We start from the raw sequence: 41,987 nt of genomic DNA on the forward strand, positions 1-41,987 counted from the left end.
GCACAGCACGCCGAGCGTGCGAGGCGTGCTGTGCGCCGGCAGAAGGCAACAGGCGCCTCGAACGCAGTGAGAGCGTCGACGGGGGCGCACAGCACGCCGAGCGTGCGAGGCGTGCGTGCGGCGCGTGCGAGGCGACTCACGCGCCGTCGAGGTGGGACAGGATCTCGGAGTAGCGCGCCGTGGCCAGCTCGCTGGGCTCGCCCTTGCGGCAGAACTCCAGGGCGGCCAGCGAGCGGTGGACGCGCTCGACGACGATCCGGCCGTCCACGAGCCGCGACTGCAGGACCGAGAGGGCCTCGTGGAAACGGGGGTCGTCGCGGGCCCGCTCGTAGGACGACAGCACGTGGACGTAGAAGAAGAGGTTGTAGCCCCCGAACGGGTACCCGACCTGCATGAAGAGGGACCCGATCCCGTAGTGGCACGGCCCGAGCGGACGTCGGGTCTCCCAGTGGCCGAGCAACAGGTCGACGGCACCCGGGGGCGCGGAGTCGGCCAGCCCGGCGAGCCGGAGTGCGTCGAGCGCCGCGAGGGTGGGACCCGGGTTCGAGAACTCGGTCTCCGGCCCGCGTCCATAGCTGAACTTCCGGCAACGCCAGCCGCCGTCGTCGTGGAGCGTGCCCAGGAGGTGCTGGAACGAGCGTCGCACCCGGTCGTCGGAGGCGTGGCCGAGGAGCGACAGGACCCGGACGGCGTTGATGGTGTGGCACGGGTAGATCGCGCCGGACGGCGACAGCCTGAACCGACCGTCCTCGCGCCAGGCATCCAGCAGCAGCTCCGCCGCGCCGCGCAGGACCTCGTGCGAGGCCTCCACGCCGAGCTCGACGAGCAGCGCCGGAGCCTCGAGCGTCGAGAACGGCCCACCCTTGGCCAGCCCTCCCTCCGGTGTCGCCCAGAAGTCGGCGCCCTGGTGCGTCCGCGTCGCCAGGATGGCCTCGACGTCGGCTCGGTGCTGCGGTGCCACTGCCATCGGTCCCGTGCTTCCTCGGTGACGTGAGCGTCGTCCTCCACTGTCCCACTCTCGACCCGGCGCCACGCCGAGACCGCGATCAGGTCCTCAGGGTGTGCCTACGCACGAACGCCCGGATGGCGGCGTTCACCTCGTCGGGCCGCTCGAGCGGGCTGACGTGACCCGCACCCTCGATGACGACGAGCTCGGCGTCGGCGATCGCGGCGGCGAACTCGCGGGCCACGCGCAGCGGTGACCGTGCGTCGAGCTCTCCCCACACCAGCAGGGTCGCCACCGCGACCCGGGGCAGCACGTCGCTGAGGTCGGTCTCGGCCATGAGGCCCAGCTCGCGTTCCAGCGTCCCGGGTCGCACGTCGGCCGCCATCTCCGCCATCGCGGCGACGAGCTCGGCGGGCGGCTCCCCCGCGAACAGCCCCGGGAGGGTGGGGTCGAAGTCCTCCGGTGTCGCGGCCAGCATGGCCCGGACCCCCTCGACCCGGGCACGCACCTCGTCGGCGGGAAGCGAGCCCTTCCACCCGGCATACGTGTCGACGAGGACGAGGGTCGCGAAGAGCCGCGGGTGGCGGCGGTAGCACTCGAGCACCACGGTGCCGCCCCACGAGAGCCCGCCGACGTGCGCGGGCCCCAGGCCGAGGTGGACGACGACCGCGGCCAGGGCGTCGGCGAAGTCCGCGAGGGTGTAGTCGTCCGGGACCGCCGAGGACCGGCCCACCCCGGGCTCGTCCCATGCGACGACGGTGAGCTCGTCGCTCAGCCCGTCGAGCTGCGGCCGCCAGCTGCGGGAGTCGAGCGCGGCCCCGTGGACGAGGACGAGCGGTGGGCCCGACCCGACCCGCTCGACGGCGACCCGCACCCCGCCCCCGACCTCCACGTGCTCCACACCGGCGAACGTACCCCGGCTCCGCGGAGTCGGACACCGTGCAGACCGGTGATGACATGATCGGCTCATGTCAGTCGTCGTCGGCGCCACCCCGGTGGTCGACGACCTGCGGCTCCACGACCTTCTCGACCTCCTCGACGCCGGCGAGCGCGAGCGCGCGGCACGCAAGGCGGACCCCCACCCCTTCGTCACGGCCCACGCCCTGCTGCGCAGCCTCGTCGCGGAGGAGACCGGCGCCGACCCTCGGACCCTCGCGTTCGTCAAGCGCTGCGCCACCTGCGGGACCGACCGGCACGGCAAGCCGCACGTGGTGGGCATGCGCGACGTCCACGTGTCGGTGTCCTACGGGGAGCACCTCGCCGTCGCCGCCGTGACCCGACTCGGGGAGGTGGGCGTCGACGTCGAGGACCTCGAGTCCGCGGACTTCGACGGCTTCAACGCGGTGACCCTCGATGCCAGCGAGGTGGCCCACCTCGACGGGCTCCACGGCGACGCGCTGCTCGCCGCGCGGGCGCTGACCTGGGCGCGCAAGGAGGCGATCCTCAAGGCCACCGGCCACGGGCTCGTCGTCGACCCGAGCCAGGTCGTGGTGTCCGCGCCGGGCGAGCCGGCGGCCCTCGTGGAGTGGCGGGCGGCGCAGCACCCGCCGGGGGCGACGCAGGTGGGCGACGTCGACGTCGGCGCCGCGGACCACCGCGCCGCCGTCGCCGTCCTCACGACGCGGCCCCTGACGGTGCGGGTTCAGCGGCGCTGAGCGCCCGCGGCCGTGCGCCGCAGGGCGAGCTCGGCCAGGAGCGCCGCGACGTCGGGGATGACCGAGTCGTCGTAGACCGCGCGCGGGGAGTGGTTGTCGTCCGCGGTCGTGTGGTCGTCGACGACACAGGCGCCGATGTTGAGGTACGCGCCCGGCACCTGCTCGAGGACGAACGACATGTCCTCGGCGCCGGCCTCCGGGTTGACCATGTCGGCCCACCGCTCGGCGCCGAATAGGTCCACCACCGTGGCCCGCGCGAAGGCGAACTCGTCGGGGTCGTTGACGGTCACCGGGTACCCGCCGCTGATCTCGACGGTGGCGCTGAGGTGGTGCGCCGCGGCGACGTGCTCCGCCACGCGGTGGATCTCCGCGTGGGCCAGCGCGCGGTGCTCCGGGGAGAAGGTGCGCAGCGTCGCGTCGATCTCGGCCGTGTCGGGGATGACGTTGTTGACGGTCCCGGAGCTGATCCGGCCGACCGTGACGACGACAGGGTCGAACGCGTCGAATCGGCGGGTGACCATCGTCTGGAGCGCGAGCACCACCTCGCACGCCACCGGCACAGGGTCGAGGGCCATGTGCGGCTGCGAGCCGTGACCACCCCTGCCCAGCACCCTGATCCGCACCTCGTCCGCCGCGGCCATCTGGGGACCCGGGCGGCCGAACCACACCCCGCGAGGGTGCTCCGCGGCATACACGTGCACGGCGTATGCCGCGTCGACCCGACGGCCGGCCACGTCGAGCAGTCCTTCGGCCAGCATCGGCTCGGCCCCTCCGGGGCCCTCCTCCCCCGGCTGGAACATGAGGACGACGTCTCCGGCGAGGTCGTCGCGGCGCTCGTGCAGGATGCGCGCCGCCCCGACGAGAGCGGCGACGTGCAGGTCGTGACCGCAGGCGTGCATGAGCCCGGGGCGCTCGGACGCGAAGCCCAGACCGGTCGCCTCGGTGACCGGCAGCGCGTCCATGTCACCGCGGAGCAGGACGACGGGCCTCGGCTCGCCTGGGTCGCCCGGGTCGCCCGGGTCGCCCGGGTCGCCCTGACGCCCGCCCCGGCCACGGAGGACGGCGACGACGCTGCTCAGGTGCCGACCGAGGGTGATCTCGAGGTCGAGGCCCGCCAGGGCCTCGACGACGGCCCGCTGGGTGCGAGGCAGGTCGTTGCCGAGCTCGGGGTGGCGGTGCAGGTCGTGCCGCAGCGCGACGAGGTCGGGAGCAAGGGACTGCGCCAGCTCGACGACCGAGGAGCGGTCCGGCATCAGGGCACCTGACCGGCGAAGTCGTGGCGGTGCTCGACCACGGCGTCGAGCAGCTCGCGCTCCTCGGTGACGGCCCGCGCGTCGGCGGCCGAATGGTGCATGCGCCGCCGGAGCAGGGCCAGCTCGCTCGCGGCGTCCTGGAAGTCCGCCATCGCGCGCAGGCCGGCGCGGCCGCCGTTGGTCCGGGCCCACTGGCGCGCCTCACGACGGCGCGGCATCGAGGACAGCATGGACACCTCCGCCGGCGAGAACCACCCCGCGTCGGCGTACGGGTGGAGGAACTGGCCGATGAGCCGGCCCTCGCGGCGGCGCACCCAGACGACGAACCCGAGGAACGCGAGGAAGAGCGGCACCTGGACGAGGAGGTAGACGGCGATGAGCCCCTCGCCGCCGCTCACCGCCGCGAGGTTCCACGTGGCGTGAGCGAGGACCGCGATGACGAAGCCGAGGAGCGGTGCGAGCACTCGGACGACCCCGCGCCGGGAGGTCGCGGCGATCCCGATGCCGATGCCGATGCAGATCGTGAACATCGGGTGCGCAAACGGTGACAGCAGGCAGCGGCCGACGAAGGTCGCGGTGAGGCCGTCCTGCCCGTGCTCCGCCCAGGCGAGCGCGAGGTACTGGATGTTCTCCGTGAACGCGAAGCCCGCGGCGGTCACCCCGGCGTAGACCATGCCGTCGGTGATGCCGTCGAACTCCCTCTTGGCGAAGCGCCACACGAGGAGGACGAGCAGGCCCTTGGCGGCCTCCTCGACGACGGGGGCGACGAAGACGGCGGTCAGCGCCAACGACTCGTCGGCGGGGATCGTGCCCCAGAGGACGAGCTGGCCGGCCGTGTTGAGCCCCATCGCGATGAGGACCGCGATGAGGGCTCCCCAGAGGAACGCCAGGACGAGATAGCGGGTCGGCTCGGACTCGAAGCGGTCGAGCCACATGAAGGTCGGCACGACGATGCCCAGCGGGATGATCGCGACGACGAGCCCGAGGAGGGTCGCGCTCACGCCGGCGGCGGCCCCGATGGCGACGGCGACGGTCAGGGCGGCGACCCCGAACCCGGCGGTCGCGACACCGACGAGCACCCAGCGCCGCAGGAGCGCGCGACCGTGGTGGACGCCGTGCCCGTGGGTGCCCGGATGCCGTGAACCGGAGGTGTTCGCGCCGACGGCCTGCTCCCCACTCATGGACATCGAGACTAGTCCAGCGCCATACAGTGGAGGCCATGTCCGCCACGCCTGTCCGAGCCCTCACCGACCGCATCGTCTGGATCGACTGCGAGATGACCGGGCTCTCCCTCGAGCACGACGCCCTCGTCGAGGTGGCCGCGCTCGTCACCGACTTCGAGCTCAACGTCCTCGGTGAGGGGGTCGACGTCGTCATTCGCCCGCCGGAGGAGGCGCTGGCCCAGATGGGGGACTTCGTCCGCGAGATGCACACCTCCTCGGGCCTCATCGACGAGCTGGCCGGCGGCGTGAGCATCGAGGAGGCGGAGCAGCGCGTCCTCGAGTACGTCCGCGCCTGGGTGCCGGAGCCGCGCAAGGCGCCGCTCGGCGGCAACACCGTCGCGACCGACCGAGGCTTCCTCGCCCGGGACATGACCGAGCTCGAGGAGCACCTGCACTACCGGATCATCGACGTGTCCTCGATCAAGGAGCTGGCCCGCCGGTGGTACCCCCGCGCCTACTTCTCGGCGCCCGAGAAGTCGGGTGGCCACCGTGCGCTGGCCGACATCAAGGAGTCGATCGCCGAGCTGCGCTACTACCGCGCCGCCGTCTTCGTCGACCCTCCCGGACGCGGCAGCGAGGAGCTGCGCGCCATCGCGGCCGACCACCTCGTGGACCACTCCGCACCGGCGCCGGCCGCACCGACCGACGTGGTCGGAACCACCCCCGCCGAGCAGGTACGATAGTTCGCGCTGCCTCGGCTGGACTCGTTCGTATGCCGGGCAGTGACCTTGGTGGGCGTAGCTCAGCAGGTAGAGCACCGCGTTGTGGTCGCGGGGGTCGCGGGTTCAAGCCCCGTCGCTCACCCCAAACGAAAGCCCCTGCACCGCAGGGGCTTTCGTCATGCCCGGGGGCGTTGTGCAGACTGGGCCCATGCGAACGACGACTCGGGCCCTGGCCCTGCTGCTCATCACGGCGTGGGTCGGTCTCGGCGTCGCCGCGCTCCCGGCCCGCGCCCACTCGCGGCTGCTCTTGAGCTCCCCGGCCGACGGGGCGACCGTCCCGGCCTCTCCCGGCGAGCTCGTCCTGACCTTCAACGAGGACATCAACCCGGAGTTCGTCACGGTGCGGGTGACCGACGGGGAGGGGGGCGCCGTCGTGGACGCGGATGCCACCGTCACTGGCCCGACGGTCACCGTGCCGGTCGCCCAGCCGATCGCCGCCGGGTCCTACAAGATCACCTACCGCGTCGTCAGTGCGGACTCGCACCCGATCTCCGGGTCGACCGCGTTCACCATCGCCGGCGACCCGCAGGCCTCCCCGTCGGCGGCGCCGAGCCCGTCGGCCGAGCCACCCTCGCGGAGCGCCTCGGCCACGCCGTCGACGCCGCAGGCGTCCCCCTCGCCGTCGGCCGTCGCCGCCGACGAGCGGGGCACGTCGGGGGGCACGCCCCTGGTCGTGTGGGTCGTCGGGTTCGGCGTCCTCGCGGCCGCCGTCGCAGCGACCTTCCACGCCATCCGCCGGGACCGGGACGGCACCTGACGGAGTGGACCGTGCGGGGCGACGTCGATTTCGCAACCCGGCCGAACCTTTGCTAATGTCTCCGCTCGCGCGCCATTAGCTCAATTGGCAGAGCAGCTGACTCTTAATCAGCGGGTTCGGGGTTCGAGTCCCTGATGGCGCACAAAACAGCAGGCCAGGACCTTACGGTCTTGGCCTGCTGGCGTGAGCCCCCGGTTTATGCCCTGTTTTTGGGCTCTTCCTTGTTCCCCATGGCCTGCTCGAGGGCCGCCGCAGCGCCCGGATTCTTCGTCCCACGACTCATGTAGACGTCCTGGGTCATCGAGGGCCGAGCGTGGCCTAGTTGATCAGCGATCGCGCGCGCCGACTGACCCGCCTCGTCGAGGATCGTCGCCGTCGTTTTGCGGAAGTTGTGGGACGTGATCCACGACAGCGCGTCACCCTCGACCGGCTCGGCTGCCACCTCGGCGAGGTCGAGAATCGGCTGTCTCTGTCGATTGGGGACGGCGTAGGCGTCCAAGACCGTCAGCACGTCGGCCCGAGGGAGACGAATGCGTCCGTGCTCGGCGAGGCCCACACGGGTGCGGGGCCAGTTCAGTTGAGCGGCCGCCTCGCGCTGGGTGAGACCGGCTGAATTGCGTGCAGCGGCGAGCTGCTTTCCGAGGTCGACCCGTGCCTGACTGCCCACCGGTGAGCGCGCGTTCCGGAGGTCGCGGCGCACGTTGCTGGGGTCCCGGTGGCCACCCAGGGCGTCGCAGAAGACAGGCTCGCTGTCGCGAATCCCCTGGGCTGCACGTGCCGTGAGCATCGCGAGACAGGACTCGGGCAGATGGAGCACGCGCTCCCCCGCCGACGACTTGGTGGCCGCCCGGAGCAGACCGCGACCCTTAACGCGGATCACCTGCTGGGTGATCTCGACCTGACCGAGGTCCAAGTCCACCTCGCTCCACAACAGGCCCAGCGCCTCGCCGATCCGCACACCCGTCGACAGCATGAACAGGGTGAGATCGGGCAGATCCGCCTTGACCGCTCTCGGGTCCGCGGCCAACGTTGCGAACCAGGCGTCCCGTTCCTCCTTGTCGAGGGCCCGCGGCCGGCGTCGTGGCTTGACCGACAAGGGCTCGGCGTCGCGCACTGGGTTGGTCCGCATCGCACCAAGGCGCACCGCGAGCCCCACCACGCCGGAGATGACACTGCGGCACGACTTGGCGGTCGCCGGGCTCACCTTGGTCTTGATGGTGCGAATCACCTGGTCCACCAACGGGGTGGTGATCTCCCCCAGCCGCACCTCCCCCAGGGCCGGAAGGACATGGTTGTCGAGATGACGCCGATAGGTGTCGAGCGTCCCTGGGGACCGTCGACCGTCGGCCACCAAGTCGGTGATTCGGCTCATCCACAACTCGGCAGCCACTGAGAACTTGTCGGCTGGGCGCAATGCGCCGCCATGGCGGATGGTCGCGCGGTCCTGCAGGAGCCGGAGGAGTTTTGCCTCCGCCTCCGTCTTGGTTCGCGCCCCCGCCTCCACGGGTCGAGTCACTCCGTCGAAGTCCCGGTATTGCGTCCGAGCGCGCCACGACGTCGGCCGGCCCTTGCGCACGTTGCGGCCCGGATCGAGTCGAATCCTCCCCCACGACCCCAGGGGAAGCGGTTGCCTAGCCATGTTGGCACCTCATGACGCGGACCGCTTGCAGCTCTCCACCCACGCCACGACGTCATCCGGCACGTACCGCAGGTGCTTGCCAATGCGGGCGCACGGCGGACCGTGCTTCTCGAGGCGCCACTTGTACAGCGTCTTGAGTGGCACGCCGAGATACTCAGCCACATCCTCGGCATGCCACAGAGGACGTGGCTTCGGCTCCACTGCCTTCAGGTCCACCATCGCGCTCTCCCTTCGCTGTGCGCGCTCCCGGGAGGGAACGGGCATCACTGATGGGAGAACGGGTTCCAAGGGGCACGACTGGGTGCATGGCCAGGCAAGCCGGAAGGAGACTCCCCCTGAAAATCGGAAGGTCGACGGTTCGACCCCGTCCCTGGCCACCACCAAAGCCGCAGGTCAGATGCCCTCTGACCTGTGGCTTTGTCGTTTCCGGGCGAGTGGCGGTCGGCGGGCGAGTTACCGTGAGCAACCCCGATTTGCCGTGAGATGTTGCACGAGATGATGCACGAAATCTTGATGTCAAGAGACCTCGTGAGTACCCAAGCCGCGCGTCAGACCACGGGCCGCATCACGAGCCCACCGGACACGACGAACGGTCCGCTGCCCGAGGATCCCGCCCCGGCTGGTCCTCGAGTTCGCGGGACACGTCAGCGCGTGGGACTAGAGTGACGAATGTGACCGCCGGTGCTGTTCATGCCTCAGCACTCCCATCGGGTTGAGAGGGGTGGAATGAGATGGCCACGAAGAGTGCGATCGAATGGACCGAGGTTACCTGGAACCCCGTCACCGGCTGCGACCGGGTCGCGGCCGGCTGCGACAACTGCTACGCGCTGGCGCTTGCGAAGCGCCTCAAGGCCATGGGCGCGGAGAAGTACCAGAACGACGGCGATCCGAGGACGTCCGGGCCCGGCTTCGGGGTGACCACGCATCCGCGCTCCCTGGCGCAGCCGCACGCGTGGCGCACGCCCAAGGTCGTGTTCGTGAACTCGATGAGCGACCTGTTCCACGCCAAGGTGCCGCTCGACTTCATCCGCGACGTGTTCGACGTGATCCGCGAGACGCCGCAGCACACGTACCAGGTGCTCACCAAGCGAGCCCACCGGACGGCGAGGATCGCCGACAAACTCGACTGGCCAGAGAACCTGTGGATGGGCGTCTCGGTGGAGTCGTTCGACGCCGTCGACCGGATCGATCACCTGCGTGCTGTGCCGGCATCCACGCGGTTCCTGTCATGCGAGCCGCTGCTGACCGCGCTTCCCGCGTTGAAGCTCGACGGCATCGACTGGGTCATCGCCGGCGGCGAATCTGGGCCCCGCGGGCGGCCGATGGACCCGGCGTGGGTGGAGGACATCCGCGACCAGTGCGTCGACGCCAGCGTGGCGTTCTTCTTCAAGCAGTGGGGCGGCCGGACGCCGAAGGCCAACGGGCGCGAGCTCGACGGGCGCACCTGGGACGAGATGCCGCGGCTGGCTGCAGCGCTCTAAGCAGACCCGCACTCAGCTGGTCAGTGCCGGGAACTCGATGAGCGTACCGTCGGGGAACGTGCCCTTCTTCTTCTGGTTCGGTGCAGAGATGCGCCCGGCTGCCTGCATCGGCTTCAGGGTCTTGGTCTTCACCTGACCGCTGTGGAACGGCGTCTTTGTGACGACGTATTGGCAGACCTCCTCGAAGGTCACCCTCTGGCCGGCGAAGTGGTGTGCTAGCTCGTCCTGGAGCGGCCCGGTGTTGGCCTCGTCCCCGAAAAGCACGTCCTGATTGGCGAGACGGTCGTCGAACCTGTAGCCGCCGCCGGGAGCCAGTTTCCACATCGCCTCCTTCATCTTGTCGTAGGCCTGGTCGTCGCGCGTGCAGAAGAAGAGGTAGCTCCCGGTGTGGCCGCTCATGTTGACCATCTCGAAACTGCAGATGTGTGCGAAGTTGCACTCCTGGCGCAGTTGCCGCTCGTACAGGTCGTGGATGTACTGCCCGCGGCCGTCATCGGCGGCGGGTGCGTTCTTGTAGTCGTCGCAGCCGAAGAGCGCCGTGAAGTGCGGGTCGACGTTGCCCGCGTTGGCGAACCGGTTGACGCTGTTGAAATCGAAGTAGATGAACAGCTCGCAGGACGGGTGGCTGACCAGGTCGCGGATCAGTGCCATCGGCACGTCCTTGTACCCGAACGGGTCGATGAACGCGAAGGTGGGAGCCAGCTGCTTGCCGGCGGGGATGGAGCCCAGCAGCTCGCGCGCCAAGTCCTGGAAGTTCTGGTTGCGGTCGAGCACCCGCACGGTCTTCGGCCACGGTGCACGGCTCGCCTGCACGTCCGCGAGCACGACCTTGAGAGAGGCGTACCGCGCGTCGTCCCACTCGTTGAAGACGAACGTGAAATTGGTGTCGCCGAAGTCGGGGAACGAGCGGTGGTCCAGCAACGTGCTGAGCGTCAGCACCGGCGATCCGGGCTCGTCCTCGTCGTAGCGGCCGGGCCCCGCGAAGCCGTCGAGGACGTTCACAGCCCGGTGGTACCTGCTGCGGCCAAAGATGCCGAACCACGCGCCGAGGTACCGCGTGAGGATGTCGTGCTTGGCCTTGGTGTGCGGCGGCCGCTCCCAGACCGTCGGCAGGCTGTCGCCTCTTGGCACGGTCGCCCCCTTACGACGATGTCAGACCGAGGGTCATCTGTTGCCCTTGGATCGGTTGTGCGGGACACAGAGCATCTCGCAATTGGCAAGGTCCGAAGCGCCGCCCTTGCTCCAGGCGGTCACGTGGTCGGCGTCCATCTCGCTCAGCTCGTAAATGCGAGTCGCGTTGTTGTTGCTGCCGCCTGCACACATGGGGCAGTTAGACGTCCCGGCAGTCTCGGCCGCCACCGTCTGCTTGCCGTACGCCGCGAGCTTGATCTTCTCGTCGAAGACTCGAACGTCGAGGAGCTTCGTGTCGACATCGCCGCCGAGCACGAACTCGTAGATCCCCCGCTTGTTCTTAACGTCCGGATCAGCCATAAGCGCGGCGATCCGCTCCTCGAGCTTGGTCCAATCGAGGCTCGTGCTCTTGTGCTGGTTGTACAGCGGGCCCCATTTGACCGACTTCATCTGAGAGCGCTTCTTCGGGAAGGAGGTCTCGACCCAGTCGATGACCTCTTTGAAGTAAAGCCAAAGCTCGTTGGCGTTCGAGTCGTGCTGGTGGTCGCGCATGTACTCGTCGACCTTGCCGGGGTTGATCCACTCGATCGCTGTCTCGAGGTAGTCCTGGCGGATCGGCGAGCCGGTCATGTAGTCGCTGGCGATGCCGTAGGCCGGACAGCCCGTCTTCGAGAAATACTTCTTGGCCGCGGTCACCCAAGGTCCGTGATATACGGCGTTGCGCAGTTCCTGGTCGGTGAGCTTCTCCCCGGCGATGTTGATCGTCTTGAACCAGTCAAGCTTCTCGGAATCCGAGCCCTGGCAGAGGTAAACCATCAGCTCGTAGTCGAGGATCTGGTCCTTCTGGTCGTCCTGGAGGTTGTGGAAGGCGAGCTGGTGGCCGCCGATCAGGATGGAGAAGTCGCCCTCGACGTACTGGCAGATCGAGATTGTGCGTTGCTGGCCGTCGATGACCTCGAACGTGCCGTCGTCCTGGACAGCCCAGTACATGACGTTGAGCGGGAAGTCGCGGCGCACGGTCTCGATGACGGCGTCGCGCTGTTTGTCCCTGTAGACGAACTCGCGCTGGTAGGGCGGGCGCACGTCGAGGTTGCCCTCGTAGGCACGGACACCCAGTTCCTCGTTGTCCTCGTAGCCCTCGACGAGGTCACGGACCTGGATCCGCTTCAGCTCGATCTTCATGACGCTGCACCTTTGCGACGGATGAGGATGCGCTTGAAGACGACGCGGGGGTGCGGATCCATCAGCCCGAGCATTCGCATCCCTTGGGTGCGGTGGCCGGTCCCGCCGGCCTCACGGTAGGCCCGGATGAATTCTTCGCCCAGTGGCCTGACGCCGATCTCCTTCATCTGCTGCGCGTCGTCGCTGTTGCCAACGAGCTCGAACTGGTCCGGATTGAACTGGTCCAGGAGCGTGACCGGGACGCCCATGACGCCGTCGTAGTCCGCAGGGATGTCCTTGTAGCGGCTGACATCGATCGCGTCGAAGTTGACGTACTTCGGGTACTCCTCCGGCGAGTAGGACTTGTAGAGGATCAGGTCCTCATGGCGCTTGGAGATGTCGAGGTTGGTGAACCAGCAGGCGTTCCCCAGGCTGCGCCACTTCTGCCCTTCCTCGTCGACCCAGAACCGCGTCGTGCGCGCCTCGTAGTAGTCCGGAACGCGGAACTTCATGTCGCCGTTGTTGTGGCCCAGCCAGAGCTTGTCGGCCTGGATCAGCCGGAAGATCTCCTTGTAGCTGATCGCGTTCTGGTTCCCGACGATGAGGAACTTCTTGTCGTAATCAATCAGCTGCTGGACGTACGGCCGGAAGAGCGAGAACGGTGGGTTGGTAACGACGATGTCGGCCTGCTTCAGCAGCTCGATGGTCTCCGCGCCGCGGAAGTCGCCGTCGCCCCGCAAGGCCCTGACCTCGATCTCGTCCCGGTCGGGGATCCGGTTGCCGCTCGTGTCGCCCTCGTACTCAAGGCAGATGGCCTGCTCAGCGTCGTTCTGGCTGAACAGGTCGAGATCTTGGTTCTTGTAGCAAGTAGCGATGAGCTTCTTCAGGCCGAGCTTCTCGAAGTTGTGGCTGAAGTAGTGGAAGAAATTCGACACGCGCGGGTCGTCGCAGTTGCAGTAGACGACCTTGCCCTTGAAGTGCTTCCGGTAGTGCCGCAGCTCCTTCTCGATGTCGGACAGTTGCGTGTAGAACTCGTCCTCTTTGGACAGCTTCGCGACTGCGAGGTTGCGGTTGGCTGCTGCTGTCGTCATGCTCTCCCCTGCTCGACCCGGACTGCACCGCCTGGAGAGGGGCGCGCCTCGCGGGGAATCCTATCGGTGGGCGGGGACAGTTGTGCGCCGGGCGAGGCGACACGGCCGGGTTCAAAGGGGGCGTCCAAGTCACCGCACTGTTCTTAGTGCGTGATCTGCGCCATGCATCGGCGGTACGACAGCCCACCGAGGGAGGGCACCGCTCTACCGAGCGGGCACCGGAGCCGGAAGGAACTTGTGACGGAGACCGTAGCCCGGACGTACGAGGGCCGATCGTCCGGGCAAAGCAGCGGGGGCCTGATCTGCGTTTCCGCAGGTCAGGCACTCTCTTTGTAGCCGGGGCAGGACTTGCACCTGCCGCCTCTGGGTAGAGGGATTCAAAGCCAACGATCAGGATGGCTCCGTGCCGCTGTAATGGCCGCGGCGCCTTGGGATTCGAGGCGCCACCGGGCTGTGGCTGCGGCTTCCTCCAGGCGGCGGGTCTCGGTGGCGGACAGGTCGGCGCCACTTGTGGTGATCGCAGCTTGGAGGATGTCGATCGGGTCGGACTGAGCGTGCTCGCCATGGCCGGTGGCGGCGTCCGGGTCGAACGTGGTGTCGACGTAGAGCCGGTTGGACTCCCGCCCCCTTGTGACCATGACGTAGAGGGGTTCGCGCACGGTCGTCGCAGTGATGTACGCGTGTGCGGTGTCCACAGTCCGGCCTTGGGCCCTGTGGGCCGTAGTGGCGTAGCCGAGTTCGAGGTTCACGGCGACGTAGTCAGGTGGAAGCACGGCTACCGCTCCCCCATTGGCGCGACGAACTCGCATCGCACTTCTCTCGTCGATGGATTGCACGATCCAGTCGTCGCCGTTCTTGACCCACCCGTTGCCCGTCACTAGGGCGCGTCGGTTGAGCCGGGTCACGACGACGTCACCAACTCCGACAGCGGTCCCATCCCCGAGCCGTGTGCACGTGTCGCTGACCTCGCCTGCAGCAAGTCGGTGTGCCCGGGCTCGCGCGTTCAAGTCGCGCACAGTCTCTGCGTCCGCCGCGACCATCAGTGAGGTCTGGCCGGCCTTCACGTCCTGCTTCCATCCGTCGAAGATGAGGTCGACCATGTCCTCGCGCGTCCCGGACTCGACTCGTCCCTGAGCGGCGTACGTCGCTGCGACCGAGGCCTGGCCAGCGCGCAGGTCGAGGCTGGCGTCGCGTTCCCACTCGTGACGGAACCGGCGAACGTCGTGGAGCGCTGGCGCATCGGGCCGAGCATGCGTGAGGAGCTTGAAAGCTCCCCCTGCCTGCACGGGCGACAGCTGCGCCCAGTCCCCCACCAGCAGCACCTTCGCGCCCGCCTCGGTCGCCGCGGTGGCGATCCGGTCCAGGTCGAACGTGCCCGCCATCGACGCCTCGTCCACGATCACCAGTTGCCCAGGACGCAGAGCCCAGCGCTCATATGCCGCCTGAGCATCTACGGTCTGTTCCTCCAGTTCGCGAGTGCCACGTGACGGGTACGCGCGAGCCACCTGGGCGGCATACCCATCAGCTTTTGCTTTGTGTTCAGGGAGGCGGTCTTGCTCGCTGATCCACTTGGCGGTGTTCTCGGTGGGCACGCCGACTGCGTCGGCGAGTACCTCAGCGGCTGCGGCCGAGGGGGCAAGTCCGACAACGGATCCCGGGCCGTGGGTGGCTTCCCAAGCGGCCCGAACTCCGGCCATCGCGGTGGACTTCCCTGTGCCGGCGGCACCAACGAGGAGGTCTACGCGGCGACCGGAGGTGACGGCCGCGTTGACCGCAGCTGCCTGCTCGGCGGACAGGTGGTGGGTGCGTCCGGGCAGGGTTTGCTCGGTGATGGCGAAGGCGGTTGCGGCCGGTACGACGGGCGCGTCTTCGGCAGCCGCGGCGTCGAGGAGGCGGGCTTCGGCGTCAAGGAGTTCCTGGGTGGCGAAGACCTCGCTGTCGCGGGCGACGAACTTGGTGGTGCCGTCGGTGCGGCGGAGCCCGTCGGGAACGCGACCGACATCGGGTGGGGTGAGTTGGACGGCGAGTTCGGTGGCGTAGGTGGCGGTCTTGCCGGCCACGGAGGTGCGGTCGGCGGGCGTGGCGAACCGGATGCCGTGAAGCTCGCGGAGGGCTTCGGCGAAGAGGTTCGCGCGGGTGAAGGTGGCTCGCTTGTCGGCGACCTTGGCGAGCACGACTTTGGCTGCGTCGCGGAGGATCCCATCGTCGATGTCGTTGGCGGATCGGAGCGTCGGCGCGGTGTCGCGGGTGAGGGACGCGGCCCACCGTTCGGGTCCTTGGTCGATGAAGGTTTCGGCGCGGTCGCGCCAATCGGTGATGAGGTCGCGCAGGGGTCGCAGGTGCTTGTCCTCGCGAGTGGTGAGGGTGGCGTGTTGGCGCAGTTGGATGACTTCGCGGGCCGTGGGTTCGCGGCCATGGGAGGCCGTGAACGTGGTGACGAGGTCATCCTTGGCGGCCTCGATCGCGGTGGTGCGCTGGGAGAAGTGGTCGCGGAGTTCTGCGGAGACACCGGCGACTTCCCACTTGGGTTCGGCGGAACGGCGGCGCTGCTCGGGGGTCCAGGTCCAGCCGAGATCAGCCGTGAGCCGGTCGGCCAGGATGCCGTTGTAGAGCTCGGACATGCCGACGGCGGCACGGAATAGGGCCTTGGAGTCGAGGGTGCGCCACTTGCCGTCGCTGACCGCCTGCACGCGGTTGAGGACGACGACGTGGGTGTGGAGTTGGGGGTCGCCGGAGCGGGAGTCCCAGTGGTCGAACGCGGTCGCGACGACGCCGCGGATGTCTTCCTGGACGACGCCACCCTTGCCGAGTCTGGTTGCGAATACTTGCGATTCGCCGTATTCGATGACGGCTTCGAGGGCTCGGCGGTGGGAGGCGTAGATGCGGGCTCGTGTGGCGTCGTCGGCCAAGGCCCAGGCAACGCTGACGGACTTGGGTGCGGAGAAGGTGAGGTCGAAACCAGCGACGGTCTTGGGGGCCTTGCGGGTACGGCCGAAACGGTCAATGACGGTGGCGGGGGTGGCGTGTGGGATCTGGCCGAGGGGTTCGCCGGTGACGGGGTCTTGGAGCATGCCGAGCATGCGCCAGAGGGCTTCTTCAGTGACTTCGGTGCCTGGCTGGATGCCTGCTCCCTTGGCGAGACCGGCGAGGCCGGCGCCGAGGAATCGGCCGGGTGGTGTGCCTTCGGCTCCGTAGTAGGCGGTGAGGCCGGCGGCCGGGCCGACCTCGTCGAGCCGGGCGACCGAGGACATCAGGTAGCGATATCCCGCCCCCAAAGTCATCCGCCTTATCGACATCGTCACACCGTGATTACGGGTGTCGTGGGGCACTGACCGTCTCCAGGACGACGGCGCTCCCCGCGTCGTGAACGCAGGGAGCGCCGAGTAGTCACCCCTTGTCTACGCACTGCTTGCACCGCGGGTAGCCCCCCGTGCCGGAGAGCTTGTTGTACGACGGAATCTGCTGTCCAGTGGGGCAGTCGGAGTGGTCGTGGTAAACGTCCGGGTCCGATTGATTGCTGGAGTGATAGGCCGCAACCTTCATTGAAATCACCCCCTCTCCGACGAGAAAGAAAAATCCGACGCCCACAATGTCGGCTGGCCAAAACGTACCCAGGGCCACTGACAGGGTCCTTGCGGCGAGTCGGGCACCGGGGAATCCATCGCCCCACCCCGCGACAGTGGGTGCCAGACGTGTGGCGCTCAGGTGGAGGGCAGGAACAAGCGGCCAGGCCGAAGGGAAGAGGTGCCGCTCTTCGGGATCGTTCCGGACTGGCTGGGCTGTGGCACTGGTCGGACAATCTGTAGCGCTGGGGCTGCGGAACTTGCGGCCAAGCGTTGAGGCAGCCTAAAGAGGCCACTCCGTGGCCAAAGGCCTCCCGTAACACCGTCGGGCTGGCGGTGAACCACGAGACCTACGAAATGCAACAAGCCGTCCGTGCCGGAGGAACCACGGCCTCAGGCTCGGCTAGCGCCTGTCCCCCCGGAGACGCAGGGGACGGGCCGCAACTGGTGCTGATTTACCGGGGAGAAGGACTTGCGGACGAACGAGCGCTTCACGTCCCAAGATGCTGGCCAGTTGTGCCAGTGCTTCGTCGCTTAGTAGGGATGGATTGGCGGCCATCGTCTCGATGACACCGACGACGTGTTCCGTAGGAATTTCGGCCAGCGACCTCTTCAACTCAGCCATGCCGTCTCCGTTGACGATGTTGGCGCCGTTGACGAGCCTCAACTGCTCCTCGCTGTAAGCCTTCGCAGCGATCGCAGCCAAGTAGCGGGCCTGAGCTTCCGCGAGGGACATGTCGGGGCGATTCTCGTCAGCAGCCTCCGCTACCTCTTGAAGCGGTTCAGCAACCGCCTCGTCAGGGATCTCGAGGGCGACCGCTTCTCCTGCCCGACGGAGTTGACGTCGCCGACGTCGCGCGACGACCTTGGCGCGTTGGGCCTCGATGGCGGGTTGCGCCGATTCTCGCAACCACCGTGAGACGTGAGGTTTCGCCTTCCCAATTCCATAGCCGATCGCCAGCTTGAGCAATTCACGGACGGCCTCTTCGAACTGCTCATCGGCCTCAGTGCGTCGCCGCTCTTCAACGGTGATGAAGACCGTCTCGGTGACGACAAGGGGCTCGTGCTCGACCCCGTCGTCTGGGACGAACCGGGCACTGCCTTTCAGGTTTCCGTCGCTGTCGAAGAGGTTCTGGTGGAGGCCGCCCTCCTTCTTCCGGCCGGGCGTCAGGTCGTCATCGTCCCACTCGTAGTGGCCCCTGATGCTTCCCATGGGAGCCGACTGTATCCGTGAGCCGCGACGCCCGGTCGCCCACACATGAAAGTCACGGGTGCCCCGATCGGCACGTGGCTCTTGTGAAGCACTTCCGGACCAGGAGAACTATGAATTCGCATCCCACACGTGAGGACGCCCGACGTCGCCTGCAGGAGGCGCAGCGTGCGGAAGCGGTCGCGCTCGCAGATTCGACCAAGGCGTACGCGGCTCGCGCACGAGTCCAGACGCGCGTCGACGCAGCCGACCAGAACATCGCCGAGGCCGTGGCGAAGTTGGCGGAGGTCTCGGGCCTCGACCGAGCCGCGCAGCTCCTCGACCAGCCGCTCGGCGTGGTCAAGCGTGCCGTGCAGGCAGCCGAGCACAGCCGGTCGGGCGCCGACACCGCGCGTCCCATCTCTCCCTGACCATGCCGACCGCCACTGCGGTCAGCCAGGCGCTTGCGGCAGGATGGGGAGGCATGTGGCGGACGGAGGAGGCCCCAGAGCTCGCCGCCCGGTATTTGGGCGACCTTGGCTCGAGATGGGATCACGTCGAGAACGTGGGCCGGCTCGCCGACTGGATGGTCGCCGAGGTCGCGCTCTCTCCCGAGATCGCAGTTGCGGCGTGGCTCCACGACATCGGCTACGCGCCCGTCCTGGCGGACACCGGGTTTCACCCGGTTGACGGCGCCTCTTTCCTCGCCGATGAAGGAGCATCCGATCGAGTGGTGAGTTTGGTTGCCCATCACACGGGTGCTCGGTTCGAAGCCGAGGAGCGAGGACTCGAACGCGATCTCGATCAGTTCGCCGTTCCGGAGCCGGACGACCTCGACACTCTGACGCTCCTCGACCTGGTGTCGTCGCCAACAGGTGCGATCACGACCCCGCGCGAGCGCATCGACGAGATCCTCACTCGCTACCCCGAGAGTCACCCCGTCCACCGCGCCATCACGCGATCGCGTCCGGAGCTTCTCGCTTCAGCCTCCCGGGCTCGCGTGCGCCTTGGGTTATCCGATGTGTGGCCGGCCGGAGTCCTCGAGCGCGTGGGCGAGCCGCAGCCGCATTGACGGGTGGAGATCCAGACGCGAGATCTCGTCTGGCGTCAGCCACTCGACCTCACTGCTCTCATCACTCGTGCGCTTCTCGCCGCCAATCAGCTTGGCGCGGAAGGCAATTGAGAACTGCTGGCGCACCTCGCCGTCGTCGTAGGCCATCACGTGCCGAGGGTTGGTGTAGGTGCCCGTGATCGTCTCGACCTCGACCTGGTAGCCGGTCTCCTCCTTCACCTCGCGCACCACCGTGTCGGAGATCGTCTCCCCCGGCTCGTGCCCTCCCCCGGGTAGCGCCCACCGGTCGTTGTCGGTCTTGTGGATCATCAGGGTCCGGCCCTCGTCGTCGCGGACGATGGCTACGACGGAAGGCACGACGTTGTTGATCGCCGGTGCGGCGGGGTCGTCGATGTAGTCGATGCGTCCCATGGACGTCGACGTTACGCCGAGCTGAGCGGCTGGGCCTGCTGCCACGTCCGGTCGAACGACTCGAGGTAGTGGGTGAACAGGCGGCCGCCTGGAACGCGATTGAGATGAAGAACCGGTGAGTGGCCGGCGGCGACACCATAGGTGTGTGGGTTGACGAGCAGAGCATCGTCGAAGCGGAAGAGTGAGGCGTACAGAGTGCAACCGTGCTGACGGGCTTGCACCCCACCCCCTGCGTCGTCGTTCTCGCCGGCGGGCCCGCCGGCCACCACGCCTCCATTGAGGATGGGCGCCAGGTAGTTCCAGGTGAGGGAACAGCGAGCCGCCATCAGCTCACCGATGCCTTCCTCCCTGCCGCGCAGCGCAACTGCCTCACTCGTCGGATCACCAAACAGGAGCCGCACACAGACGCCCTCGGCGACTCGTTCTGAAAGCCGGTCCGCGAAGGACGGAACGCTGTCGTGAAGGAAGCTTCCGGCATACGCCAATAGATCGATTGATTCGTGAGCTGAGTCGAGAAGCTCGACCCACGTCGAACTCGGGACGCTCCCGCGGTTGGGGTACAGGTCGACGAACTCGGCCTTCGCTGCGGCCAGCGACCGGGGGTCGGATTCCGTTGTAGGCCACAGGAAAACGTCGGTGCGGCCGAGCACGCCGGCGGACTTCAGACGGTGGGCTCTATGCGGCACACGGTCCCTGGTGATCCATCGCTCGACGGTCTTGGGGTCGACGCCGACGGCGTCACCGAACTCAGCCAAGGACATGCCGGACTCGACGATCGCCGACCGGAGTCGCTCGTTGGACATGACCCTCCTCGCACACCTGCCGGGACGTTCTGCCGGATCCGAGACGTCCTCAAACGTCCTGCTACGTGGTGACCGCGTCCTGCCCCCTCGGGATGTGCTGTTCACGGCACCGAGGCCAATTGGCCTCAACAACAACCATGCCGGACTGAAGACGCACCAGGGCACACGACTTTGTCGCTGTGGATAACCGCAGCCCCAAGGGCGGCTGTGGATAACTTTCACAGCGCTCCGCCCATCTCTGCTCTTCTGAAGGACACCGGCGATCCGCACCAGCAGAGACGGAGAACTGCGACATGACGACCGGACAAATGGAGAAGGGTGCAGAGCTCAAAGCGGCACTGGACAGATGCGCCACGCTGGGGGCACCAGGGCCCGAGAACGCGCGACTGTGGCTCGAGATCCGCGACTGCGTGTGCACACGCGGATGCGTCGACGTCGTGCCCTACGGCTCGGCGAGGCCGGTCACCGTCACCGACGACTACGCCGGCGAAGAACTCCTCGCTGCGATGGAGTGGCTGATCAAGAACGAGGACACCGCTCGCACCCTCGGCCCCGAGTCGCTGTTCGCCCACATCTCTTCCCAAGCCAAACGCAGTGCGAAGGGGTCTGGCCGCGCCGCTCGGAACGACCAGCTGCACGGCATGACCGACGTCCCGGCCGGCGCACCCGTGAGGTTCGTCGAGCTCGACGCCCCTAAGGACGAGTCATGAGCGTCTTCGGACTGGACCGCTGGGTCGCCGGCGAACTCGGACTCGAGGTGGACGACCCGCGCATGACCGACGTCATCTCCCCTGCGATCCACATCCTGATCTCCCGGATCGAGGAAGCCAGGAGTCGAGGTGCCGACGACCCGCTCGTGACCATCACCGCCAAGAGCGCCGGCGGCAACTCGCGCGAGTGCACCAAGCGCATGCTCAGCCAGCTAGGGCTCGAGTCGACCTCTCGACGAGCGGTGCACCGGCTCCTCGGCGGCTCTCCATCAGGCTGGTCGGGTCTGCTCCGGATCTTCTCCGAGGGGCGACATCTGACCGAAGTTGAGTTCGTCTACGCACGACGTCAGGTCCTGGCGATCTCACCGGCACAGGCCGTCGGCGCGACGAGCAGAGGTGCATAGGGACATATCCGTCAGCCGCGCGAAGGCGTCTCATGCGCCCGGAGGGGTTCAAGGCTGGGATGCCGAATCAACGCCTCAGTCCCGTAGATCGCGTTGATACCCGCAACTGCGACAACCGCGGCGGCCGGCCCGGCAATCTGTCGCGGCCGGCCATCGCCGTAGTCGAGGACGACATGCCCGGCCTCGAGATCAGCGTCGAAGCCCACAACGGTCCCCCACCACTGCGACCGCAGGCTGCCGTCGGGCAGACGCAGGAGCAGCCGCTGTGTCGTCACGATCCCCTGGCACCAGTAGGACTCGCCCCACTGCCCATCCACGCGCCATCTGGCCCAGCACATCGCCACGCGCAGGACGTCCTCGTCAGGTTCCGTCACGATCCGCAACGTCAGGACGTCCATGCGCTGAGGGTCACTCATCCCTGCGAGTTCCAGAGCGAGAGCACGCCCGTCCTCGGCCGCCGCCGAAGCGACAGTCGTTGGGTATGCCGTCCGCTCACTCGCGCGCACGAACTCTCCTTGGTCTGGACGCACGTCTACTGACAACACTCTCGCGCAGGGGCCCGACACCGCAACAGGACCGCGGATGGTGCCCCGCAGTGCTCGTGTGGGTGACATGTCATTTGCTCGCCTCGGTGCCGCCGTCACTGCCGCCGCCGCAGCAGTGGCTTTGGTGGGATTCGTGATCGTCCTCGGAGCCCTGCCGCCAACCGCGGCGGCGGGAGTTGACATCTGCACGACCTCGGGACCAGTCGCCGAGCTCTCCGAGGTCCAAGCCAGGAACGCGCGGACGATCGTCGCCGTCGCGACACCGCGAGGGGGACGCGTGGCGGCACAAATTGCCGTTATGACGGCGATCACCGAATCCGCCCTTAAGAACCTCGGCAACCCGAACGACCCCAATGGCACGCAGTTGCCGAACGAGGGCTGGGGCTACGACCACGACTCGCTGGGCTTGTTCCAGCAACGTCCAGGATGGGGCAGCGCCGCGCAGCGCATGGACCCGATCGCCTCGACTGGGCTCTTCCTCGATGCTCTACTCGAGGTCCGCGGCTGGCAGGTGCGCCCCCCGTGGGTCGTCGCCCAACAGGTTCAGCGGTCGGCGTTCTCCGACGGAAGCAACTATCTGGTCCACGCAGCTGCAGGAGCTCGAATCGTTGACGTCATCCTCGGCACGTCCGCGGAATGCGCGGCCATCACCGGCGGGACTGCGGTGGCGCTTCCGGCAGGCTTCACCCTGCCTGCGGGAACCAGTCCGGCAGCGCAGCGCGCGGTGTCATTCGCTCTGGCTCAGCTCGGCAAGCCTTACGTCTGGGGCGCCGAGGGCCCCGACTCGTACGACTGCTCCGGCCTGACCCAGACCGCGTGGCGAGCCGCTGGCGTCTCGATCACGCGCGTCGTCGGAACTCAGATGCACGACGGTGTCGCGACCGATCTCGAGCATCTGCTGCCTGGCGACCTCGTCGCCATCCCCGGCGGGTTGGGCACCATGGCCAGACCGGGGCACGTAGGGATGTACATCGGGGACGGCCGCGTCGTCGAAGCCCCGCACACGGGGGACGTCGTCAAGGTCGTCAGCCTCAAGTCCTACATCGCCGACGGCGTCGCTGGCCTACGCCACATCGCTTGATCCACCGAGGTCAGCCTCGCTCGACGTTCCCACACCTGCCCACATCGGCCTCGTTAACCACCCTGCTCAGATGGAACGTCCCGGCCGACGAACGGGGGGGCGCTGATCGGGGCTCGAGGGCCTGTAAGCCATGGAGAAACCAATGTTCCCAACGACGAGGTCGGTCAGGGCAGAGTTTTGACTACGCTCGGCATCCGCATCCGCGACTTCGGGAAGCCGGAGCGCTTCGTACATGGCGAAACGGTTTAGGTGGAGCCACGCAATGAACGCGCGTCCATATGCCCCCGCACCTGCCACCGCGCCCCGGTACGACAACCAAGAGGCAGTTAGCGGAATCAGCGCGACGAGAAGCCAGATTCCGTGAGGCCAGAAGGCGACGAAGGTGAAGGCAGCCGCCAGAGCACCCATCGCTGCCATTCGGACCGCGAGGTCGAGCTGGCTCCGCTGATCGTTCAGGTACGCGTTCTGTTCCGGGGCGGCCGACAGGCCAATATGGGTCGCCCATTGGATGACGTCTAGTCCGATCGCCCTGCCCGCCAATGCTTCGGAGCTTCTCAGCGCGTTCCCGAGCCGAGTCGGCATGGTGTGGATGTGTTCTTCCGGATAACCAGACAGCGCCTTCGCCGCTGTCATCACAGCGATCTCCGAGTCAACGATCTCTCGAACGACAGTGGCGTTTCTAGGGTCATTTGGTGCGCTCAGGTAGTCGTTCTGAGGGTCGGGCAGGGATCGGAGCAGGGTGCGAAGGTCACGCTCGGCCTGCTCCGCGACGCGGTCTGTGGCCGCTCGTCGCCGAAGGTGCACGACGACTCGAGCGCTGGCGGCGCGACGTGCCAAGCTAGAGACACCCCAGTAGCCCTCCATCAGTTGGACGGCCACACTCTGCAATGGATGGGTCACCACGGCTGTGATGACGGCGAGGATGACGAGGGCAACTGCATGCGCCGGCATCGTCACCGGATTCACGTTCGTGAGGCGCCCTATGTCCGGGGGTCCTCCGAACGGACCGACCACTAGCACCGCGTACACCCACAGCCACAACACGAAGCTAGGGACCGTGGATACCAAACCGAAGTACCGACCGATCGTCGCTGACGTCCCTAGGGTGGGATCTGACTCGATGGTCGGCATCATTACTCAGCTCGTGGGCATAGCGAGATCATGACCTCGCGAGCATCGGAGGCTGCTCCCCTTCTGGGTTACGCGGGCAGTCGAATGTGACGGGTTGGGGCAGCCGAAATCTCCGTTGGCGTCGCGAACCGCAAGGACGACAGGTCCGCTTTCCACAACACGGGGGGTCACGCCGTACGGCGTGAACTCAGGCGTCGATGTCATGTCCCAGCCACCTGCCCTTCGTCGGGTGAGATCCAGAGTAGGGACCCTCGGGGTCGCCGTCGAGCGTTTCGGCGCGGCGTGCACACAACAAGGTGGTCATATTGGGACCATCTGACGGTGAGGACCTCGGACGATCACGACGCAACCATGCCCTCAGGCACACCGAGTCCGCTCGCCGGGGCTGGCGCGAATCAACCAACGGGGGCCCCTTTAGCTGCGAACTCCCTGTCGCCTCTCGCGCCGAAGCCACCTCGTTCCGAGGTGATCTCGGAGTTCGCACGATCCGTCTGGGTGTGGCCCGCTGCGGTCACCGCGACGGTCGCAGTGATCGGTCAACTCGTCGGAGCATGGGCAGCGGCCATGGTCATCGCCGTCATCGTGGCAGGCGCCACCGGGGTGCTGGCCCGTGCCGCCACGCCCTCACAACCACCCGCAGTCGCCATGGCATTGGCTGCGATCACGGGTGCTGTCCTCCTGGTGGTCCTATGGGCACAACGGGAGGCCATCAGCGACGCGCGGCCTGTACCGATTGGGCAATCGGTGACCCCCACCCCTAGCGCCTCCGACCCTGCCCCCTGACTCGTCGGGAAATGGTTCCAGACCACAAGGTTTGAGCTTCGAGTTACGCCCGTTCCCCTCTCGAAGGTGCGGAGCGGGTCGAGGCCCGTCGATTGGGTTGCCGTGAGACATGGAGTGGTCCCGCCAAGAAGACGTCCACGTCCTGAGGCCACAAGGTAATGCCGCGCCGCACGAGCGTCGTGCCACGGTTCCAATTTCCCCAAGAGCCTGCCTCCCTTGGGGAATCTCGCACATAGTGCCCCGGCGGCTGGGTGGTCGTAGTACGAGCGGGATCGGCCCGCCTCTGCTGCGAAAGGCACCCTTGCCATGTCTGCTCCGTTCATCGACATCAAGCCAAACACCAGCGGGCTTCCCGGACTCGACGCGCTTGAGACGATCGTCGGCGGCCTGCTCGCGTTCGGACTCGTTGCGGCTGTTGCCGGCATCGCCCTGTCAGCGGTTGCCTGGGCCATCGGTAGCCACTCTTCCAACCCGCACGTCGCCGGCAAGGGCAAGTCCGGCGTCCTCGTCGCTGCGGGTGCGGCGATGTTGCTCGGCGCCGCCAGCACGCTGGTCACCTTCTTCAACAACGCTGGCGCCGGGATCAGGTGATGCGGGCGCCTCGCCTGCCACGTGGCGCTGCTTTCGTGGCGCTGCTCGTGGTTGTCCTCGGTGCGATGTTCGGCGCTGCCGCCCACTTCGGTGGCGCGAGCGATCGTCCTCCCCCGGCCGCACCCCATCAGTCGGCGCCCGATGCCCGCGTCCCCAGCGCCGTGCCGAGCCTGCCAGACGGAACCACGGACGTGGCGCTTCAGGAGGGGCTCGCGAGGATCGCGTCGACCCCGCGCTACGAGGCGAAGTCGACGACCCCTCGCATCACTGGCGCGGCAACCGAGCAGGCCGATCTCTACTCCAATGAGTTTGTCCGTCGCCTTCTGTCACGCGACTACACGAAGGTCACGCGCGACTCGCACCTCGCCTGGGTCCAGGCCGAGTCCGCCGCCACGACCGAACCCTTGGTGATTGGCCTGGTGCCCAAGTCCGCGCGCGATCGGTTCGCCGTCTGGTCCGTGACCGACGCGACGGCCGGTCCGGCACCCGTCCCGTCTCAGACGGAGTGGACCCAACTGGCGAGTCGGCACACGGTCGACGTCGCGGAAGTCGAGCGCGTCCAGCAGCCCACCGTGTGGACGAATGCCGTCGCCAGCGGACGCATCACCGATCCCGGCGTCACGGCCCGCGAGGTCTCCGCGATGGTGACCCGCACCTCCGCTGCTGGCACGCAGCGGTTCAGCGTCGCGGTCAGCCTCAACCTCGAAGGACCACCAGTGCGGACGGCATTCGGCGTCGTCGGCGTCATCACCTTCACCTCGATCCCGGTGGGTCCGTCATGAGCTGCGAGGGTCCGAACAAGCTCAACCCGCTCTGCCTGATCCAGGGCTCGGTGAACGACGCCGCTGCAGGGGCCGCGACGTCCGCGTTCTCCCACATCGCCGGATACTTCGGTGAAGCATCGGTCAAGGCCACGACGTGGTTGTGGGAGCAGATCGACGAGGCGACCACCCTCGATCTCACCTCGCCGAATCTGCTGCGCGAGATGGCAATCACGGGAGCGATCGCCGCTGTGCTCTGCGTAGGCCTGTTCGCCATCCAGCTGATCCGTGCAGTCCTGCGCCAAGAACCCGGCGGCCTCCAACGCGCCCTATCGGGTCTCGTCACGGCCACCCTGGGAACTGCGTTGGCCCTCGCGGCCACCCGAGTCCTCCTTGCCGCGGTCGACGCGCTCAGCGCCGGTGTCGTCCAGGCCACCATGGACACCAACGTCGCTGGTCTGGGGGCCAAGCTCACCGTCGCTCGGCTCACCTCCCAATCAAATCCAGCTGTGGTGTTGCTGCTCTCCCTCGTGACGCTCGCGGCCGTCGTGATCGTGTGGGCGGCCATGTTGGCGCGCAAGCTCATGCTGCTGGTCGCTGCCGTACTGGCTCCGATCGCCTTCGCAGGCGCTGCCGCTGACTTCTCTCGCGCGTGGGTGCGGCGCTGGATCGAGTTCGTCGTCGCGATGATCGCGTCCAAACTCCTGCTCGTCCTCATCCTGTCCATCGGCGTGTTCGTCCTCGAGGGAGCCGGGCAGGCCGGCGACGGCGCGACCCAGCAAGCCACCCAACTCATTGGCGGCTCGTTGGTGCTGCTCATGGGTGGCCTCGCACCCTGGGTCTCGATCAAGATGTTTAGCTTCGCCGGGGAGTCCATCCATGCGGCGCACGCGGCGGCATCCCAGACCGGCACCGGTGCTCGCAGCGTCGCCGCGGCCCCTCAGAAGGTGGCGGCGATTCGAGCAACAGGTCGGGCGCTCCTGCCGGCCATGGCTGCAACTGGTGGCGCCGGGGCCGCCGCAGGACTGGCAGCGGGAGGTCGGCAGATGGCCCAACGGCGCCCCGGCCCACTCGAGAACGCCCCCCACCCCGGCCACCAACAGGCCGCCCACGGCCGGGGACCCTCCAACCGCTCGGCTGGGGCCGTCGAGTCTCGCGGTCCAGCCGCAGCCTCGGCCGCGACAAACGCGACGACCCCAGCCGAGTTCACCCTCAGGGAACCTCCGCGAGGTGGAGCTTCCGGAAGTGGCCCGCCCACCCACACGACACCCCCAGCGTCCGGGCCACAACCCACTTCGCCTTCACAAGGTCCGCACCAGCCGCCGCAGAAGAACTGATCAGGAGGCCTCGTCATGACCGACACCACATCCACGGCTCCCGCGATCCGCTTCGCGCGGCTGCCTCGCCGAGGGGTCCTCCTCGGCTTCTCGGCGCTGCGACTCGCCTCGCTGGGCTTCGCGGTCGCCATTCTTGTCCCGGCCCTGTTCGTAGGCGGGAGCCGAAGCGCCGCTCTCACCTCACCCCTTTGGGGAAGCGCCATCGCGGCAGCGTTCGTCCCATGGCGCGGCACGCCGCTGATCGAGTGGGTGCCCACCGCCCTCCACTACGCCTGGCGCGCAGCAACGAGGCAGACCCGCTTCCGCGCGCGGCCCGACCGGCCGCGGCCTGCAGGCACACTCGCGCTGCCGGGGGACGCGGCAGCCCTGCGCTTCCTCGTCGACCCCGACACCGGTGCCGCGATGCTGCACGATCCACACGCGCAGACCCTCACCGCGATCGCTCTGCTCAGGCACCCGTCGTTCGTGCTCCAGTCGCCGGACGAGCAGGCTCGCCGGGTCCATGGCTGGTCGCGCACCCTCGCCCACCTCGCCGCGACAGGCAGCGGCACGCGGGTCCAGATCCTCGAGGTCACGCTCCCAGACGCCGGACGCGGCATCACCGGCTGGTGGGAGACCCACGCCAGTGGGGACAGCGGCGCGTGGGTGGTCCGGCAGTACGAAGAGCTCATGACGACCGTTGTCCCGGCGGCCTCGGCCCATCGGACCCTCGCTGCTCTTTCGCTGGACCTGCGCAAGGCGCGACCGCTGCTTCGCCAGTCCGGTCGCGGCCTTGCCGGAGCGGCCGCCTTCCTCAAGCAGGAAATGACGTTGTTCCAGGCCAGCCTGAGAGCGGCCGAGATCCAAGTTCCCTGGTGGCTCGGTGAAGAGGACGTTGCCGCGACCCTGCGCACCGCCTACGACCCCGGCTTCGGCGCCACCGAGCAGGCCACCGCCAAGCTCGACACGGCCGGTCCCGTCGCGGTCGAGGAGCACTGGGGCCACCTCCAGCACGACACCGGCCACTCCGCGGTCCTGTGGGTGAGCGAGTGGCCCCGTGTCGCCGCTCCCCCGTTCTTCCTGCACTCCCTCGTCTTCCAGCCAGGGATCCGCAAGACGATCTCGATGACCTACGAGCCGATCCCGGCCGACGAAGCAATCCGCGACATCCGACGCGCCAAGGTCGAGTACGCCACTGACGCCGCCCAGAAGGCCAGGCTCGGTGTCATCGCCGACCTGTCCGATTCAGTCGAGGCCTCCGACGTCGTCGATCGTGAACGGGCTCTCATCTCGGGCCACGCCGACGTCCGGTTCACCGGTCTCGTCGCCGTGACCGCCGGCTCACTCGAGGAACTTGAGGCCTCGGTCGCCGAGATCGCCCGCGCCGCAATCCAGTCAGGCTGCGAAACCCGCAGGCTCTACGGCCAGCAGGCCCGCGCCTTTACCGCTGCCGCGCTCCCCCTCGGACGGAAGGTCTCCCGATGACCCGCCGGACCGATACCACCTTCTTCAGTGCGTCCGGGAAACGACGCCGTATGCCTTCCGTCCGGCCCACCGTTTCAGCTCTCCGATCGTTCGCTCACGTTCCGAATAGCGAAGGTGAGCCGAAGTCGAAGGGTGAGCGGACGGCATACCTGCCCGCCGGAGGCGAGAACGGACCGGAGGCCGGTCGATCACTGCGACGACTCCGAGTCCCGGCGCACCGCGCGACCTCGGACGTCGTCGCTGGTGCCTACCCGTTCCTGGCGGAGGCGGGGCTGGGGTCGGAGGGCGCCTACATCGGTCAGGACGCGTGGTCCGGCGGCGGGTTCTGCTTCGACCCGTGGGTGCTCTACGGCAACGGGGTGCTGACGAACCCGAACTGTCTACTCGCCGGGGTCGTGGGCAAGGGCAAGTCGTTCCTGGCGAAGTCCATGGCGACGCGCTCGATCGCGGTCGGGCGACGCGTCTACGTGCCCGGCGACCCGAAGGGTGAGTGGACCGCCGTCGCGGAAGCCGTGGGAGGGGCGTCGATCCAGCTCGGCGGTGGAACCCGGCACCGGCTCAACCCGCTCGACCCAGGACCGCGCGGGTCCTTGCTCGATGAGGACGCGTGGCAGCGGGAGGTCGCGCAGCGACGGCGCGTACTCGTCGGATCGCTCTCGGAGTCGGCGCTCGGGCGGCCGCTGCGGGCGGTCGAGCACACTGCCCTCGATGCGGCACTGACGTCTGCTGTGTCGTCGAGCGCCACACCCACGCTGCCGATGGTGGTGGACGCGATGCTCACCCCACGACTTGGGCTGCCGGGCGCGACCGCGCAGGAGCTGGCCCGGGACGGTCGCGAGGTCGGGCACGCCCTGCGACGTCTCGTGTCCGGTGACCTGGCCGGGCTGTTCGACGGTCCCTCGACGGTGTCTCTCGATCCTGCCTTGCCGATGGTGACGCTCGACCTGTCGCGCGTGCACGGTTCGGACCAGCTGATGGCAATGCTGATGACCTGCGCGTCGGCGTGGATGGAGTCGGCCCTGGCCGACCCAGCCGGCGGTCAGCGGTGGGTGATCTATGACGAAGCGTGGAGGCTCATGCGCCAGCCCGCGTTGCTCGCTCGGATGCAGTCGCAGTGGAAGTTGTCGCGTGGACTGGGGATCGCGAATCTGCTTGTCGTGCATCGCCTTTCGGATCTCGACGCGGTGGGGGATGCCGGATCCGAGGCGCGAGCGTTGGCACGGGGTCTGCTGGGTGACTGCTCGACCAAGATTGTGTACCAGCAGGAGGTCAGCGAGGCTCGGCATGCAGCCGAGCAGTTGGGCCTGACCACTGCCGAACGGGATCAGCTTCCGGATCTGCAGCAGGGTGAAGGGCTTTGGCGGGTTGGCGGCCGGGCTTTCGTGGTCAGGCACCTTGCGACCGACGCCGAGAGATCCGTCTTCGACACCAGCCAGCGGATGACGTCGACAGTCAGCTGAGAGGCTGTGCGGGGGACCCGACTCCACGTACGGGTGTCGCTGCCCGCGCCTATGGTCGTCGTATGACCCAGGTGCTCAGCTACGACGGACACGAGGTGAGCCTTGACGCGCTGTATGCACGCATGTGGGCCCTCGGTGTCGACGATCGCGGCGATGGCACACGTCTGTACAGTCCGCGGCCCGGCACCGGCGAGGCGCTGAAGTGGCTCATCGCTGACTTGGCGGGCATTCCAACTCAGACGGGCAAGGCGACGCCGACGCTTCACCGCCTCCGTCAGCTCGCCCATCGAGCCCTCCTCGACAACGGGTGGGCAGAGCGGATCTCGCAGACATCGTTCCGATTGCTGTCTGCTCCGACCTCCGACGCCAACGCTGCACCCGCCAGCGAGCCCGCGTCGGATCCCGACGACTCGGGGCAAGCGATCGATGGTGTGGCTGTGGAGTCGGTCAGCGACGACGACTCCACACGTCTGCGGTTGGGAGGGCTGACCTGGAGCGATTGGGTCCCACTCGCTACCGCAGCTGCCCAAGCCGCAACTTCCCCGGGCATCTATGCCTTTAGGAGCGAGGGTCAGATCGTCTACGTCGGCATGGCCGGCGAACGACGTGGCTCGGGCGTTCGCGGCCGCCTTCGCGTCTACGCACGAGGTCGCGGCGCCGTGTCAGGGTTCGGCGAGGCGGCCCTCGACCGCGCTTTGGCTGACCCGGACTGGCTGGCGGGCCGCCTGGATAACCTCAACACCAACGGACCTAAACGAACGAAGGACTGGGCCATCGCAGCGCTGAACCGGGTCCCGTTCGATGTCTGCTGGTCGGCCGCCGAGTCCGCTGGTCAAGCCCGCGACTGGGAGACCGGCGTTCTCGAAGAGTTGGAAGACCTCGAGCTCTGGAACCGCGCTCGACCCAAGCCGCGAGGTGGAATTTCCATCGACAGCTGAGCTGATTGGCGTGCACGGTGCCCCCGCCCTCTCGTTTCCCGAGTGCATGGAAAACGGGAGGGATCAGCGTGACGATCACTGAGACTGGGCTGGCATCCGGTTGGCCAGCGCTGCTTTTCGCGGTCGGCTTCGGGCTCTTGTATCTGGTCGAGCGGAACGGGATCAGATCCGGCGGTCGCGAGCCTCGCCGAAGCCGGCTCTCTTCCCACGCGGCGCGTCGGAGCGAAGTGCAGCGCGCAGCTGGTGGGCGCCGGCTTCGAACGAGCGCCGCAACGCTGCTCCCGGGCCGTGCTGGGCTGAGCCTGCGAGACGTCGGCTACCGCATCGGCAGTTCCCGAGGAGTTGCTTGTCATGCCTCAATCGAGGACTCGGTCGTCATCCTCGGGCCACCCCGCTCGGGCAAGGGTCTGCACTTGGCGATCCCGCTCATCCTAGACGCGCCTGGCGCCGTCGTCACCACCAGCACGCGCCCGGACAACCTCGCGGTCACGCTTCGTTCGCGTCGGGCGACCGGCCCCGTAGCGGTATTCGACCCGCAAGGCCTCGCAACCGGCATACGGTCCTCAACGCGTTGGTCCCCGATTCGTGGCTGCAGGGATCCGCACGTCGCGATGATCCGCGCGACGGGTCTGACCTCCGGTGGCGCCGACGGCACCACCGACTCCAACTTTTGGCAGACATCTGCCGAGCAGGCCGTTCGGTGCCTCCTGCACGCTGCGGACCTCGGCGGCCGAACCACTCGCGACCTCTATCGGTGGTCTCTGTCCGCGATTCACGCCAGCGAGGCCGTACACATCCTCGCCACCCACGAGAGTGCGGCCCACGCGTGGGACCAGGCCTTGGACGGCATTCTCAACGCCGACCCTCGCCAACGTGACTCCGTCTGGGCGATGGTGACCATTGCCTTCAACGCGCTCGGCGACCCCACGGTCCTAGATGCACTTTGCCCTGACGCCGGGGAGGACTTCGACCCGGACGCCTTCCTGGCCGCTGAGGGCACCCTCTACCTGCTCGGCACCTCCACCGGCGCGACCGCAACCTCCGGCATCGTCGCCGCCTTCATTGAGGACATCGTCGAAGCTGCTCGACGCCGCGCGGCCAGGTCCCCTGGCGCGCGGCTCGACCCGCCGCTCTCCCTCGTCCTCGACGAAGCAGCGAACTACCCACTCCCCTCCCTGCCCTCGCTCATGTCCGACGGTGGCGGCACCGGCATCTCCACCATCGTCGTCCTGCAATCTCTGGCCCAGGCTCGCCACGTCTGGAGCGAACACGCGGCCCAAGCCATCTGGGACGCCGCCATCGTCAAGATCATCTTGGGCGGCGGGTCGAATGCCCGCGACCTCGACGACCTGTCCCGCCTCATCGGCCAACGAGAGAAGACCACTAGGTCTACGAGTCGTGGCGCCGACGGCCGCCGTTCCACATCTACTTCCAACAGCAAGGTCCCCATCGTCGAACCCGCCCAGCTGCGCACTCTGCCGTTCGGCACAGCCATCCTGCTTATGCGCGCCGCTCCTGCTATTGCGCTCACCCTCCATCCATGGACAAAGCGCACTGCCGCGAAACAGCTGACCGCTGACCGCGCCGCCGTCGAGGCCGAGATTCGCTCGGGCGTCGTTGTCGCGCCGAGTCCAGCGGCATGACAACCGACGGTGGTCGGGCCGCGACGGCGCGACTTCCAGCGCAGTCGCCGATGGGCGGTGGCCCCGTCCACGTGCCGTCGCTCAACGGCAATGAATACGACGCTTTGCTCACCGACCTCCGGCTTTGGGTTGCGGGTCTCGTCTCGAGATTCGCCCTGGACGTCCGCACCATCCCGCCCTGTTGGGAGCGGCACAACGCAATGGTCGAAACTCTTGCTGCCCTTCGCGACGCCGAACGCGCCTGCTTCGTCGATAGGCCCCCACCCAGCGCGGGGCTCGATTGGATCAGAGCGGTGCGGGACAGTGTCGTCTACCTCCGCGACCAAGCTGCCGTCACCCGATGCACTGCTCATGAGCACCGCGACCCGATGAGTCCATTGACCTCGTGATCGACCAAGCAGAAGGATTCCACCGGAAGTCCCCCTGTCATGGCCCGTAAGCAGGCACCCGCATGGCAGCGCGGTCGTGTAGACGCCACTCGCGACTGTTAGACGATTGTCGGTAGGACCGAATAGACGCAGCGAACGTCAGCTCTCCACGAGCCGAGCGCGCGATTCGCAGCTGACATGGATCCAGCCCTCTCGCCGGGCTGCGTCCAGCGCTTCCTGTGGTGGCTTGACGGTGAGACCAAGGTCGCGAGCGCGTGCCACGAGTGCACAGACGACGGCGTCGCATACGTCATCGCTTGAGAAATGAGGAACGAGACCCTCCTCGGCCATCAGGAAGGTGAACTCTCACGGAGCTGAGGCCAGTTCTGCTTCTTCTTTCCTAGGCTCCAGGCTGACAAGGCAGCAGCCGGGTAGGTCTCGCACAGTGCGCCCTCGAGGCCTGCTCTGTCGATCTTCACGCCATCGCAGACCAGCTGGGCCTCGATCAGCGCCCACATCGCCGCCGTGGCGCCGAGTAGCTGAAACGAGGCGGGAAGTGGTCGCGTCTTGATCCGACTGTCGTCGGTGAGCAATCGGTCGGTTCGGCGTTGTGCGACCTCCCTCGTTCGCCAGTGGTCCCAGTCCGCCATCACTGGGCATCGCTCCTGCGGACAGCGGTGCTCTGTGGCGGTCCGTCATCAACGTCACGAACAGGTCGGGCCAGCCGAACGGCACGTCGACCGCCCAAGTGCTTTCACGGTGATCGGCGACTAACGCAGGAATGTCGGTGGCTCGCAATGGGAACCGGACGTCCACCACGCGGGCCTCACCCGGAGTTGACCAATCGAGTGCCACGGCCGCGGTCTTGCGCTTGTTCGTTGACAGGTCGAGTCCCCAAGTCACGTTATGCATGCTCTGCATCCTCGCGCCCCACAGCGAAAACTCGGCGGCGGCTCGCAGCGTGGTCTCTCATCTAGGCCGAGGTGAGTGGCGACCGCGCCTCGAGGTAATCCTGGATGGGCGTGAAGTCTGTGTAGCGCTCGTGGAACTCGCGCTTCCAGTCATCGTGGCCGGCCACAGTGCTCACGACGTCGTCGATGGCGCAGAAGCGCAGGGTGCCTGCATGGCCCTCAGCGAGTTGGGCGGCCACCGTGCGGACCACCGCCTTGGCGCTCTCATCTTGACGGCAGGCGACTACGACTTCAGTGAACTCTTCGTAGAGTCGCCCGCCCATGCTGTCCGTGACTAGCTCGTGGGTTCGTTGTGCGAGCAGCTGGTTGTACCAGAACTGCAGGTTCTTTCGGTGTTCGATGAGTCTGGATTCGGCCCCAGTCAGCCACGCTCGGAGCCGGGTTTCTCTCGCGTACTTGTCGCGGGCAGCGCTTCCCTCCGGCGGGATCTTCAGACCCTTGGCGAGATCCTCGTGGTACTTGGTTTCGATGCCGATGAACCCCTTGGACTCGCCTGGGAGTGTGTACTCGACGAACGCGTCGAAGGCTGACCCGCCAAGCGGGGCCGCACCTAGCTCCGACACCGAAGGCGAGTACTCCAACCGGATTCGGGAGACCGAGACTGCCCGGGCCGCGTAGAGGCGTACCCACGGCAGGAGTGCATTCGCGTCTACCTGGCTGAGGTACCCGAAGAGGTTGAAGCATAGGGGTTGCGAAGACAGGAGATTCCGGCGAAGCCGATCCTCATAGATGATTCCTGCACCGGCGGTGAGCTCTGACTTCGCCACGTCGTAGGCGTCGATTGATGCGGGCCACATCAGGTTGGGGGCAAAGCCAGCCACGGTCGCCGGCAGCATTGAGACCACGAGGGGGTTGTGTGAACGCGGGGGCTTGTCGAGTTTGAGTGGAGGGTGCAGGACTCCAGCCTCACGAATGCCCCGACACGCTTGCCGCCACCACGCCTGCTGCAGACGAAGACCCGCCTGCAGCGGATTGTCGGAGCTCACCCGCCAAGACGGATCATGCCAAGGGGCGGTGGGATCGGCAGGGGCCATACAGAAGGTATATCCCGACGCGTCCGCTATCGCTGCTGCCAGCGCTTGAGGCGAGCACCGTCCCGTGCCCTCCTGGCGGCGGTGTGACGCAGGTTTGGATCAACCGAGTGGCGCCGTCGTAGGGGCGGCGCCTCTTCAAGACATTTTGATCGTCAAGCTCCCGGTCGCGGCGGAGCCTCCGCGTCGAGCGGACGTCAGTTCACGGTCACGCTGTACCGGCGCTTGGGGATGCGCGGGTAACCACGACTGATGCGGTTCTCGGAGTAGAGAATCCTCAGCAGCCTGTCGTGGATGTCGTCGAAGTTGAACTCGAAAGAGTCCCCCGGGTTGGTGATGCGGTTGTACGGGCCCCCGAGGTGCTTGAACGTCTCGATAACGTGGTCCGCAACGGCGGCCGGTGAGGCTGCGTCTAGAAGGCGCAGCATCCGAGCCACGTCTTGGTCGTTGTGACCGTCACCGACGCGGGCGATGCGGACGACCACGGCGGGATCGAGAGCGACCGCGTGCTTGTCAGCGTACTTAGCCACGGCCTTCAGCGCGGCCCAGTCGTCCTCGGAAACGTACGAGTTCACGTTCCTGAGGACCTCGCCGGCCACCTTCGCCGCCGTCCCGGCGTCGCTGAGCGCGTCGGCGACCATGCCGTCGAGCAGCTCGGGGCTCAGGAACGACTCGATGCGGCCGGAAACCTTGATGGCTGGGCCGAGAGCGGCCCATCCGCCGAGTCGTACACACGCGAAGGTCACCTCGTCATCGGCGACGAGGTCGGCCGCGAGCAGCAGGGCGAACAGGTCGCTGGCCTCGCAGCCGATGTCGTCGACCACTAGTGGCGTCGCCGGCTCCAGCGAAGTCGCCAGATCGACGCGAACCTGCGTGGCGAGGGTGCTGGCGTTCAGGACGGCGACCGCAGCGTCCTGTCGGTCGAGTTCGCTTCCGTCGGCGTCGGTGCTGTCCCCGTCCTCATCGACGTACACGCGACCTGCCTTCTCCAGCAAGCCGCCCAAGTGCTCGTCGAGGTCGCCGCCCCGAGCCGCGCGGTACCTCTCGAGGTTGGCCAGGGAGGCACGGAACAAATTGGCGGCCGCGAGCGCCGATCACGTTGAGTCCGGCGCGTCCTGCAGTTGATGGAGCGTCGCTGTCGGCGCGGTATGCGCCAGTAGTGCGGCCACCTCACCTGAGCCTGGGTCTGCTACCTCCCCGTCCTCGAAGTCGGCGACAAGGTCCTCCAGCACGGCGACGAGGGTCTCGGCCGTGTTAACCGCATAGTCGGTGCGCTCGTCGTTCTTAACGGCGCCGAGGTAGGACGACAGACCCTGGCAGCAGCGCTTGTAGACGTCGCGGCGCCCCCGGACCGCTTCTAGCGGCAAACCCTCGTCGTCGCTGAGACCGAGCGCCGTGCGTAGGTTCTCAGCGGTGAGCTTGTAGCGGTCTCCCGCCACAGCACGCTCGCGAACGTCGGGACGCAGAGGCCGAAGCTGGGCAAAGAGGACCTTCGTGCGTTGCAGCAGCGTGTCGATGCGCTCCAGCGGCCGTTCGGACGACTGTCCCTCGGTCCGCCCGGGCACGTCGTCGCTCTCGCCGAGCGGCTCCTCGCCGCACAGCCAGCGCATGTCGCGGTAGTGGGTTTCGAAGAAGGCGCGGACCTCATCATCGAGCTCGTAGGTTGCGTGCGTGTCGAAGCCGCCCACCGCCGCGTTGACCAGCGAGGCGCGCGCAGCCGTAGGGACACCATCATCACTGACGAGGTAGGTGTATACGTCCCGCCACCGGCATGCGGCCAGAAGCGAAGCAAGCTTTTCGCCCTCGGCGCGCTCCGAGGTGAAGTACGCGGACAAGAACTCGCGGGGCTCTTCACTCGCCCAACTGGCGATGAGTTGTCCAGCCACAACACGAGCCGCAGCCCGGTCAGTGGTGAGCAGGTGATTTACGATGTCGATATTCCAGGCGGCCACTGACTCGAGCAGTTCCTCGCCGGCATCCTGCGCCTCGGCAAGTAGGTTCGCGACAGCCCCCTCGTTGTCGCCCACGCGGTGCCTGCTGAGGTCGTAGTCGATGGACATGACGTTCGGCTGTACGTGCTGGACCATGAAATTGGCGACGTCAACGCCGGTGAAGTTCCCGTAGAACTGTGCCGCGTAAAGCGAGAAGTTCCGGTCGATGTACCCGCGTCGGACGAGCTCCGCGGCAAGCTTCGACTTCAGAGTTGCGGCCACCAGCTGTGCGAACGTCTGTGGCTGCTCCGGCTTTGGCCGCGGCAGCAGACGCAGGGCCTCGCCGTCGGTAGGAGTGAGGGTGAACTGCGACGCCTTGACCAAGTCCTCGAACGTGGCACGGCGCAGCAGGTCGATCTCCGCCTCTATGTCGGCCAGCGGTCGCGCAGCATTCGCCTCGTCGAACTCGGTCCACCGGTGCGCTTGGAGCGCGTCGGGTACGAACGTGGTAAGCCAGTTCGCGTCGAGGGTGGCGACGTTGCGATGCTGGTTGCTGGTCTCGCTGTTCATAACCGCGATGGTGAACGACCGGGCCTCCGCGACGGCGGCCCAGAACTCGTAGGTGGGCAAGTCCTTCGGCGAGTAAAACGTCGAGCCGACGCCGAAGCGCAGCACCGTCCAGCCGTAGGGGTTGTTGGTCTTGAGCAGCAAAGCGGCGTAGTCGCTGAGGAGCTCTCCCATGCGTTCGGCATCCCGGTCCCGGGTCCGCACCCGCTGCTCCTCGGACTCCAGGTCGCGCTTGCGCCGGTGGAGTCCAGCGATGTTCTCGCGGACCAGTCGCTGCGCGAGGTCGTAGAGCCGGTCAAGGTCGCTGTCGCGCCGGGTGATGTTCTCGAAGTCCTCGAGGTGAAAGTTCTTGTAGACAACCAACGCGAACAGGTGGGTGGCGTCCAGATCGGGCGCGGTCTTCGTAGGCTCGACCGGCTGCAGGAGACGCTCGGAGAAGATCAGGTACTCGTTGCACATGTTGCGCATCAGGCGCATGTCCGTGCAGTGCCGTGCAACCGTGTTCACCAGCCGCCGTTCGATTCCGGCCACGCCGCGTTCCTCGAGCAGGCCAGCGAGCAGGTCTCGGGCGTTGCGGTGGGAGATGAACGGCACCAAGGGGATGACGACGTCGAAGAACTTGGTCCTGTTCGCACGCTGAGTCTCCGCAGCAGCCTCATCGAGCTCGGAGACCCGGGCACCGCCCGGCGTCGAGTGCGGCTCCGATTTCGCAGTCGAGTCTGGGTCCTGGGCCTTCCCGTTGGGGTCGCTGTTCTCGGTCTCGCGCCCCTTGTTGGCAGGGCTGGCGTCGATCTTGCTGAAGACGCTGTCGCGCACCGCGTAGATGAACCGCAACGGTTCACTCTGAGGCGACCCGGTCGCACCCGGGTCCCGGCGCCGTTTTGGGGTGTTGTTCAACAGCACGTTCAGCTCTCGCAGAGCCTCGAAAATGTAGGGGTCCTCGAACCGGTCGAGGTCCTCGAAAACGACGAAGTCCTTCGCCTCGTGATCGAAGTAGTGGACGATCTCGTCGATGTACTTGTCGAAGAACGTCTTCGGCGCTGCAGTCAACGTGAGCGCTGCCCCGCCCGCCGACACGTCGGAGACGCTAAAGCGGTCATAGGTCAGCATCCGGACCACGCTGCCCAGACCCGTCACCAGGACCGTTGCCCCCAACCACACGAGAACCCGCCAAAACACCGCTGCGTCGCTGCCTGGCCACTTCATGTGCGGCAGAACACCGAACAGGTACGCGAGCACGCCCAACGGGACTACAACGAGCGCGGACTGCAACCAAGCCTGACGCCAGCTCAGGACCGCGATCTTGTTGAAGCGCGAGTTCCTCCCAACCTTGGAAGAAGCGCCGTACAGCAGCTGCTTGACAATCTCCTTCTGGATTCGGTTCGTCGTGCTCTCGCCCTCCTCACCCGGAGCAAGGGTCGAGATTGCGAGCCGCAACACCTTCTTTCCGCGCTTGCGCGCGAACTCATCCAGCACGCTCGACTTGCCCGCGCCGTAGCGACCAGTCACGGCGACGTTCCGGTTGTCGGGATCCTTTACGGCCTCTTCGAGGCGTCGCAGGTAGGTCCCGTGCTGTGCCTCCACGTACCTCGGAGTCAGCGATTCGAGACGCATGTCAGCGAAAGTCGGTTCTGCTCCGTCGTCCTGGACCTCGGTGTCCGGTGACCGGTCCGCCGTGTTTTCCGATGCGGTTGACCCGGCGGCGCGCCTCCCTCCGTCCACGAGGATTCCCTGCGGAACCGTGTGAACAGGTTCGGGACGGATCGTGGTCCGAGGCTTCGCGGCACCCTTTGCCTCGCCACTCTCCTGTGCTGTGTTCGTCACCGCGTCCCCTCCGTGTCCGTCCGCTTCTGCACTTGAGACCGAGTTCGGACCCGCAGCGTCCGGCATGCATGGCTGGACGGTCGCGCGTCCTCCACCCCGGAAATCCTGGCTGGGTCCGATTTCTGCTCGTGGCCGTCACAGTAACCGCGACCGCCGACACCAAGGCAGGTTTCCCACATCCCCTCGGGGTGCACTCCAGGCACTGCCGCACTGGCCGTGCCGAGAGGCCGCTGCTGCCTGATTCGACCGGAGTGTCGTGTCCAGCGCCAGCGCCAGCACCACGCGCTCGCGTGGGAGCTCTGCAGCCCAAGGTGGGCAAGGGCGTCGCGCACCCTAGGCCACATCACTCTGGGCGAAGTGGGGCATGCCAACAACTGCTGCCCCGACTGCGGCCTCACTCTGGGTGCCCCGCTCTCACGGTGTCCTCCCCATAGCGCGACATCGTGTCGCGCGGGGAGGTCGAACCGATGAGCTGCACCACGGACGGGGACCCCGCCACCGAGAACTCGAAGCAAGAGGACCTCGAGTCCCTCGCCCTGCGGATGGCCATCAACAATCACGCCCTGATCGAGAGGGAGAGTGATTCGCCCTACCTCGAAGGACGTCGCAACGCCTTCCTTCTGATGGCCGTAGCCGTCGAGACCCAAGACGAACCCACCCTCAGCCGCACCGTGACGCAGCTCCGCCATGCACTGGACGGTGGTGCCACCGAAGTCGAAGAGCTGCGCGACATCATCACCAGATCAACTGGTCGGCCCCCCACCCCAACGCCCACTCTCGAATGGGTGGGCCCCAGGGCCTTCCACGCCCGCCACGGCGACCGAGGCCTCGACGAGGACTTCGGCATGCGCTGGGGCGCCAAGCACGACGTCCGCATCTCCTTCAAACGCCACCCCGGCGCCACCGAGGGCCTGCTCTACGCCTATGACAAGACGTGGGACACCTACGCCGTCATCGCCGTCACGACCAGCCGCTCCCTGGTCCAGCAGACCTACCGTCGAGCCCTCGCCACCAACCCGGACATGACCGCCGAGCACTTCGCCCGCCACCACCACACCATCACCGCCGTCGCGCGCACGACGGCCCTAGCACGGGCGGTATCGCTGTGACTGCCACCGGCACCATCGACGTCGCCGACGTCCGTGCCCGCCACCGCATCGAGGATGTGGTCGCCGCCTCCGGAGTCGAACTCCGTCCCACCGGCAAGTCCCTCCTGGGCTGCTGCCCGCTCCACGAGGACCACACCGCGTCCCTGTCCGTCGGCGGCATCCCCGACCGGTTCCACTGCTTCGGCTGCGGCGCCTCCGGAGACGTCATCGAATACGTCGCCCGCCTGCGCAACCTCACGTTCCGAGACGCCGTCGCCTACCTCGAGAACGACCACGACCTCGGTATGTCGTCCGCTCGCCGAGCGCCCGCCTCTCCCTTGCCGCAGCCGCCCACCATTGACGTCGTCCCGGAGCGGGCGTGGGAGATCAACGAGCTGGCGTGGCAACGCTGGACCCGGCCGGTCAACCACGAGTTCGCTCTCTCCTGGCTGCGGAACCACCGCGGACTCGACGTCGCCCCGGTCGAGGCAGCACTCGAGTCCCACGTCGTCGGGCACACCGGCGCCGAATGGGCCACGACGACCCGCCACCTCAGCCGCGCCGGCGTGAGCGACGACGAGTTGCTGGCTCTCGACCTGTCGCAGCGCACCCGTCGAGACACGCTCATCGACACCCTGCGCGGACGGCTGGTCGTCCCGGTTCGCGACTCCGAGGGTCATCTGACCGGGTTCATCGGCCGCCAGACTCTCGAGACCTCCCGTGGGCCACGTTACCGAAACCCCACGCGCACAGCCGTGTTCGACAAGTCGACCATGCTCTTCACGCTCGTGTCCCACCCCAGCCCGCCGGCGCACGCTGTCGTCGTCGAAGGACCCTTAGACGTCCTCGCCGTTGCGGCTGCGGGAGTGTCGACCAGCCTCCCCGTCGTGGCCGTGTCCACCGGCGGCACCAGCGTCAGCCGCGACCAAGCCCGCCAGGTCTCGGCCTTGTCGTCGCAGCGGGCGTACCTCGCCCTCGACGGCGACGCTGCCGGACGCGACGGCGCGACCCGATGGGTCGACCTGCTGTACCGGCAGCTCCATCACCCCATCGCCGTCGCGGACCTTCCCGCCGGTCGGGATCCCGCCGACTGGATCGCCGAACACGGTCCCAGCGCGCTCCGCAGCCTGCTCACCCAAGCCCGCCACCCGGCATACGAACTCGCACAGCTGGCCCCCCGCGGACCGGCAGCCGCGCCGGCGACCGCGTTCACCCCTCACCTGTGAAGAAAGCACCTCCATGACCATGACCGCCCGAGCCCA

Annotated in this window: 37 protein-coding genes and 2 tRNA genes; 20 read left to right on the forward strand and 19 right to left on the reverse strand. The window is 67.4% G+C overall.

Annotated features, from left to right (window positions below):
• Positions 1–136 precede the first annotated feature (136 nt).
• Together N801_RS11505 and N801_RS11510 are read right to left on the reverse strand one after the other, a co-directional pair.
• Positions 137–967, reverse strand: a complete 831-nt coding sequence (locus tag N801_RS11505) for a prenyltransferase (protein ID WP_035937884.1) — start codon at positions 965–967, stop codon at positions 137–139.
• A gap of 79 nt (positions 968–1,046) precedes the next feature.
• Positions 1,047–1,847, reverse strand: a complete 801-nt coding sequence (locus N801_RS11510) for an alpha/beta fold hydrolase (RefSeq protein ID WP_211254721.1) — start codon at positions 1,845–1,847, stop codon at positions 1,047–1,049.
• 67 nt (positions 1,848–1,914) lie between these two features.
• Between N801_RS11510 and N801_RS11515 the strand changes: the two genes are divergently transcribed.
• Positions 1,915–2,601: a 4'-phosphopantetheinyl transferase family protein gene (locus N801_RS11515; protein ID WP_052112899.1), complete on the forward strand. Its 687-nt coding sequence runs from the start codon at positions 1,915–1,917 to the stop codon at positions 2,599–2,601.
• On the opposite strand, the gene N801_RS11520 is transcribed toward N801_RS11515, so the two are convergent.
• Together N801_RS11520 and N801_RS11525 are read right to left on the reverse strand one after the other, a co-directional pair.
• Positions 2,589–3,854: a M20 metallopeptidase family protein gene (locus N801_RS11520; RefSeq protein WP_052112900.1), complete on the reverse strand. Its 1,266-nt coding sequence runs from the start codon at positions 3,852–3,854 to the stop codon at positions 2,589–2,591. The genes N801_RS11515 and N801_RS11520 overlap by 13 nt on opposite strands.
• Entirely contained in the window at positions 3,854–5,035 is a 1,182-nt protein-coding gene (locus N801_RS11525; RefSeq protein ID WP_035937924.1) for a PrsW family intramembrane metalloprotease, read from the reverse strand. The genes N801_RS11520 and N801_RS11525 overlap by 1 nt, the downstream gene beginning before the upstream one ends.
• Before the next feature lie 38 nt (positions 5,036–5,073).
• Between N801_RS11525 and orn the strand changes: the two genes are divergently transcribed.
• The 4 genes from orn (at position 5,074) to N801_RS11545 (ending at position 6,698) form a co-directional block, all read left to right on the forward strand.
• Positions 5,074–5,760: an oligoribonuclease gene (gene orn, locus N801_RS11530; protein ID WP_052112910.1), complete on the forward strand. Its 687-nt coding sequence runs from the start codon at positions 5,074–5,076 to the stop codon at positions 5,758–5,760.
• 48 nt (positions 5,761–5,808) lie between these two features.
• Positions 5,809–5,884, forward strand: a tRNA-His gene (locus N801_RS11535).
• Positions 5,885–5,947: 63 nt separating this feature from the next.
• A complete protein-coding gene (locus N801_RS11540) occupies positions 5,948–6,556 on the forward strand; it encodes a copper resistance CopC family protein (protein WP_035937885.1) in 609 nt (202 codons plus the stop codon).
• A gap of 69 nt (positions 6,557–6,625) precedes the next feature.
• Positions 6,626–6,698, forward strand: a tRNA-Lys gene (locus N801_RS11545).
• Between the two features lie 54 nt (positions 6,699–6,752).
• Here N801_RS11545 and N801_RS20730 read toward each other — a convergent pair.
• Positions 6,753–8,060 carry a tyrosine-type recombinase/integrase gene (locus tag N801_RS20730; RefSeq protein ID WP_052112901.1) on the reverse strand — a complete coding sequence of 436 codons (1,308 nt, stop codon included), beginning with the start codon at positions 8,058–8,060 and terminating at the stop codon, positions 6,753–6,755.
• 144 nt (positions 8,061–8,204) lie between these two features.
• Positions 8,205–8,414: a helix-turn-helix domain-containing protein gene (locus N801_RS11555; RefSeq protein ID WP_052112902.1), complete on the reverse strand. Its 210-nt coding sequence runs from the start codon at positions 8,412–8,414 to the stop codon at positions 8,205–8,207.
• Positions 8,415–8,926: 512 nt separating this feature from the next.
• Here N801_RS11555 and N801_RS11560 point away from each other — a divergent pair.
• Positions 8,927–9,676 (forward strand): DUF5131 family protein, encoded by a 750-nt coding sequence (locus N801_RS11560; RefSeq protein WP_035937886.1) that lies wholly within the window; start codon positions 8,927–8,929, stop codon positions 9,674–9,676.
• A 12-nt stretch (positions 9,677–9,688) separates the two neighbouring features.
• On the opposite strand, the gene tcmP is transcribed toward N801_RS11560, so the two are convergent.
• The 5 genes from tcmP to N801_RS11590 form a co-directional block, all read right to left on the reverse strand.
• On the reverse strand, positions 9,689–10,807 hold the full coding sequence (gene tcmP / locus N801_RS11565) for a three-Cys-motif partner protein TcmP (RefSeq protein WP_035937887.1): 1,119 nt from the start codon (positions 10,805–10,807) through the stop codon (positions 9,689–9,691).
• 33 nt (positions 10,808–10,840) lie between these two features.
• The gene (locus tag N801_RS11570) at positions 10,841–11,989 is read right to left on the reverse strand and encodes a GmrSD restriction endonuclease domain-containing protein (RefSeq protein ID WP_035937888.1); all 1,149 of its coding nucleotides are present in this window, start codon (positions 11,987–11,989) and stop codon (positions 10,841–10,843) included.
• Entirely contained in the window at positions 11,986–13,059 is a 1,074-nt protein-coding gene (locus tag N801_RS11575; protein ID WP_035937889.1) for an adenine-specific methyltransferase EcoRI family protein, read from the reverse strand. The genes N801_RS11570 and N801_RS11575 overlap by 4 nt, the downstream gene beginning before the upstream one ends.
• 377 nt (positions 13,060–13,436) lie before the next feature.
• Complete coding sequence (gene mobF, locus N801_RS11580) at positions 13,437–16,388, reverse strand: MobF family relaxase (protein WP_245618411.1); 2,952 nt, start codon at positions 16,386–16,388, stop codon at positions 13,437–13,439.
• 637 nt (positions 16,389–17,025) lie between these two features.
• Positions 17,026–17,835 carry a hypothetical protein gene (locus N801_RS11590; protein WP_052112904.1) on the reverse strand — a complete coding sequence of 270 codons (810 nt, stop codon included), beginning with the start codon at positions 17,833–17,835 and terminating at the stop codon, positions 17,026–17,028.
• Positions 17,836–17,945: 110 nt separating this feature from the next.
• On the opposite strand from N801_RS11590, the gene N801_RS11595 reads away from it, so the two are divergent.
• Together N801_RS11595 and N801_RS11600 are read left to right on the forward strand one after the other, a co-directional pair.
• Entirely contained in the window at positions 17,946–18,242 is a 297-nt protein-coding gene (locus tag N801_RS11595; protein WP_035937891.1) for a hypothetical protein, read from the forward strand.
• Positions 18,243–18,295: 53 nt separating this feature from the next.
• Entirely contained in the window at positions 18,296–18,883 is a 588-nt protein-coding gene (locus N801_RS11600) for an HD domain-containing protein (RefSeq protein WP_052112905.1), read from the forward strand.
• Here the strand turns inward: N801_RS11600 and N801_RS11605 are convergent.
• Together N801_RS11605 and N801_RS11610 are read right to left on the reverse strand one after the other, a co-directional pair.
• Entirely contained in the window at positions 18,824–19,294 is a 471-nt protein-coding gene (locus N801_RS11605) for an NUDIX hydrolase (RefSeq protein ID WP_035937892.1), read from the reverse strand. The two genes, N801_RS11600 and N801_RS11605, sit on opposite strands and share 60 nt — an antisense overlap.
• Positions 19,295–19,305: 11 nt before the next feature.
• Positions 19,306–20,097, reverse strand: coding sequence for a helix-turn-helix domain-containing protein (locus N801_RS11610; RefSeq protein WP_035937893.1), 792 nt, complete (start codon positions 20,095–20,097; stop codon positions 19,306–19,308).
• Positions 20,098–20,390: 293 nt separating this feature from the next.
• On the opposite strand from N801_RS11610, the gene N801_RS11615 reads away from it, so the two are divergent.
• Together N801_RS11615 and N801_RS11620 are read left to right on the forward strand one after the other, a co-directional pair.
• Positions 20,391–20,807: a hypothetical protein gene (locus N801_RS11615; protein WP_156996712.1), complete on the forward strand. Its 417-nt coding sequence runs from the start codon at positions 20,391–20,393 to the stop codon at positions 20,805–20,807.
• The gene (locus tag N801_RS11620; protein WP_052112906.1) at positions 20,804–21,211 is read left to right on the forward strand and encodes a hypothetical protein; all 408 of its coding nucleotides are present in this window, start codon (positions 20,804–20,806) and stop codon (positions 21,209–21,211) included. Before N801_RS11615 ends, N801_RS11620 begins: the two co-directional genes overlap by 4 nt.
• 11 nt (positions 21,212–21,222) lie before the next feature.
• On the opposite strand, the gene N801_RS11625 is transcribed toward N801_RS11620, so the two are convergent.
• Positions 21,223–21,609: a hypothetical protein gene (locus N801_RS11625; protein ID WP_156996714.1), complete on the reverse strand. Its 387-nt coding sequence runs from the start codon at positions 21,607–21,609 to the stop codon at positions 21,223–21,225.
• Positions 21,610–22,054: 445 nt separating this feature from the next.
• On the opposite strand from N801_RS11625, the gene N801_RS11630 reads away from it, so the two are divergent.
• Positions 22,055–22,837, forward strand: a complete 783-nt coding sequence (locus tag N801_RS11630) for a C40 family peptidase (protein ID WP_245618412.1) — start codon at positions 22,055–22,057, stop codon at positions 22,835–22,837.
• A 66-nt stretch (positions 22,838–22,903) separates the two neighbouring features.
• On the opposite strand, the gene N801_RS11635 is transcribed toward N801_RS11630, so the two are convergent.
• Positions 22,904–23,794 (reverse strand): hypothetical protein, encoded by an 891-nt coding sequence (locus N801_RS11635; protein ID WP_156996716.1) that lies wholly within the window; start codon positions 23,792–23,794, stop codon positions 22,904–22,906.
• A gap of 1,263 nt (positions 23,795–25,057) precedes the next feature.
• Here N801_RS11635 and N801_RS11640 point away from each other — a divergent pair.
• The 7 genes from N801_RS11640 to N801_RS20285 all read left to right on the forward strand — a co-directional run bounded on the left by N801_RS11640 (position 25,058) and on the right by N801_RS20285 (position 32,945).
• The gene (locus tag N801_RS11640) at positions 25,058–25,342 is read left to right on the forward strand and encodes a DUF6112 family protein (protein WP_035937898.1); all 285 of its coding nucleotides are present in this window, start codon (positions 25,058–25,060) and stop codon (positions 25,340–25,342) included.
• Between the two features lie 35 nt (positions 25,343–25,377).
• Positions 25,378–26,124: a hypothetical protein gene (locus N801_RS11645; protein WP_035937899.1), complete on the forward strand. Its 747-nt coding sequence runs from the start codon at positions 25,378–25,380 to the stop codon at positions 26,122–26,124.
• The gene (locus N801_RS11650; protein WP_035937900.1) at positions 26,121–27,440 is read left to right on the forward strand and encodes a hypothetical protein; all 1,320 of its coding nucleotides are present in this window, start codon (positions 26,121–26,123) and stop codon (positions 27,438–27,440) included. The genes N801_RS11645 and N801_RS11650 overlap by 4 nt, the downstream gene beginning before the upstream one ends.
• 15 nt (positions 27,441–27,455) lie before the next feature.
• Positions 27,456–28,904: an SCO6880 family protein gene (locus tag N801_RS11655; protein ID WP_035937903.1), complete on the forward strand. Its 1,449-nt coding sequence runs from the start codon at positions 27,456–27,458 to the stop codon at positions 28,902–28,904.
• Positions 28,901–30,364, forward strand: coding sequence for a putative type IV secretion/conjugal transfer ATPase (locus N801_RS11660; protein ID WP_035937905.1), 1,464 nt, complete (start codon positions 28,901–28,903; stop codon positions 30,362–30,364). The genes N801_RS11655 and N801_RS11660 overlap by 4 nt, the downstream gene beginning before the upstream one ends.
• Before the next feature lie 62 nt (positions 30,365–30,426).
• On the forward strand, positions 30,427–31,302 hold the full coding sequence (locus N801_RS19805) for a hypothetical protein (RefSeq protein ID WP_052112907.1): 876 nt from the start codon (positions 30,427–30,429) through the stop codon (positions 31,300–31,302).
• A 227-nt stretch (positions 31,303–31,529) separates the two neighbouring features.
• Positions 31,530–32,945 carry a type IV secretory system conjugative DNA transfer family protein gene (locus N801_RS20285; protein ID WP_281175692.1) on the forward strand — a complete coding sequence of 472 codons (1,416 nt, stop codon included), beginning with the start codon at positions 31,530–31,532 and terminating at the stop codon, positions 32,943–32,945.
• A gap of 718 nt (positions 32,946–33,663) precedes the next feature.
• Here N801_RS20285 and N801_RS21060 read toward each other — a convergent pair.
• The 4 genes from N801_RS21060 to N801_RS11690 form a co-directional block, all read right to left on the reverse strand.
• Entirely contained in the window at positions 33,664–33,963 is a 300-nt protein-coding gene (locus N801_RS21060; RefSeq protein WP_169744259.1) for a DUF429 domain-containing protein, read from the reverse strand.
• Positions 33,964–34,286: 323 nt separating this feature from the next.
• Positions 34,287–35,318, reverse strand: a complete 1,032-nt coding sequence (locus tag N801_RS19810; protein ID WP_342666919.1) for a PGN_0703 family putative restriction endonuclease — start codon at positions 35,316–35,318, stop codon at positions 34,287–34,289.
• 194 nt (positions 35,319–35,512) lie between these two features.
• Complete coding sequence (locus tag N801_RS11685) at positions 35,513–36,289, reverse strand: hypothetical protein (protein ID WP_169744260.1); 777 nt, start codon at positions 36,287–36,289, stop codon at positions 35,513–35,515.
• A 120-nt stretch (positions 36,290–36,409) separates the two neighbouring features.
• The gene (locus tag N801_RS11690) at positions 36,410–39,637 is read right to left on the reverse strand and encodes a YobI family P-loop NTPase (RefSeq protein WP_156996724.1); all 3,228 of its coding nucleotides are present in this window, start codon (positions 39,635–39,637) and stop codon (positions 36,410–36,412) included.
• Between the two features lie 467 nt (positions 39,638–40,104).
• Here N801_RS11690 and N801_RS21070 point away from each other — a divergent pair, with 467 nt between their 5' ends.
• On the forward strand, positions 40,105–40,746 hold the full coding sequence (locus tag N801_RS21070) for a hypothetical protein (protein WP_035937915.1): 642 nt from the start codon (positions 40,105–40,107) through the stop codon (positions 40,744–40,746).
• Complete coding sequence (locus tag N801_RS11700) at positions 40,743–41,951, forward strand: CHC2 zinc finger domain-containing protein (protein ID WP_035937917.1); 1,209 nt, start codon at positions 40,743–40,745, stop codon at positions 41,949–41,951. Before N801_RS21070 ends, N801_RS11700 begins: the two co-directional genes overlap by 4 nt.
• Positions 41,952–41,987: the final 36 nt, after the last annotated feature.

The sequence above is a fragment of the Knoellia aerolata DSM 18566 genome, assembly GCF_000768695.1.
GTDB classification, from domain to species: Bacteria; Actinomycetota; Actinomycetes; order Actinomycetales; family Dermatophilaceae; genus Knoellia; species Knoellia aerolata.

Excerpts from the sequence above, each read along its gene's own strand:
- N801_RS19805 (WP_052112907.1), top strand. The coding sequence starts at position 30,427 with ATGACCCAGGTGCTCAGCTACGACGGACACGAGGTGAGCCTTGACGCG.
- N801_RS11540 (WP_035937885.1), top strand. The coding sequence starts at position 5,948 with ATGCGAACGACGACTCGGGCCCTGGCCCTGCTGCTCATCACGGCGTGG.
- N801_RS11515 (WP_052112899.1), top strand. The coding sequence starts at position 1,915 with ATGTCAGTCGTCGTCGGCGCCACCCCGGTGGTCGACGACCTGCGGCTC.
- N801_RS11570 (WP_035937888.1), bottom strand. The coding sequence starts at position 11,989 with ATGAAGATCGAGCTGAAGCGGATCCAGGTCCGTGACCTCGTCGAGGGC.
- N801_RS19810 (WP_342666919.1), bottom strand. The coding sequence starts at position 35,318 with ATGGCCCCTGCCGATCCCACCGCCCCTTGGCATGATCCGTCTTGGCGG.
- N801_RS11650 (WP_035937900.1), top strand. The coding sequence starts at position 26,121 with ATGAGCTGCGAGGGTCCGAACAAGCTCAACCCGCTCTGCCTGATCCAG.
- N801_RS11505 (WP_035937884.1), bottom strand. The coding sequence starts at position 967 with ATGGCAGTGGCACCGCAGCACCGAGCCGACGTCGAGGCCATCCTGGCG.
- N801_RS11555 (WP_052112902.1), bottom strand. The coding sequence starts at position 8,414 with ATGGTGGACCTGAAGGCAGTGGAGCCGAAGCCACGTCCTCTGTGGCAT.
- N801_RS11560 (WP_035937886.1), top strand. The coding sequence starts at position 8,927 with ATGGCCACGAAGAGTGCGATCGAATGGACCGAGGTTACCTGGAACCCC.
- N801_RS11600 (WP_052112905.1), top strand. The coding sequence starts at position 18,296 with ATGTGGCGGACGGAGGAGGCCCCAGAGCTCGCCGCCCGGTATTTGGGC.
- N801_RS11615 (WP_156996712.1), top strand. The coding sequence starts at position 20,391 with ATGACGACCGGACAAATGGAGAAGGGTGCAGAGCTCAAAGCGGCACTG.
- N801_RS11610 (WP_035937893.1), bottom strand. The coding sequence starts at position 20,097 with ATGTCCAACGAGCGACTCCGGTCGGCGATCGTCGAGTCCGGCATGTCC.
- N801_RS11575 (WP_035937889.1), bottom strand. The coding sequence starts at position 13,059 with ATGACGACAGCAGCAGCCAACCGCAACCTCGCAGTCGCGAAGCTGTCC.
- N801_RS11525 (WP_035937924.1), bottom strand. The coding sequence starts at position 5,035 with ATGAGTGGGGAGCAGGCCGTCGGCGCGAACACCTCCGGTTCACGGCAT.
- N801_RS11630 (WP_245618412.1), top strand. The coding sequence starts at position 22,055 with ATGACGGCGATCACCGAATCCGCCCTTAAGAACCTCGGCAACCCGAAC.
- N801_RS11605 (WP_035937892.1), bottom strand. The coding sequence starts at position 19,294 with ATGGGACGCATCGACTACATCGACGACCCCGCCGCACCGGCGATCAAC.
- N801_RS11590 (WP_052112904.1), bottom strand. The coding sequence starts at position 17,835 with ATGGGAAGCATCAGGGGCCACTACGAGTGGGACGATGACGACCTGACG.
- orn (WP_052112910.1), top strand. The coding sequence starts at position 5,074 with ATGTCCGCCACGCCTGTCCGAGCCCTCACCGACCGCATCGTCTGGATC.
- N801_RS11655 (WP_035937903.1), top strand. The coding sequence starts at position 27,456 with ATGACCGACACCACATCCACGGCTCCCGCGATCCGCTTCGCGCGGCTG.
- N801_RS11620 (WP_052112906.1), top strand. The coding sequence starts at position 20,804 with ATGAGCGTCTTCGGACTGGACCGCTGGGTCGCCGGCGAACTCGGACTC.
- N801_RS11625 (WP_156996714.1), bottom strand. The coding sequence starts at position 21,609 with ATGGACGTCCTGACGTTGCGGATCGTGACGGAACCTGACGAGGACGTC.
- N801_RS11595 (WP_035937891.1), top strand. The coding sequence starts at position 17,946 with ATGAATTCGCATCCCACACGTGAGGACGCCCGACGTCGCCTGCAGGAG.
- N801_RS11520 (WP_052112900.1), bottom strand. The coding sequence starts at position 3,854 with ATGCCGGACCGCTCCTCGGTCGTCGAGCTGGCGCAGTCCCTTGCTCCC.
- N801_RS21070 (WP_035937915.1), top strand. The coding sequence starts at position 40,105 with ATGAGCTGCACCACGGACGGGGACCCCGCCACCGAGAACTCGAAGCAA.
- N801_RS21060 (WP_169744259.1), bottom strand. The coding sequence starts at position 33,963 with ATGGCGGACTGGGACCACTGGCGAACGAGGGAGGTCGCACAACGCCGA.
- N801_RS11660 (WP_035937905.1), top strand. The coding sequence starts at position 28,901 with ATGACCCGCCGGACCGATACCACCTTCTTCAGTGCGTCCGGGAAACGA.
- N801_RS11640 (WP_035937898.1), top strand. The coding sequence starts at position 25,058 with ATGTCTGCTCCGTTCATCGACATCAAGCCAAACACCAGCGGGCTTCCC.